Origin of the sequence: Clavibacter phaseoli (assembly GCF_021922925.1) — a bacterium.
In the GTDB taxonomy this organism is placed as follows: domain Bacteria; phylum Actinomycetota; class Actinomycetes; order Actinomycetales; family Microbacteriaceae; genus Clavibacter; species Clavibacter phaseoli.
Genome location: NZ_CP040786.1, coordinates 2431625 through 2487767, shown reverse-complemented (window position 1 = coordinate 2487767; position 56143 = coordinate 2431625). Strand labels below are relative to the sequence as shown.

The window sequence follows — 56143 nt, the reverse complement described above, 5'->3', positions numbered from 1 at the left end:
CGCTCCTCGCGCCGGCCCTCGCCTCCTGCTCGTCATCGTCGGGATCCTCGGCGGGCGGCCAGCTCGACCTGTGGATCTGGCCGGACGGCCTCAGCCAGACGGTGCTCGACAAGGTGCCGGACGAGGTCCCGGGCACGACGCTCAACGTCTCCACCATCGGCGGCGACTTCAAGCAGAAGCTCGTCACCACCTTCACCGGCCGCTCGGGCCTGCCGTCCGTCACGGGCGTCAAGGGCGAGGACATGCCCTACTTCCTCAGCGAGGACGGGCTCTTCGAGAACCTGGACGACCTGGGCGCGAAGGACGTCACCGACCAGTACCCGGCGTGGAAGCTGAAGGAGGCGACCACGAAGGACGGCCAGCTCATCGGCCTCCCCATCGACATCGGCCCCACCGCCCTCTACTACCGGGCGGACGTCTTCCAGAAGGCCGGCCTGCCGAGCGAGCCCGCCGACGTCGCCGCCGCGACCGCCACGTGGGACGACTACTTCGCGTTCGGGAAGAAGCTCAAGGCGGCCACCGGCGGGTCGATCTTCGTGGACGCGTCCGACGTCTTCACCAAGTCGCTCGGCCAGGGCACCACCCGCTTCGTCGACGAGGACGGGAACTTCACCGGCGACAGCTCCACCGTCAAGGCCGCGTGGGACCGCGCCGTGCTCGCGTACCAGGACGGCCTCACCGCGAACGTCACCGACGGCAGCCCGGACTGGGCCTCTGCCATCACCAACGGATCCCTCCCCGCGCTCCTCGGCGCCTCCTGGTACCAGGCCGACCTCAAGAGCGCGACCGCCGACACCTCCGGCGACTGGCGCGTGGCGCCCATGCCCGGCGGCCCGGCCAACATCGGCGGCTCGTTCCTCTCCATCCCGGCCGGCACCAAGGACCCGCAGGCGGCGTTCGCGGTGATCAAGGACGTGCTGAGCGAGGACAACCAGGTCACCGCCTACGCCGACAAGGGCATCTTCCCGTCGGCCACCGCCGCCTACGACTCCCCGGAGCTGCAGGAGGGCGACGACTTCTTCGGCGGCCAGTCGACCGTCGGGATCTTCGCCGACGCCGCCGCGAAGATGCCGACCGCCTACACGAGCCCCTACGACAGCCAGGTGCAGGCCGCGTTCGTCACCGAGCTGCAGAACGTGACGTCGCTCGGCAAGGACCCCGCCCAGGCCTGGACCGACGCCGTCGCCGCCGGCGAGGCCGCCCTGAAGACCGCGAAGCAGTGATCCCCGTCGCCGTCCGCCCGGGAGGGCGCCCGCCCGCGCCCTCCCGGGCGGGCGTGGGCACGCGGGGGATCCGCCGCACGTGGCCGTACTACGTCGCCATCGCGCCGTTCTTCGTGCTGTTCGCGATCTTCGGCCTGTTCCCGGCGCTGTACTCGCTCGTGCTCTCGTTCCAGGACTGGAACGGGCTCGGCACGGCGAAGTGGGTGGGGCTGGCGAACTTCCAGGCCCTCGCGGCCGACGGCACGTTCTGGCTGTCGATCAGGAACACGCTCGTCATCTTCGCGCTGTCGACGTTCCCGATGATGGCGATCGCCGTGGTCGTCGCGGCCATGCTCAACTCGGCGAAGCGGCTCAGCACCTTCTACAAGATCAGCTACTTCGTGCCGAACGTCACGAGCGTGGTCGCGATGGCGGTGCTGTTCGGATCCATCTTCGGCGACAGCTTCGGCCTCGTGAACGCGGGCCTCCGCGCGATCGGCCTCGACGGGGTGGCATGGCTCTCGACGCCGTGGGCCATCCAGGTGACGATCGCGATCCTCATCACGTACCAGTGGACCGGCTACAACGCGATCATCTTCCTCGCGGGCATGCAGGCCATCGGCACCGAGGTCTACGAGGCCGCCAAGCTCGACGGCGCCGGCGCGATCCGCACCTTCTGGTCGGTGACGCTGCCGCTGCTGCGCCCCACGATCCTCTTCGTGCTCGTGGTCTCGACCATCACGGGCCTGCAGAGCTTCACCGAGGCGCAGGTGCTCACGGCCTCCTCCAGCACGACCAACCCGAACTCGGGCGGCGCGGGCCAGGCCGGCCTCACGACCGTCCTGTACTTCTACCAGCAGGCCTTCAACTACAACCGCTTCGGCTACGGCGCCGCCATCGCGTGGGGCGTGTTCCTGCTCGTGGTGATCTTCTCCATCATCAGCTTCCGCCTGGGCGCGGAGAAGAAGGAGAGGCCCGTGCGGGCGCCCGGCCGGAGGAAGGGGCAGCGCGCATGAGCACGACCGTCCACGCCGCGGGATCCGCCGCGGCCCGGATCGCCGACCAGGCCTCCGGTCGCCCGCGGTCCGGCGAGGAGCGCACCGGACGGCCCGCGGGCCGTCGGCAGCTGCCGCCCGGCCGGGTGATCCTGCACGGGATCCTCTTCGCGGGATCCATCGTGAGCCTGTTCCCGCTGTACTGGCTCGTCGTGATGGCGAGCAACACCACGAGCGACATCTACAAGTCGCCGCCCGTGCTCGTGCCGGGGCCGCACCTGTGGGACAACATCCAGGCCGTGTTCCGCACGATCGACTTCGGCGGATCGCTCATGAACACCGTGATCGTCGCGGTCTCCGTGACGGTCCTCGTGCTGTTCTTCGACTCGATCGCGGCGTTCACGTTCGCGAAGTACGAGTTCCCGGGTCGGCGGGCGCTGTTCGCCCTGTTGCTCGTGACGTTCATGCTGCCCGCGCAGCTGTCGGTGATCCCCCAGTTCGTCACGATGATCAACCTCGGCTGGGTCGGCCAGCTGCAGGCGCTCATCGTGCCGGCGGCGGCGAACGCGTTCGGCATCTTCTGGCTCCGGCAGTTCATCGTCTCGAGCGTGCCGGACGAGCTCATCGACGCGGCCCGCATCGACGGCGCCGGGTTCTTCCGGCAGTACCTCACGGTGTGCCTGCCGCTCATCCGGCCGGGCCTCGGGTTCCTCGGGATCTTCACCTTCATCGCCGCGTGGAACGACTACCTCTGGCCGCTCATCGTGCTCAACGACCCGGGCACGCTGACGCTGCAGGTGGCGATGAGCCAGCTGAACAGCGCCCACGGCAAGGACTACGGCATGGTCATGGCGGGCGCGCTGCTCGCGGTGATCCCGCTCATCGTCGTGTTCCTCATCGGCGCGAAGCAGTTCATCGGCGACATCGCGAAGGGCGCGCTGAAGTGACGGCCGCGTCGACGCGCGCGCCCCGGATCACGGCCGTGGACGACGCGGCGGCCCTCGGGGTCGCCGCGGCCGACGTGGTGCAGGCGTTCCTCGGGGGAGACCCGGCGGGCGTGCTCGGCGTCGCGACCGGATCCAGCCCCGAGCCGCTCTACGCGGAGCTCGTCCGGCGGCACCGGGACCGGGGCCTCGTCACCGACGGGCTCTCGCTCGTGGCGCTCGACGAGTACGTGGGGCTGCCGGCCGGGCACCCGCAGTCGTACCTCGCGTTCGTGCGGGCGCGCATCGCCGAGCCGCTCGGCGTGCCCGACGCGCGCGTGGTCGTGCCCGACGGCACCGCCGCCGACCCGCGCGACGCGGCGGCCGAGCACGAGCGGCGGATCCGGCGGCTCGGCGGCGCGGGCCTGCAGATCGTGGGCATCGGCGCCAACGGGCACCTCGGCTTCAACGAGCCGGGTTCGCCGTTCGACGGGGTCAGCCGCGTGGTGCGCCTCGCGGAGGGGACCCGGCGCGACAACGCGCGGTACTTCGGCGGGGATCCCGCGCGCGTGCCGACCCACGCCATCACGCAGGGGATCGCGACGATCATGTCGGCCGGGCGGATCCTGCTCGTCGCCTCGGGCGCGCGCAAGGCCGACGCGCTCGCCGCCGCGCTCGCCGGACCGGTCACGGAACAGGTGCCCGCGTCGATCCTGCAGCGGCACCCGCGCGTGACCGTCGTCGCCGACCGGGCCGCGCTCGCGGGGCTCGCGACGCCCGCCTGACCGGCGCCGCCGGGCCTCCCGCGCACGCACCCTCCCCTCCGCGCCTCGGCGCGCCGACCAGCACGGAGACCCGCATGTCCCACCTCGACGACGTCGCCCCGGGATCCGCCTCGAGGCTCCCGCCGCGCGCGCGGTTCCGGACGGACGCGCCCGTCCACCCGCTCGACGGCGACTGGCGCTTCCGCCTGCTGCCCGAGGCGCCGGTCGAAGACGCCGGCCGCCCGCCCGAGGTCGCGGATCCGGCCCTCGACGACGCCGCGCTCGACGCGGCCGGCTGGACGACGCTGCCCGTGCCGTCGCACTGGGTGCTGCACGGCCACGGATCGCCCGCGTACACGAACCTGCAGTACCCGTTCCCCATCGACCCGCCGCACGTGCCCGACGCGAACCCGACCGGCGAGCACCGGCGGACCTTCGAGCTGCCGGCGTCGTTCGCGGACGCCGAGCGCGTGCTGCTGCGCACCGACGGGATCGAGGGGCTCGCGACGTTCTGGGTCAACGGCGTCGAGGCGGGCTGGACGACCGGCAGCCGCCTCGCGACCGAGCTCGACGTGACGGACCTGCTCGTGGCGGGCGTCAACCACCTCGGGATCCGCGTGCACCAGTGGTCGGCCGCCTCCTACCTCGAGGACCAGGACCAGTGGTGGCTGCCCGGGATCTTCCGCTCCGTCGAGCTGCTCGCGCGGCCCGTCGGCGCGCTCGACGACGTCCGGGTGCGGGCCGACCGCGACCCGGCCGACGGGTCCGGCTGCCTCCTCGTCGAGGTGGACGGCGCGTTCCCCGTCGTGGTGCGCGTGCCGGAGCTCGGGATCCACGTGACGTGGCAGACCGCGGCCGACGTCGCGCCCGTCGCGATCCCCGCCGTCGACGCGTGGAGCGCCGAGCGCCCGCGCCTCCACGACGCGACCGTGTCGTCGCCCGGCGAGACGGCGTCGCTGCGGATCGGCTTCCGCACGGTGCGCATCGAGGGCGACGCGCTCCTCGTCGACGGGCGGCGCCTCACCTTCCGCGGCGTCAACCGGCACGAGTCGCACCCGGAGCGCGGCCGCGTGTTCGACGAGGCGGAGGCGCGCGCCGACCTCGAGCTGATGAAGCGGAGCGGGATCGACGCGATCCGCACCTCGCACTACCCGCCGCACCCGCGCCTGATCGACATCGCCGACGAGCTCGGCCTCTGGGTCGTGCTCGAGTGCGACCTCGAGACGCACGGCTTCTGGGACGTCGAGTGGCGCGGCAACCCCTCCGACGACCCGCGCTGGCGCGACGCCTACCTCGACCGCATCGCGCGCACGGTCGGCCGCGACCGCAACCACCCGTCGATCGTGATGTGGTCGCTCGGCAACGAGTCCGGCACCGGGCGCAACATCGCGGCCATGTCGGCATGGGTGCGGCGCGCGGATCCCACCCGGCCCGTGCACTACGAGGGCGACCTGACGGGCGAGCACACCGACGTGTACTCGCGCATGTACCCGACGCTCGAGGAGATCGACTCGGTGTGCGGTACGCCCGTCGCGAGCGTCCACGAGACCACGGGCGCGACCGGCGCGAAGCAGCGCGCCAAGCCGTTCATCCTGTGCGAGTACGGGCACGCGATGGGCAACGGGCCCGGGTCCCTCGCCGACTACGAGGACGCGATCGACCGCTGGCCGCGCCTGCACGGCGGCTTCGTCTGGGAGTGGCGCGACCACGGGCTGCTCGCGCGCACCGCCGACGGCCGGCCCTTCCACGCGTACGGCGGCGACTTCGGCGAGCCCGTGCACGACGGCCCGTTCGTGATGGACGGGCTCCTCCTCTCCGACGGCACGCCCACGCCCGGCCTCGCGGAGCTCGCCGCGGTCATCGCGCCCGTGCGCGTGCGGGTGGCGGCCGACGGATCCGGCGTGCGGGTCGAGAACCGGCGGCACAGCGCGCCCACCGACGACGTGGACCTGGTCTGGATCCTCGCCCACGACGGCCGGCAGGTCGCCCGCGGGATCCTCGAGCACGCGCCCCTCGCGGCAGGCGACGCGACGACGATCCCGCTGCCCGTCGAGGCGCGCGCCGCCGGGCACGCCGAGGAGGCGCACGTGACGGTGCAGGTCGTCACACGACACGACGCTGCCTGGGCGGACGCGGGGCACGTCGTGTCGTCGCACCAGGCGCTCGTGCGCGATCGACCGGCGTCGCGACCTCGGCCCGCCGGGCGCTGGCGCGGGGACGCGCTCGGCGTCGGGACCTTCGACGCGCGCGGCGACCTGGTCGCGTGGGCCGGCGTGCCCGTCCGCGGTCCGCGCCTCGAGCTGTGGCGCGCGCCCACCGAGAACGACCGCGGGGCCGGCCAGGGATCCTACGAGCTGGCCGAGCCCGAGCTCACGCGCGGCCGCGGCGCCGAGGAGACGCCGCCGTCGGCCGACCGCTGGCGCGAGCGCGGGCTGCACCGGCTCACCCACCGGCTGCTCGGGACGAGCCGCACCGCCGACGGCCTCGAGACGCGGATGCGCGTGCAGGCCGCGCACTCCGGCGCGGGCGTCGACGTCGCCTTCCGCTGGACCTCGACCGACCGCGGCCTCCTGCTCGCGACCGAGGTCGTGCCGTTCGGCGTCTGGGACTGCACGTGGCCGCGGGTCGGCGTGCGCATCGACCTGCCGTCCGCGCTCGCCGAGCACCCGGTCGCCTGGCACGGGACCGGGCCGGGGGAGTCATACGCCGACAGCCGCGCGGCCGTGCGCGTGGGCCGCTTCGCGTCGAGCGTCGACGGCCTCGCGGTCGCCTACGCGCGCCCGCAGGAGACGGGCCACCGCCCGGGGCTGCGGTCGCTCGTGATCGGCGACGGATCCGCGACCCCGCTCACCGTGACGACCGTGCCCGACGCCGCCGGCCACCGCCCCGGCTTCCAGCTCTCCCGCTGGACCCCGCAGCAGATGACCGACGTCGGCCACCCGCACGAGCTGCCCGCGTCCGACGGGCTGCACCTCTTCCTCGACGACGCCCAGCACGGCCTCGGATCCCGCGCGTGCGGCCCCGACGTCCTCCCGCGGCACGCGCTCTGGCCGTCGCTGCGCACGTGGGAGGCGCTGCTGGGGTGAGGCGGCGCGGGTGCGGGCTGTCCGGGATCCGCGCGAGCCCCGGGCACCCGGCTGACGCCCACGCGCCGGCGCTAGGCTCCATGCACGCGCATGGAAGTGATCCATGCGGGAAGGAGCACCCCATGAGCACCACGTACCGTGTCGGCTACCTCGTCGGCAGCCTGTCGTCCACCTCCATCAACAGGGCCCTGTCGCTCGCGCTGGAGCGCCTCGGCGCGCAGGCCGGCCTCGAGCTCACCGAGATCCCGATCCAGCCGCTGCCCTTCTACAGCGCCGACATGGACGGGGACTACCCCCAGGTCGCGAACGAGTTCAAGGCGGCCATCGCGGACGCCGACGCCGTCATGATCGTCACGCCCGAGTACAACCGCTCGGTGCCCGGCGTGCTGAAGAACGCGCTCGACTTCGCGAGCCGCCCCTACGGCGAGAACGCGTTCCAGGGCAAGCCCAGCGCGGTCATCGGCACGTCCATCGGCGCGGTCGGCACGGCCGTCGCGCAGCAGCACCTCCGCAGCATCCTGTCGTTCCTCGCGTCGCCGGAGCTCTCGCAGCCCGAGGCGTACATCCAGACCACCGAGGGCCTCATCTCCCCCGAGGGCGAGATCTCGAACGCCGGCACCGAGGAGTTCCTCGTCGGCTGGCTGCAGGCGTTCCACGCGCACATCGAGCGCAACCTGCAGGCCGTCTCCGCGTAGTCGGCGCGACGCACGCGACGCGGGGCCCGGGCGGGATCGTCCGGGCCCCGCGGCGTGCGCCGGGGATCAGCGCCGCAGCTGGATCCCGAGCACGTCCCGCGTGCGCCCGCCCGGCGCCGCGTCCACGCGCACCGTGATCGTCCCGTCCGGGGATCCGGCGCGCATGGCCTCGGTGATCCGCACGTCGAGCGCGTCGTCGTCGGCCTCGCCGCCGACCTCGCGCGGGTCCGCGACCGCCTCCACGCCGCCGACGCGGATCGACTGGCCGACGGGGGCGGCGGCCGAAGCGGCACCGGCGGCGGCACCGTCCGCGGCCTCCCGCGCGTCCCGCCGCAGCCGCACGCGCACCGCGGTCGCCGTGGCGGTGGGATCCCGCAGCTCGTAGGAGAACCAGCCGGTCGCGCTCCGCCAGTGCACGCCGTCGGCGCCGCCGGCCCGCGTGCCCTCGCCGCGGAAGGCGTGGTCCACCTCGGGCTGCTGCTCGCCGGCGACCACCTCGTCGACCACGTCGCCGTCGGTGCCCGCGGCGTCCATGGCGCGCAGCTCGGCGGCGCGCGCGAGGGGATCCGCGCCCGTCGGCCACACCAGCGTGTACCGCTCGTCGTGGATCCCCGCGAACGGCTCGAGCGCGACCGCCACCCGCTCGCCGCCCCGCCACGCGTCGAGCCGGAACGCCAGCGCGGATCGGTCGACGAGGCTCACGGCGCTCGCGGGGTCGGTCGCGGTGATCACGGGCGTCCGCTCGAGCGGCACCTTCGGCGCGGGCGTCACGTGGCCCATGCGGGACCCCTCCGCGAGCGAGCCCGCGATCCCGTCCCGCCCGTCGCGCGAGGCGAGCGGCACGGGTCCGTACCGGAACGACGTCCAGGCGGATCCGTCGGGCAGCCCCTCCGCCCGCACCTCCATGCCGAGGTGCACGGTGACGACCGTCGTCCCGGACCAGGTGCGGCGGATCGGCACGTCGGCGGCACCGGGCACCACGGCGACCGGCTCCCCGCCGACGCGCACCTCCATCGACGTCGCCCAGCCGGGACGCCGCAGCCGCAGCTCCAGGTCGGCCTCCGCGGCGGCCTCGATCGTCACGGTCGCCGTGCCGGTGCGCACCACGTCGCCCTCGATGCGCGCCCGGATCCCGCGCGCGGCCCAGTCGAGCTCGGCCGGCACGTAGAGGTCGACGAGCAGCGCGTCGTCGCCGGCGTGCGCGAACACCTGCTCGCCGTAGCGCGCGTGGTTCTCCATCCCCGTGCCGACGCAGCACCACATCGACTCGCCGGCGACCGAGTAGACGCGGTGGTGCGCCGGCCGGAGCGAGGTGAAGTAGACGAGCCCGCCGTGCTCGGGGTGCTGCGTGGAGAGGACGTGCCCCAGCGTCGTGCGCTCGACCTGGTCGAGGATCGCCGCATCACCCGTGCGCTCGAAGCGGAGCCGCGCGAGCTCGAGCATGTTGTAGCTGTTGCAGGTCTCCGGCCCCTGCTCGTCGAGCACCATGGGCGCGAAGTCGCGCGACGGGTGGAAGTGCTCGCGCACGCTGTTGCCGCCGATCACCACGCTCCTGCGGTGCACGACCGAGTCCCAGAAGGCGTCGGACGCGGCGAGCAGGCGCTCGTCGCCCGTCATGCGGCCGAGCCGCTCGATGCCGATGACCTTGGGGATCTGCGTGTTCGCGTGCAGCCCGTCGAGCTCGTCGCGGCCGGCGGCGAGCGGATCCACGAGGGCGCGCTGCGCGAACCGCCGTGCCTCGGCGAGCAGGTCGGCGCGGCCGGTGATGCCCGCGAGCGTCGCGAACGCGTCGCACATGCCGCCGTGCTCGGTCGCGAGCATGCCCTCGAACGCGTCGTCGTCGAGGTGCGCGGAGACGCCGAGCCACCAGTCGGCCATGCCCTCCGCGAGGCGGAGCGCCCGCGCGGATCCCGTGTGCTCGTGCGCGTCGAGCAGCCCGCCGAGCGTCTTGTGCAGGTTGTAGAGCGGCACCCAGCGGCCCTCGAGGTCGAAGGTGTCCGCCTCGATCCGGCCCTCCGCGATGGTGCGGCCGAACTCGCGGCCGTCGGGCACGCCCCCGAGCCACCCGTCGCCGGCCGCCTCCTGGCAGCGCTCGAGCACGTCGAGCATGCGCTCGAGCCGGGGGAGGAGCCGCGGGTCGCCCGTCGCGGCGTGCAGCTGGGCGAGGGCGGAGATGGCGTGGCCGCCGATGTGCCCGTCGAGGCCGATCGCCTCCCAGCTGCCGTAGCCCGGCGCGGGCGAGTCGAGCCCCGCCTCGCGGAGGAACGGCGCGAGCAGCCGGTCGGGATCCAGGCGCAGCACGTGCTCGACGTCGGTGAGCTGCGCGTGCCGGAGCGGTCCGTCGCCGAGCCGCACGGCGGAGAGCGGGAAGCCCTGGACGGCGCCGATCGCGGCGGGATGCACGGGGACGGGGAGTGCGGTCATCGGGATCCTCGGCTCTCGGGGTGCGGGCGCGGCGGCGGTGCCAGGCCCGGTTCGACCCGCCCTTGACGGGCAGTACATCGATGCACATAATCTAGTACAACGATGTAGAAGGCGCCATGGCGGCGCGCGCGGCCTCCGGGCCGAGCCCCTCGGGGCCGACACGTCACGGACACGAGGAGCGCGATGAAGCGGACCACGACGAGGCTGGGCGCCGCGGCGACCCTGATGATCACGGGGCTCGCGCTCAGCGGCTGCTCGGCCGGACCGGGCGACCGGGGCGACGGCACCGTGGAGCTCTGGATCCGCGACTACGAGAAGGCGCTCGTCGAGCCGCTCGCGGAGGCGTACAACGCCACGCACGAGACGCAGGTCGAGATCACGCTGGTGCCGTCGCCCAGCTACGTGCAGAAGCTCGCGACCTCCATCGCGGGCGGCGACCCGCCGGACGTGGCCGCGCTCGACCTGGTCTTCACGCCCTACTTCGCGCAGGCCGGCGCCCTCGTCGACATCACCGACCGGGTCGACGGGCTCGGCTACGCCGACGATTTCAGCCCGGCGCACGCGTCCGTCTCCTCGTTCGAGGACCGCACCTACGCCGTGCCGTTCACGGGCGACGTGTCGGTGCTCTTCTACAACAAGGCGCTCTTCGCCGAGGCCGGGCTCGACCCGGAGGACCCGCCGACGACGCACGCCGAGATCCGGGAGGCCGCGAAGGCCATCACCGCGCTCGGCGACAGCACCTACGGCTACTCCATCCCCGGCGCGTGCGGCGGCTGCCTGATCTTCGGGTTCACGCCGCTCATCTGGGGCAGCGGCGGCGACGTGCTCTCGGCCGACGGCCGCACCGCCACGCTCGACAGCCCGGAGGTGACGGAGGCGCTCGAGCTCATGCGCGGCATGTGGACCGACGGCAGCATGCCGTCGCTCGCGCGCACCGACGCCGGCCCGAACACCGCGACCGCGTTCCAGCAGGGCACGGTCGGCATGATCGCCGACGGCACCGCCACCATGGGCGCGCTCGTGGCCGGCGGCACGGTCGACTTCGGCGTGACCCCGCTACCCGGCAAGGACGGCGGATCCGCGTCCTTCGGCGGCGGCGACACCCTCGCCATCCTCGAGGGCTCGGACGACGTCGACGCCGCGTGGGAGTTCGTGGAGTGGGCCACGGGCGACGAGGCGCAGACGATCCTCGCGGAGCAGTCCGTGGTGCCCATCCGCACCGACCTGCTCGACGAGGTCTACGTGCCGCAGGACCCGCGCTACGCCGTCTTCGCGGACGCGCTCCGGGTCGGCCACGTGCCGTTCAGCCCGGTCGAGAACGAGCTGTTCAACGACAACAACGGGGTCTGGGTCAACCTGATCTCGCAGTCCGTGTTCGGCGGCGGGATCCCGGAGGCGCAGCGCGAGGCCCAGGCCGAGGCGCAGCGCATCCTCGACTCCGTCGTCTACGTCGAGGAGGACGAGAAGTGACCGCACCCGTGATCACCCGGCTGGAGGGCGCCGTCGCGTCCCCGGCGCGCAGCGCGGTGCGCGACCGCGGCGGCATGGCCAGGAGGAGGCGCCGCACCGGGATGCTCCTGGTGCTGCCGGCGCTCGTGATGCTCCTCACGTTCTTCATCTGGCCGTTGATGCGCACCGTCGCGATGTCGACGTACACCTGGCCGCTGCTCGGCAACCGCGCCTTCACGGGCCTCGCGAACTACGCCGAGGCGTTCCAGGACGCCGCCTTCCTCAAGGCGGTGGGCTTCACGCTCGTCTACACGGCGGTCGTGACCCCGGTCCTGCTCGTGATCGGCTTCGCGCTCGTGCTCCTCATCCAGCGCCGCACGCGCACCGCCCGCGTCTTCCAGTCGATCTTCTTCCTGCCGGTCGTGGTGGGCCTCGCGTCCGCGAGCTACCTGTTCCTCTTCATGTGGCAGCCGGTCATCGGGCCGACGATGAAGGCGATCGCCGGCGTCGGCCTCCTCGACGTGTCGACGAACATGTTCGGCGGACCCGTGACCGCGTTCCTCGTGGTCGTCAGCATGGTCGCCTGGAAGTCGGCGGGGCTGCAGATGCTGCTCCTGCTCTCGGGCTTCCAGTCGATCCCGCAGGAGGTGAACGAGGCGGCCGAGGTGGACGGCTCCACGCGCTGGCAGCGGTTCGTCTACATCACGCTCCCGCTGCTGCGGCCGACGCTCGCGCTCGTGCTGGTCTTCAGCGTGGCCGGGTCCCTGCTGGCGTTCGACCAGTTCTACATCATGACCGCGGGCGGCCCGGACAACGGCACCATCACCGCCGTCTACGAGATCTACCGCTCCTCGTTCATCCGGCTCGACCTCGGCTACGGGGCCGCGCTCTCCATCATCCTCATGGTCGTCCTCGGCCTCGTCAGCGCAGCCCAGATGCTGCTCCTCCGAAACTCGGACCACGCATGAGCACCTCAGCCCCCACCCGCCCCGCCTCCTCCGTCCCCGCCGGGGACGCGTCCCCGCCCCGCGCCGGCCGCGACCGCGACGCCCGCGGCCTCGGCGCCGTCCGCGCCTCGATGCCGCGCCTCGCCTGGTACGTCGCGTGCGGCTGCGTCGCGCTCCTCTTCCTCTACCCGCTCGGGATCATGCTCGGCACGGCGCTCACCGCGCAGGACGGCTCGATCGGGCTCGGGAACCTGCAGCGCCTCCTCACGCCGACCGGCGGGCTCGACCTCGTGACGAGCCTCCGCAACAGCGTCTTCGTGTCGCTGCTGGTGACCGCCGTCACGGTCGTGGTCTCGACGCTGGCCGGGTACGCGTTCGCCCGCCTGCCGTTCCGGGGGAGCGACGTCGTGTTCTTCGTCGTGCTGATCACGTTCATGATCCCGTTCCAGGCGATCATCACGCCGCTGTTCCTGACGCTCATCGAGCTCGACCTCGACAACAGCCTCGTCGGGCTCTCGCTCGTGCTCGCGACGTTCAACCTGCCGTTCGGGATCTTCCTCATGCGGAACTCGTTCGCCGCGGTGCCGGCGAGCCTCGAGGAGGCCGCGCTCATCGACGGGAACACGCCGCTGCAGGCCATGCGGCGCGTCATGCTCCCCATCGCGATCCCCGGCGTCGTCTCGACCGCGCTGCTCACCTTCTTCTCCGCGTGGAACGACTTCTTCGCGACGCTCATCCTCATCACGGACCAGAGCCTGTACACGCTGCCGGTGAGCCTCAACATCCTCTCGGCCGGGCAGAACAACACGGTCGACTGGGGGCTGATGCAGACGGGCGTCGCCGTGACGGTGCTCCCGTGCGTCGTCCTCTACCTGCTGCTGCAGCGCTACTACGTGGCCGGCCTCATCAGCGGCGCGGTGAAGTAGGGCCGCCCTCGGCCGCCGAGGCCTCCCGCCGCCCGCCGGGCGTGCGAGGCTGGGGCGGCGTGCGGCGACCCGGGACCGCGCGGTCACACGAGGGGGAGCGCATGGCGGCCACGATGAGCGACGTCGCGAAGGCCGCGGGCGTCTCCATCAAGACCGTGAGCAACTTCTTCAACGGCTACCCGTACATGCGCGACGAGACCCGCGCGCGGATCGAGGCGGCGGTCGCCGAGCTCGGCTACCGGATGAACGTCTCCGCCCGGAACCTCCGCTCGGGCCGGTCGCGCATGATCGCGCTCGTGATCCCCGAGCTCGACAGCGCGTACCTGGCGCCGCTCGCGCAGGACGTCATCGACGCGGCCGACGAGCTCGGCCTCAGCGTCCTCGTCGAGACCACGGCGGGGCGGCGCGACCGCGAGATCGGGGCGCTCTCCGGCCTGCACCGCCAGGTGCTCGACGGCGTGATCTACGAGCCGCTCGCGCTCCACCAGGAGGACGCGGGCGTCATCGACCTGAACGTGCCGCTCGTGATGATCGGCCAGCGCTTCCTCGAGGGCCTCGCCGACCAGGTGCTCATCGCCGACCGCGACGCCGCGCGCGCCGCGGTCGCGCACCTCGTCGAGACCGGCCGGCGCCGCATCGCGCTCATCGGCGTGCGCGAGGCCGACGAGCCGTCCGGATCCGCGCTCCGGCAGCGCGGGGCCGAGGAGGCGCTCGCCGCGGCGGGCATCCCCGTCGACCCGCGCCTCCAGGTGGATCCCGGCCCCTGGCGCCGCGAGTCCGGCGCCGCTGCCATGGCCGGCCTCCTCGACGACGGCGTCGAGATCGACGCCGTCTTCGGCTTCAACGACTCGCTCGCGCTCGGCGCCCAGTGGATGCTCCAGGAGCGCGGCCTCCGCGTGCCCGAGGACGTCGCCGTCGCGGGCCTCGACGACACCGCCGACTCCCGCTTCGCGCAGCCGCCGCTCACCACCGTGTCGCCGGGCCGCCGCGCCATCGCGCGTCGCGCGGTCGAGATGCTGGCCGAGCGGATCGAGCGGGGAGCGGACGCGGGCGCGTTCCGCACCGAGACGATGGGCTTCGAGCTGCTCGTGCGGGGGTCGACGGTCGCGCGCGCGGGGGCACGGCCGTCGACCGCCGCGGCCCCGTCCTAGGGCGCGCGATCCCGGCGGGCGCTGGCCGTCCGCCCGCCCGTCGCCCAGGATGGGAGGACGGCCGCGCCGCGCGGCGCTTCGACGACGAGGGGATGCGACATGGGCACGATCACGATCACGGGAGGGTCCGGCCGGATCGCCACGAGCATCCGCCCGCTGCTCGTCGCCGCCGGGCACGAGCTGCGGCTGCTCGACGTGGTGGCGCCGCCGACGCCGCTCGCGGCGGGGGAGACGTCGGCCATCGTCGACACGACCGACGTCGACGCGTGCACGGAGGCGTTCCGCGGATCCGACCTCGTGGTGCACCTCGCGGCGCACGCGGCCGAGCGGCCGTGGGAGGCGATCCAGGCGGTCAACAACGACGGCGCGCACGCGGTGCACGAGGCGGTCGTGCGTGCGGGGGTGCCGCGGATCCTCGCGGCCAGCTCCATCCACGCCGTCGGCTTCCTGCCCGCGACCGAGGCGGCGCGCGAGGACGTGCCCGCGCCCCGGCCCGACACCTTCTACGGCCTGAGCAAGGTGCTTCTCGAGGGGCTCGGCAGCCTGTACGCCGACCGGAACGGGCACGTCGTGGTGAGCGTCCGGATCATGACGGCCGAGCCCGAGCCGTCCCAGGCCCGCAGCGTCTCGACCTGGCTCTCGCCGGGCGACGCGGCACGGCTCGTGGAGGCCGTGCTGCGGTGGGACGAGCCCGGCCACCGCATCGTCTGGGGCGTCTCCCGGAACACGCGCCGCTGGGTGTCGCTCGCCGCGGGCGAGGCGATCGGCTACCACCCGGAGGACGATGCCGAGGTCTTCGCGCACCGGTTCCCGGAGCTCGGGGAGGACACGTCGCCGCCCGCGGGCGTGCTGATCGGGTCGATCTTCACGACGGTGGAGCTGGGCTCCGACATGGGGTGACGCCGCCGCTACGGAGCGAGATGTCTGCTCTTCCAGACAAGTTCACGGATCCGCCATCTGGGCAGCACGGCGGTTCCATCCCGCGTTCCTAGCTTCGAGATCGACCCGCGCACTCCCCTCACCGCTCGCGGGTACCGACTCGAGAGGCACGCCCATGTCCCCGTCCCGCCGCACCCGCATCGGAGCCCTCGCGGCCTCCGCCCTGATCACCGCCCTCGCGCTCTCCGGCTGCGCCGCCGGCGGGTCCGACGCCTCCTCCGGATCCGCCGCCGCCGCGAGCGACGGCACCTGGGCCAAGTCCGAGGGCACGCTGGTCTTCGGCGCCGTCCCCGACCAGGCCGGATCCGACTCCAACAACAAGCCGCTCGAGGACTACATCGCCAAGGAGACGGGCCTCAAGGTCGAGTACTACCCGACCGCCGACTACACCGCCCTCATCGCGGCCGCCGTCGCCGGCAAGGTCGACCTGATGAGCTCCGGCGCCCTGCAGTACGTCATGGCGACGAACAAGGGCGCCGAGATCGAGCCGGTCGCCGCGACGCTCACCTCCGCCGAGGTCACCGACCCCGGCTACTACTCCGAGGCGATCGTGCCGAAGGGATCCTCGATCACCGACCTCGCGGGCGCGAAGGGGAAGACGGTCTGCTTCGTCGACCCGAACTCCACCTCGGGCTTCCTCTTCGGCCTGCAGCAGCTGCAGAAGGCCGGCCTCGACGTCGACAGCTCCGGCACGGACGCCAACGGCAACCCGACCTTCGCGGACTTCACGCCCTACTTCGCGGGCGCGCACGACAAGTCGGCGCAGGCCGTCGCGTCCGGCCAGTGCGACGTCGGATTCGCCGAGGACTCGGTCGCCGAGCCCCTCGCGGCCTCCGGCCAGGTCACCGTGATCGGCAAGGCGTACGTCCCCGGCGGGCCGCTCTCCATCTCCTCGACGCTGCCCGCCGACGTGAAGGCGAAGCTCACCGCCGCGCTCCAGGGCGCGACGCCCGACGCGATCCAGGCCGCCGGGATCACGCTCACCGACGGCTTCTCGAAGGGCTACTTCGGCGCTCAGCCGGAGGACGCGTCCTACTACTCCGGGATCGCGGACCTCTGCGAGTCCATCCCCGCCGCCAAGTGCGCGAAGTGACCCGGACGGACTGATCCGGCCATGGCCACCACGACGACCTCCCCGCTCGTCTCCGTCTCCGGGCTCACCAAGGCCTTCGGCAGCATGCGGGCGCTCCACGACGTCGACCTGACCGTCGAGCGCGGGGAGGTCGTCGTGCTCCTCGGCCTGTCCGGCTCGGGCAAGTCGACCCTCCTCCGCCACCTCGACGGCCTCGAGCTCCCGACCGCCGGCAGCGTGCGGGTCTTCGACCAGGACGTCGCCGCCCTCGGCCCGCAGGGGCTCCGCGCGCTCCGCGGCCGCGTCGCGATGATCTTCCAGCAGTTCGAGCTCGTGCCCTCGCTGACGGTGCTCGAGAACGTGCTGACGGGCGCGCTCGGCCGCCTGCGCGGCCCGCGGCTCGGCATCTGGACCTACCCCCGCGCTGCGCGCACCGAGGCGCTCGGCCACCTCGACCGCGTGGGCCTCCTCGAGAAGGCCTACGAGCGCGCCGACCGGCTCTCCGGCGGGCAGCAGCAGCGCGTCGCCATCGCGCGCGCCCTCATGCAGCGGCCCGAGATCCTGCTCGCCGACGAGCCCGTCGCGAGCCTGGATCCCGAGTCGAGCGAGCAGGTCATGCGGCTCATCCGGGAGATCGCCGCCGACGACGGGCTCACCGTGGTGTGCAGCCTGCACCAGGTGGACCTCGCGCTCGGCTGGGGCGACCGCATCGTCGGGCTCCGGCACGGCGAGGTCGTGCTCGACACCCCCACCCGGGACCTCGGCAAGGCCGAGGTGATGGAGATCTACGGGCGCGTGGCGTCGACGACCGCTTCGCTCGCCGCCATCGCGGTCGAGCTGGGCGGCGACGCGGCGGCCGCGCTCGCCGGATCGGCCGAGGCCGCCGCCGCGTCGCGCGCGGACGGCCGCCCGTGACCGCGGTCGCCGAGCGCCCTGGCCCCGCACCCCTCGACGCCGCGCCCGGCGTCGAGGAGCGCGCGCCCCGGCCGCGCCGGTCGCGGCAGCGGACGCTCGCGCTCGTGGTGGTGCTCGGGATGGTCGCGTTCTCCGTCCACGCGCTGACGACGCTCGACTTCTCCTGGTCGGACATCGCCCGCAGCGCCGACAACGCGGTCAAGGTGCTGTCGCGCATGGACCCGATCAGCTTCCCGCCCCTCGCCGACCTCGTGTACCTGATCGGCCTCACGCTCGGGATCGTCGTGCTCGGCACGCTCGCGGCGGCCATCGTCTCGGTCCCGGTCGCCTACGCGTCCGCGCGGAACACCACGCCCGCGCCGTGGCTGCGCGGGCTCGGCCGCACGATCGGCGTCGTGACCCGCGCGGTCCCCGACGTCGTGCTCGCCCTCGCGTTCGCGCTCGCCTTCGCGCTCGGCAGCCCGCTGCCCGGGATCCTCGCCATCGGGATCCACTCCATCGGCATGATCTCCAAGCTCTTCGCCGACGCCATCGAGCAGGTCGACGAGGGGCCCCAGCTCGCGATCCGCACCACGGGCGGCACCCGGGCGCAGGAGTTCTGGTCGGGCGTCTTCCCGCAGGTGCTGCCGTCGTGGATCGCCACGGTGCTGCATCGCTTCGACATCAACCTCCGCGGATCCGCGATCCTCGGCTACGCCGGCGTGGGCGGGCTCGGCTACGCCATGAAGGTCGCGTTCGCCCAGTTCCCGACCGGGTACGGCCGCGGGCTCGGGATCGCGATCGTCATCTTCGCGCTGTGCGTGCTGCTGGAGGTCGTCTCGTCGTCGATCCGCCGCAGCGCGCTCGGCGTGCGCCCGACCGGGCGCGGTCTCGGCGACCGCATCGTGCGCCGCGTCACGCGGGGCCGGGCTGATGCGTCGCCGTCCGCGAGCGCCGCCCCGGCGCGCGTCGTCACCGTCGCGTCCATGCAGCGGCGGCCGTGGACGCCCGACCGGGTGCGCACGGTCGCGTGGTCGGCGCTCGCGGTGATCGTCGTCGTGGGCGGCTACCTCATGGCGGACGTCGACCTCAGCCAGATCACGTGGGAGTACTTCATCCCCACCTTCCAGAGCTTCTGGCCGCCGAGCACCGGCACGCACACGCTCGGCGAGTTCGGCGAGGCGCTGCTCGTCACGATCCAGGTGGCGTTCGCCGCGGCGCTGCTGTCGGTCGTGCTCGCGCTGGTCGTCGGATCCCTGGCCGCGCGGAACGTCGCGCCGAGCCCCGCCGTGCGGAACGCCTCGCGCGTCGTGCTCGTCCTCTTCCGCGGCGTGCCCGAGCTGGTGCTGGCGATCCTCCTCATCATGATCACGGGGCTCGGCGACCAGGCCGGCGTCGTCGCGCTCGCGTTCGGCGGCGTGGGGCTCCTCGGCAAGCTCATCGCGGACTCCTTCGAGGAGGTCGACGCGGGACCGGAGCGCGCGCTCACCGCCGTCGGCGCGACCCGCGGGCAGCGCTTCCTCGCGGCGACCTGGCCGCAGGGCCTGCCGTCGCTCGTCGGGAACTCGCTCTACCTGGTCGACACGAACATCCGGGCGGCCACGATCCTCGGCATCGTCGGCGGCAGCGGCATCGGGTTCCACCTGACGAACGCGTCCTCGGTGATGACCCTGCACGGGCAGGTGACGACGCTCGTCGCCATGGTGTTCGTGAGCGTGCTCGCGGTGGAGGGCCTCGCGGCCTGGCTGCGGCGCGTCTACCGGTGACGCGGCCGGGCGCGCCGGGGCGTAGCGTCGCGGGCATGGGACGCGCGGATCGGCCGGGGATGACGGATGCGTCGGCCGCGCCCGCCCGGCCCTCCGTCGCCGTCGTCGGCCCCGGCGCGATCGGCACGTCCGTCGCCGCCGCGCTGCACGAGGCGGGGGTGCCCGTGCTCCTCTGCGGCCGCAGCGCGCGCGAGCGGCTCGAGCTGCGGACGGGGGACGGGACGACGATCGTGGTCCCCGGCCCCGTGCGCACGGATCCGACCGGCGTGACGGCGCCCGTCGACCTCGTGCTGCTCGCCGTGAAGGCCACGCAGATCGAGGCGGCGGCGCCGTGGCTCGCGGCCCTGTGCCACGCGGGGACGGTGGTCGCCGTGCTGCAGAACGGGATCGAGCAGGTCGAGGACGTCGCGCCGCACGTGCCGGGCTGCCCGGTCGTGCCCGCGGTGGTGTGGTTCCCCGCGGAGGCGCTGGCCGACGGATCGGTGCTGCTCCGCGGCACCCCGCGCCTCACGCTGCCCGACGTGCCGGCGGCGCGCGTCGTCGTCGACGCGCTGGCCGGCGGCCGGTGCGCGGTCGAGATGGCCGCCGACTTCCGCACGGTCGCCTGGCGGAAGCTCGTGCAGAACGCGGTCGCGGGGATCATGGCCGCCACGGGTCGGCGGGCGGGCGTCTACCGGCGGGACGACGTCGCGACGCTCGCCCGGGCCTACGGGCGGGAGTGCCTCCGGGTGGCGCGCGCCGAGGGCGCCGACCTCGACGACGACGTGGCGGACCGGATCGTGGACGACTTCCGCGCGGCCCCCGTCGACCAGGGCACCTCGATCCTCGCCGACCGGGACGCGGGCCGGCCGCTCGAGTGGGAGGCCCGCAACGGCATCATCCTGCGGCGGGCCCGGGCGCACGGCCTGCCGACGCCCCTCGGCGACGTGCTCGTGCCGCTCCTGGCGGCCGCGAGCGACGGCCCGGGCTGACCCCGCGGGGCGTCAGCCCTCGTAGCGCTCCAGGAACGCCTCGATCGGCAGCGCGCGGAAGTCGTCCAGGCGCGCGCGCAGGGTCGCGTGGTCCCAGTCCCACCAGGCGAGCGCGCGCAGGCGCTCGGCGATCTCCGGGGGCTGGCGGAAGCGGATCACGGTGGCGGGCACCCCGGCGACGATCGCGTAGTCCGGCACGTCGCGCGTGACGATCGCCCCCGACGCGACGACCGCGCCGTCGCCGACGCGCACGCCGGGCTTGATCATGGCGCCGTGCCCGATCCACGTGTCGTGGCCGATGCTCGTGCGGCGGGAGCGGCGGTGCGCGAAGAACTCCGCGTCGTCCTCGACGTCGTCCCAGTACATGGTGCTGCGGTACATGAAGTGGTGCAGCGTCGCCCGGTCGAGCGGGTGGTCGGTGGCCCCGACGCGCACGGCGCTCGCGATGTTCGCGAAGCGGCCGACGTCGGCGTGCGCGAGGTCGCAGAGGCGGTCGCAGTAGCTGTAGTCGCCGATCACGGTGTCGAGCAGGCGCGTGCCCGCGCCGATCTGCGTCCAGCGGCCGAGCTCGCTGCCGGACATGGCGACGTCGGGGCCGATCTCGGGCCGCTCCCGGAGCTTCGTGGTCATGGGGTCTCCGTCCGTCCGCGGGGCGCGGGGTCGAGGGGGTGGGGGATGAGGAGGTCGTCGGGCGCCGCGAGAGCGTCCGCGAGGGCCGACGCGATCGCGCGGAGCAGGGCGGCGCCGCCCTGCTCGACCGTGCCGTGGTTCCGCACCTCGTGGTCGGCGACGCGGCCGGGCGACGGGTCCGCGCGCGCCAGCCGGCGGGCGATGTCGTCCTCGGGCTCGCGGCCGCGAGCGCGCAGGCGGTCGGCGCGCACCTCGTCGGATACCGTGATCCGCACCACCACGAGCCGGGCGTAGCGCGCGTCGAGGGTGTCGAGCATGCCGCGGGAGACGTTGGCGACGACGGCGGCGCCGCGGCGCACGGCGTCGTCGGCCGCGGCGGGGATCCCGTAGCGCAGCCCGTGCGCGCGCCAGGTGACGGCGAACGCGCCGCGCGCCTCGGCCGCGGCAAACTCCTCCTCGTCGACGGCGTCGAAGTCCTCGCCCGGGCCGGGCGGACGGGTGATGGCGCGGCGCGGGAACGCCGCCTCCGGGCCGCTGGCCGCGCGGGCGGCCGCGAGCAGGGCGTCCTTGCCCACGCCGCTGGCGCCGACGACGGCGACGAAGGGGCCGGGGCCCACGGGCGCGGGCGTGCGCGGATCCGTCACGACACCCGCGCCCCGCGCCGGAGGACCGCGCGGACGACGGGGACGGTCCGGCCGCCCGGGTGCCGCTCGCTCGCGTCGATGCGGTGGCGGTGGACGCGCACCAGGTCGGCGCGCGCGCCCACCCGGATCACGCCGCGGTCGTCGAGCCCCACGGCGCGCGCCGGGTTGCCGCTGACCAGCCTCACGCCCTCGGTGAGGGGGAGGATCCCGTCCGCGTCCATCTGCACGACGGCCTGCAGCGGGCTCGCGGGCACGTAGTCGGAGGAGAGGACGTCGAGGAGGCCGAGCGCCAGCAGCTCGGTCGCCGCGACGTTGCCGGACTGGCTGCCGCCGCGCACGATGTTCGGCGCGCCCATCACGATGAGCTGGCCGTGCGCGCGCGCGGCGCGGGCGGCGACCACGGTGGTCGGGAACTCGGAGATGCGCACCCCGAGCGCCGCGGACTCCTCGACGTGCGCGACGGTGGCGTCGTCGTGGGCCGCGAGCGCGACGCCGCGGGCCGTCGCCATCGCGGCGATCGCCTGGCGGTTGGGCGCCGAGTGCTCCTCCGCGACGGCCTGGAGCTCCTCCATGAGGGCGCCGATCCCGCTCGCCTGCACGCGGCCCTTGCCGACCATGTAGCGCGTGAACGCCTCGACGTCCGCGTACTGGCGCTGGCCCGGCGTGTGGTCCATGAGCGAGGCCAGGCGGAGGGACGAGATGTCGTCGAAGGCCCGGAACTCGGCGATCGTCTCGGGCGCCGCGACCTCGCAGCGCAGGTGGATGAGGTGCTCCGCGCGCAGGAGCCCCGCGCGTCCCGCGTGCTCGATGGCCTCCGCGAGCGACCGGGACAGCGTGGTCGCGTCCTCGCGGCCCTCGAGGGTGCCGATGCGGATCGCGTCGAAGACCGTGGTGACGCCCGCGCCGCTCAGCTGCGCGTCGTGCGCGAGGACCGCGGGCACCGGATCCCAGCGCGTGCCCGGCCGGGGCTGCGCGTGCGACTCGAGGTGGTCGGTGTGCAGCTCGACGAGCCCGGGGATGAGGAGGTCGCCGTCGAGGTCGTCGCCCGGGCCGTCGATGGCGCCGGGGGCCGCGGGGGAGACATCGGCGACGAGGCCGTCGCGGATCAGGACGGATCCGTGCAGCACCTCGTCGTCGAGGACGATGCGGGCGTTGCGCAGGACGGTCTCGCGGCTCATCGGGTTCCTTCGGGGTCGGGCGCCGGGATGGCGCGGGGGTCGAGCGGGTCGGACGGGTCGCGGCGGTCGAGCGGGGCACGCAGCGGGTGGACGGAGCGCAGGCGGAAGGGCGCGCCGGGCGCGTCCTCGACGAGGAGCGCGAGCGCGTCGACGGCGACCGGGCGGTCCACGGCCTCGGCGAACCAGGCCGCGAGCGCGGCCTCGGCGCGGGGGAGGGCGGCGGTCGGGATCCGGTCGGTGAGGGTCAGGTGGAAGCGGAACCGGTCGAGCACGTGCGGGTAGCCCCACGCCGCGAGGAGCTCGCGCTGCCGGGGGCTCAAGGACGCGGGATCCCGGCGGGCCGTCTCCGCCTCCGTCGGCGGAGCGCGGAACGCGTCGAGGCCCGTGACGACGTCCGCGGCGAGCGCGTGCAGCGCGGGGGAGTGCCGGGTCGGCACGAGCGCGAGGAACCCGTCGAGCGGCTGGACCCGCAGGGCGGGCACCACGACGCGGTCCCGGTCGGCCCCGAACCGGGCCACCGCCTCGTCGAGCCCGTCGAGGTCGCGCCCCTCGGCGAGGCGGAAGGGCGGCTTGAGCGTGCCGTGGAAGCCGTAGCGGCGGGCGTCGACCGTGATCGCGTCGACCTCGTCGCGGGTCCAGCCCGCGGGCGCGGCGGGGGCCGGGGGCGTGGATCCGCCGACGACGGACCGCCCGAGCCACGCCTCGGCGCGCTCGCGCAGCAGGATCCCGGCCGGGTCGTCCGAGCCGATTCCCGGCACCGCGTATACCGCGACGCGGGTCATCGGACGGCCGCCGCGACGGCCGGCACGAACGCCTCCACGTCCACGGCCCGGTCGGCGACCGCGGCCCGCACCTCGGCGTCGTGGAAGATGCCGAGCATGCCGACGCCGGCGGCGCGCTTCTCGGCGATCAGGTCGACCACCACGTCGCGGTTCCGGGCGTCGAGCGACGCGGTCGGCTCGTCGAGCAGGAGCAGGGGCAGCTCCGGCAGGAACCCGCGGGCGACGTTCACGCGCTGCTGCTCGCCGCCCGAGAAGGTCGCGGGCGGCAGCGACCACAACCGCTCCGGGATCGACAGCCGGGTGAGGATGCGCGCCGCCCGGTCGCGCGCGTCCTCCGCGTCGACGCCGCGCTCGACGAGCGGCTCGGCCACCACGTCGAGCGTGCCGACGCGCGGGACGCAGCGGAGGAACTGGCTCACGTAGCCGACGGCGTCGCGGCGGGCGGCGAGCACGGCGCGCGGCGGGGCCGTGGCCATGTCGACGTCGCCGCCCGGCGCGTGCACCACGATGCGGCCGCGGTCGGCGAGGTAGTTGCCGTAGACGAGCTTGAGGACCGTCGACTTCCCGGCCCCGGACGCGCCGCCGAGGACGACGGCCTCGCCGCGGCCGACGGCGAACGAGAGGCCATCGAGCACGGCGAGCCGCTGGCCGCCCTGCAGGTGCATGGTGAAGGTCTTGCCGACGCGGTCGACGGTGAGGATCGGGGCGGTCGCGGGCGCGGGTCCGGTCATGGGGCGGATCATCCTTGCAGGATCGAGGAGACGAGCAGCTGGGTGTAGGCGGCCTGCGGGTCGTCGAGGACCCGGTCGGTGAGGCCCGACTCGATGACGCGGCCGTCCTTCATCACGAGCGTGCGATGCGAGATGAGGCGGGCGACGGCGAGGTCGTGGGTGACGATCACGACCGCGAGGCCGAGCTCCGCCACCAGGCCGCGGATCAGGTCGAGCAGGCGCGCCTGCACGGAGACGTCGAGGCCGCTCGTGGGCTCGTCCATGAAGACGAGCCGCGGCGAGACGACGAGGTTCCGGGCTATCTGCAGCCGCTGCCGCATGCCGCCGGAGAACGTCGTCGGGTGGTCGTCGATGCGGTCGACGGGGATCTCCACGTGCCGCAGCCACTCGGCCGCGGTCTCGCGGATCCGCCCGTAGTGCCGCCACCCGTTCGTCATGAGCGGCTCGCCGACGTTGCCGCCCGCGCTCACGTGCATGCGCAGGCCGTCGGCGGGATCCTGGTGCACGAAGCCCCACTCGCTGCGCCACAGCCGGCGCACCGCGCTCTCGGGCAGGTCGGCGAGCTCGACGGTCTCGCCGTCGGCCAGCCGGTAGCGGATGCTCCCCTCGCTGAGCGCGAGCCGCTGGGACAGGGTGCCGAGCAGGGTCGACTTCCCGGATCCGGATTCGCCCACGACCGCGAGGACCTCGCCCGGGTGCAGGTCGAAGTCGACGTCGCGGCAGCCGTAGCGGTCGCCGTAGCGGTGGGCGGCCCCGCGGACCTCGAGCAGCGGTCGGTCGTCGCTCATGCGCGCGCCTCCTCGTCGTGGGCGCGGGCGGCCTCGACCGTGCGCTCGCAGTGGTCGGTGTCGGAGCAGACGAACATCGACGCGCCCCGGTCGTCGGTGATGACCTCGTCGAGGTACACGCCGGTGGACCCGCAGATCGCGCACGGGTCGGCGAAGGACTGCGGCTCGAACGGGTGGTCCTCGAAGCCGAGGCTCTCCACGCTCGTGTACGGCGGCACCGCGTAGATCCTCTTCTCCCGGCCGGCGCCGAACAGCTGGAGCGCCGGGCTCATGTGCATCTTCGGGTTGTCGAAGCTCGGGATGGGGGACGGCGCCATGAGGTACCGGCCGGCGACCATCACGGGGTAGTCGTACGTCTTGGCGACGTGCCCGAAGCGCGCGATGTCCTCGTAGAGCTTCACGTACATCAGCCCGTACTCCTCGAGCGCGTGCAGGCGCCGGGTCTCCGTCTCGCGCGGCTCGAGGAAGCGCAGCGGCTCCGGCATGGGCACCTGGTAGACGATGACCTGGCCCTCGGCGAGCGGCGTCTCCGGGATGCGGTGGCGGGTCTGGATCACGGTGGCCTCGTCGGTGCGCGTGGTCGTGGCGACCCCGGCGACGGAGGCGAAGAACTGCCGGATGGAGACGGCGTTCGTGGTGTCGTCCGCGCCCTGGTCGATGACCTTCAGGACGTCGCCATCGCCGATCACGGCCGCCGTGACCTGCACACCGCCCGTGCCCCAGCCGCGCGGCATGGGGACCTCGCGGCTCGCGAACGGCACCTGGAAGCCCGGGATCGCGACGGCCTTGAGGAGCGCGCGGCGGATCATGCGCTTGGTCTGCTCGTCGAGGTAGCCGAGGTTGTAGCCGATGAGGGAGGAGCTCATGCGCGGGCCCCCGCTCCGGCCGGGACGGCGGCGGGCGCGGCGTCGGCGGGCGCGTCCTCGGGCGCCGCTTGGGACGGCCCCGCCTGCGCCTCCCGCCGCTCGCGCCACTCGCGGGCCAGCCGGCGGACGAGCGCGAGCTCGGCCTGGAAGTCCACGTAGTGCGGGAGCTTGAGGTGCTCGACGAAGCCCGTCGCCTGCACGTTGTCGCAGTGGCTGATCACGAACTCCTCGTCCTGAGCGGGGGCGGTCACGCGCTCGCCGAGCTCGTCGGCGCGGAGGGCCCGGTCGACGAGCGCCATCGACATCGCCTTGCGCTCGCTCCGCCCGAAGGCGAGGCCGTAGCCGCGGGTGAACTGGGCCGGCCGGTCGGCGCTGCCCGTGAACTGGTTGACCATCTGGCACTCGGTGACCTCGATCCGCCCGAGCGGCACCGCGAAGCCGAGCTCCGGGGCGTCGAGCTCCACCTCGACCTCGCCGACGCGGATCTCGCCCGCGAACGGGTGCGTCGTGCCGAAGCCGCGCTGCGTGGAGTAGCCGAGCCCGAGGAGGAAGCCCTCGTCGCCGCGGGCGAGGGCCTGCAGGCGCTCGGCGCGGGTCATCGGGTAGACCGTCGGCTCGCGCGTGATGTCGGCGGGCTCCTCGTCGTCCTGGCCGGGGTGGGAGTCGGGCTCGATCAGCGCGCTCGCGCCGAGGAGGTCGGCCACGCGCGGCATCGCGGCGCCCGCGTCCGCATCGGCGTCGCGCGACGTCACCGGCGCCGCCTCGGCGTCGGTGAAGAGGCGGTGCGTGTAGTCGAAGGTCGCGCCGAGCTGCTGGCCGCCCGGCAGGTCCTTGAACGTCGCGGAGACGCGGCGCTGCGGCGGGAGCCCGGCGGTGTCCACCGGCAGCGTGCACCCGAAGCGCGGCAGCGTCGTGCGGTAGGAGCGCAGCAGGGTCACGGCCTCGAGCACGTCGCCCTGCGCTTGGATGAGGGCGCGCGCGGCGAGCTCCGGGTCGTGCAGCGAGCCCTCCGTCATCACGCGGGAGACGAGGACGCCGAGCTGGCCGGCCACCTGCCCGGCCTCGATCCGAGCGGATCCGGGGGCACCCCGGCCCTCGGCGGCGAGCAGGGCGTGCGCGGCGGCGATCGCCCGCTCCCCGCCCTTGACGGCGACGTACATCAGGCCTCCGATCGGGGGTCGACCGCCCGGAGGCGGGTGGTGCGGGGGAGCGCGGCGACGGATCCCGCGTCGACGAGTAGCAGGTCGACGCCGCGCGGGAAGCGCTCGCCGTTCGCGCGCCAGGCGTCGAGGAGGGCGTCGTCGGCCCAGGGGGCGTCGGCGATCGCGTGCCCGTCGATGCCGGGGCCCTCGGCGCGGATCCGCCGGGCGCCGACCGCGTCGCGCACGTCGAGGAGCGCGGTCGCGGAGCGGTGCGGCTCCTCGTCGGTGCCGGCGGCGAGCTCCGCGAGCGGGGGCAGCGACGACGGGTCGGCGAGCACGAAGTCGGCCTCGGCCGCCGCGGTGACGAGGCGCACGCCCGTGTGGAACGTGAGCCAGGAGGTCACCTCGGCGTCGGCCGCGCGACGCGGGTCGAGCCACAGCGCCGACTCCTCGTCGAGCACGGTGAGGGCGACGGCGCCGAGCCCCGGGCCGAGGCCGGCGGGCGCCTCGGCGGGGCCCGTGAGCGGGTGGATCCGCGTCGGGTGCGCGAGCGCGTCGAGCAGCGCGCGGAAGGCGGCCTGCGCGCCGCGCGTCGCGTCGCCGAACCCCGGAGCGGGGATGCCGGGGGCGGGGACTCCGGGCGCGCGGTCGCCGGGCGCGCGGCCCGTCGCGGCGGTCACCCGTTCTCCCGGGCGACGGTGAAGAAGTCCACGAGCGTGCTGCGGGCCTCGGCGGCGCGGACGTCGTCCGCCTCGGCGCGCGCCCGCTCGAGCGGCGCGACGACCTCGGCGAGCACGCGGTCGTGCAGGCCGGCGTCGAGCAGCATCCCGTCGAACAGGGCGGCGAGGCGCGCGTGCTCGAGGTCGGATCCGAGGACGTACGAGCTGCCGAGGGCATCCGCCGCCATGGCCGGGCCGTGCAGCCGGAGGGTGGCGCGCGTGACGGTGGCCTCGCCGAGGTTGAAGCGCGCGCCGCCGGCGTCGACGCGGCCGCGCACCATGACGAGCCCGGCCTCGGGACCCCGGATGTGCTGCACGCAGGGCTTGGGCTCCCACGCCGTCCACGCGGCGTCGAGGGCTCCGACGTCGGCGGCGGAGAGGACGCGCATCCAGCGCTGCCGGGCGGCGACGTCCTCCCGTCCGGTGCTGCTGGTCGTGGTCGTCGTCATCGCCGCGATCCCTCCAAGTTGTCTGCTGATCTAGATAAGTCGAACCTAGCGGCCGACGGCGCGCGGGAGCCCGCCCGCGCGCGTCGAGCCGGTCGCGAGCAGGTGAACAGGTGGGGAACGCGGGCGGCGTCCGGGCGGGCCGCGGCGTCCGGCGGGCGCCTCCCGGCGCGGGTCGGGCGGATCCCGGCCGATAGCATCGACGGGACATGGCGACCCAGAGCAGATCCACGAGCGGGTACTCCGCCTGGCGGCTCATCGCGGAGGAGCTGCGCGCCGAGATCCTGCAGGGCACCGTGCCGGCCGGCGCGAAGCTCTCCTCGGAGAGCGAGCTGGCCGAGCGCTTCGAGGTCCACCGCCACACCGTGCGGCAGGCCGTCGCGGCCCTCGCGACGGACGGGCTCGTCGTCTCGAAGCGCGGCAGCGGCACGTTCGTGACCGCGCACGATGTCATCGTCCACCGCATCGGACTGCGCACCCGGCTCAGCGACAGCCTCGCGGGCCGCGGCAGCGCGGCGGCGGGGGAGCTGCTCGAGTGGGCCGTCGAGGATCCGCCCGCCGACGTCGCCGAGCGCCTCCGCCTCGACGGCCGCCCGGCCCTCCGCCTCGAGACCCTGCGGCTCGTCGACGGTCGGCCCGTCGTGCGCGCGACGTCGTGGCTCGTCGACGAGCTCGTGCCGGGCATCGTGGAGCACTACGGACCGGACGGGTCGATGACGACGGCCCTGCGCGCCGTCGGCGTCGACGACTACCTGCGCTCCGCCACCACCGTGACCGGCCGCCTCGCGACGGCCGCCGAGTCTGCGGAGCTGCGGCTCCCATCCGGCGCGGTCGTGCTCGTGGTCCGCGCCCTCAACACGCTGCCCGACGGCACGCCGCTCCTCATCAACGTCACGCGCTTCGCGGCCGACCGCGTCGAGCTCGACGTGGAGCACGGCAGGGCGCGGCCGGAGGGCTGACCGCCGCCGTCGCGGACGTACGCTGGCACCATGCGGTCATTCCGACGTGCGGGATCCGCGCGCACCCCCGAGCCCGGCGACGGCTCCATGCCCGACACCCGCGGCCCCGCCCGCGCCCCGCGCGCGAAGCTCCCGCGCGACGTGCTCGTCCTCGGCGTCATCGCGTTCTTCGTGATGGTCGGCTTCGGCGTGGTCGTGCCCGTGCTGCCCGTCTACGCCGAGAGCTTCGGCGTCGGCAGCTTCGAGGTCGGCGCCGTCATCTCGGCGTTCGCGCTCATGCGCTTCGTGATGAGCCCGTTCGTCGCGCGCCTCATCGACTGGAGCGGGGAGCGCACCGTGCTCGCGGTGGGCATCGGGATCGTCGCCGTCTCCTCCGGCCTCGCCGGCCTCGCGCAGGACTACGTGCAGCTGCTCCTCCTCCGCGGCGCGGGCGGCATCGGGTCGGCGATGTTCTCGGTGGCCGCGATGACGCTGCTGCTCGGCTCCACGGATCCCACGCGCCGCGCCCGCGCGATCGGCTTCTACCAGGGCGGCTTCCTCATCGGCGGCATGGCCGGCCCCGCGCTCGGCGCCGTGCTCGCGACCATCTCGCTCACCGCTCCCTTCTTCTTCTACGCGGCCACGCTCGCCGTCGCGAGCGTCATCGGGCTGCTCCTGCTGCGGCCGCGCACACGTGACGTCGCCGCGACCGGGACGCCCGAGGTCGTGATCCCGTTCGGCCGCGTGCTGCGCGACCCGCGCTACCGGGCGGCGCTGCTCGCGAACCTCGGCAACGGGTGGGCGTCGATGGGCGTCCGCAGCGCGCTGATCCCGCTGCTCGTCGTGGCCGTGATCGGCGCGGACCCCTCCGCCACCGGCATCGCGTTCGCGTGCGCCGCCGTGGTGCAGGCGCTCGCGCTCGCGCCGGCCGCGCGCTTCGTGGACACGCGCGGTCGCCGGCCCGCGATCGTCGGCGCGTACGGGGTCGCCGGGCTGCTGATGATCGCCATCCCGTTCGCCCCGGACATGGTCGTGCTCACCGTGCTGCTCTGCGTCTACGGCGCGGCCGCGTCGTTCATGGGCACGGCGCCGGCGGCCGCGGTCGGCGACGCCGCGGGCGCCCGCAGCGGACGTCCCGTCGCGGTGTTCTCGATGGTGTCGGACCTCGGCGCGATCGTCGGCCCGCTCGTCGCGGGCTTCCTCGCGGACGCGTTCTCGTACCCGGTCGCCTTCGCGACGGGCGCGGTGCTCCTGCTCGCCGCCTCCGCGTACGCGCTGCTGCGCATGCCGCGGGACGAGCGCGTGGCGGCGCCCGCCGCGGGCTGATCCGGTCGCCCCGCACCTCCTCCGCAGCCGGATCCGCAGCCGGAGCGGTCGCCGCCGGGCGTCATGCGCAGCATCCGGTCCCGCGCTATCCGTATCCTCGACACCGTGACGACTCCCCCGAAGAAGCCGCTTCCCCTCGAGCACGACTCCACCCGCGACGGCACGCGCGACGCCGTCGAGCCGGCGCTCCGCTCCGACGTCAGCCACCTCGGCGGCCTCCTCGGCCAGGTGCTCCGCGAGTCCGGCGGCGACGACCTGCTGCGCGACGTCGAGCGGCTGCGCGAGCTGGTCATCGACGCGTACGAGAGCGCGCGCGACGCCTCCATCGACGACGCCGAGCGGCTGGTCGCGACCTTCACGCCCGAGCGCGCCGAGCAGGTCGCCCGCGCGTTCACCTGCTACTTCCACCTGGCGAACCTCGCCGAGGAGCACCACCGCGTGCGCGTCCTCCGCGAGCGCGAGGCCGCGTCGGGATTCGTGCCCGACTCCATCCCGGACGCCGTCGGCAAGCTCACCGAGGAGCTCGGCCGCGAGGAGGCCATGCGCCGCCTCGGCGAGATGCGCTTCCACCCGGTGCTCACCGCGCACCCGACCGAAGCGCGGCGCCGCGCGGTGGCCACGGGGATCCGCCGCATCGGCGACCTGCTCACCGAGCGCGACGGCGCCATGGCGGGCACGCTCACCGGGCAGGACGTCGACCGCCGGCTGCTCGAGGAGATCGACGGCCTCTGGCGCACGTCGCCGCTCCGCACCACGCGGCCCACGCCGCTCGACGAGGTCCGCACCGCCATGGGCGTCTTCGACCAGACGCTGTTCGAGGTCGTCCCGCGCGTCTACCGCCTGCTCGACGACTGGCTGCTCGGCGATGGGGCCGGCGTGCGCGACGCGGTCGCGCCCGCGTTCTTCCGGCTCGGCAACTGGATCGCGGCGGATCGCGACGGCAACCCGTACGTCACCGCGGCGGTCACCGAGGAGGCCGCGGGCATCGCCAGCGAGCACATCCTGCTGGGGCTCGAGCGCGTCGCCCTCCGCGTCGGCCGCTCGCTCACGCTCGGCGACGCCGACACCCCGCCGAGCGCCGAGCTGCGGGAGCTCGCCGCCGCGCAGGATGCGCTCGCGCCGCACCTCACCGCCCGGATCGGCACGCGCGCCCCGGCCGAGCTGCACCGCCGCGTGCTCCTCGTGATCGCCGGCCGCCTCGCCGCCACGCGCGAGCGACACGACGATCCCATCGCCTACCCGTCCGCCGCCGAGCTGCTCGCCGACCTCCGCGTGCTGCAGGCGTCGCTGCGCGGCGCGGGCGCGCACCGCATCGCGGGCGGCGAGCTGCAGGGCCTCGTCTGGCAGGCCGAGACCTTCGGCTTCCACCTCGCCGAGATGGAGGTGCGCCAGCACTCCCAGGTGCATCGCGAGGCGCTCCGCGAGGTGCTGGCCGTGGCCGACGCCGACGCGTCCGGCGAGCAGGCGCCCGAGCTCGCGCCCATGACGGTCGAGGTGCTCGACGTGTTCCGCACGCTCGCCCGCCTCCAGGAGCGGCACGGCGTCGCGCCGTTCTCCCGCTTCATCGTCTCGTTCACGCAGTCGGCCGACGACATCCGCACGGTGCACGAGCTGGCCGCCCTCGCGCTCGGCTCCGCGGAGGACGCGCCCGTCCTCGACGTCATCCCGCTGTTCGAGACGTTCGCGGACCTCAACGCGAGCACGGAGATCCTCGACGGCATGATCCGGCTGCCCCAGGTCGCGGCCCGCCTCGCGCAGACGGGCCGCAAGCTCGAGGTCATGCTCGGCTACTCCGACTCGTCGAAGGACGTCGGGCCCGTCTCCGCGACGTTCGCGCTGTTCGACGCGCAGGCCCGCATCGCCGCGTGGGCGCGCGAGAACGACATCGAGCTGACGCTCTTCCACGGCCGCGGCGGCGCCCTCGGCCGGGGCGGCGGACCGGCCGACCGCGCGGTCCGGGCGCAGCCGCCGGGATCCGTCGACGGCCGCTTCAAGCTCACCGAGCAGGGCGAGGTGATCTTCGCCCACTACGGCGACAAGCGCATCGCCGCCCGGCACATCGAGCAGATGGCCGCCGCGACGCTGCTCGCCTCCGCGCCGTCGAACGAGGAGCGCAACGCGGCCGCCGCGCACGGATCCGCCGAGATGGTCCGCACGATGGACGAGGCCTCGCGCGCCCGCTTCTTCGAGCTCGTGAAGGCGCCCGGCTTCGCGCCGTGGTTCGCGCAGGTCACGCCGATGGAGGAGATCGGGCTGCTCGCGCTCGGCTCACGGCCCGCCCGCCGCGGGCTGTCGGTCGAGTCGCTCGAGGACCTGCGGGCGATCCCGTGGGTGTTCGCGTGGACGCAGGCGCGCATCAACCTCACGGGCTGGTTCGGCCTCGGATCCGCGCTGGCCGCCGTCGGCGACGAGGACGTGCTCCGGAAGGCCTACGAGGAGTGGCCGCTGTTCACCTCGATGATCGACAACGTCGAGATGTCGCTCGCCAAGACCGACGGCCGCCTCGCGGAGCGCTACCTGGCGCTCGGCGACCGGCCGGATCTCGCGGCGCTCGTCACCGAGGAGATGGAGCTCACGCGCGAGTGGGTGCGGAAGGCCACCGGTCGCGGCGAGATCCTCGAGGGCCGTCCGGTGCTGCGGCGCGCGGTGCGCCTGCGCAGCCCGTACGTCGACGCGCTCTCGCTGCTCCAGCTGCGCGCCCTCCGCGCGCTGCGCACCGCGGACGAGGGATCGCCCGCGCAGGGCGCGCCCGGCCAGGCCGACCCGACGGATCCGGACCACCGGCTCCTGCTGCTCACCGTCAACGGCATCGCGGCGGGGCTGCAGAACACGGGGTGATCCGGGCCGCACTCGCACGACGGCGGCCGGTCCCCGAGGGAGCCGGCCGCCGTCGTCCGTCGTGCGGGGCGCGCGCTACGCCGCCCCGACCTCCCGGCGGATCGCCGCCGCGAACCGGTCGATGTCGTCCTCGGTGGTGTCGAACGAGCACATCCAGCGCACCTCGCGGCGGGCCGGGTCCCAGTCGTAGAAGCGGAACTCGGAGCGGAGGCGGTCGGCGACGCCCTCGGGCAGGATCGCGAACAGGCCGTTCGCCTGCGTCTCCTGCGTGAACTCGACGCCGTCGACGCCGTCCAGCGCGGACCGGAGTCGGGCGGCCATGCCGTTCGCGTGGCGCGCGGAGCGGAGGTAGAGCGGCACGCCGTCGACCTCGGATCCGAGCAGCGCCAGCAGCTGCGCGCTCACGAACCGCATCTTCGAGGCGAGCTGCATGTTGAGCTTGCGCAGGTAGGTCAGCCCCTCCGACGCCTCGGGGTCGAGCACCACGATCGCCTCGCCGTAGAGCAGGCCGTTCTTGGTGCCGCCGAAGCTGACGACGTCGACGCCCGCGTCGGACGTGAACGCGCGGAACGGCGCGTCCAGCGTGGCCGCGGCGTTCGACAGGCGCGCGCCGTCCATGTGCAGGCGCATGCCGCGCTCGTGCGCGTGGTCGGCGATCGCCCGCACCTCGGCCGGCGTGTAGACGGTGCCGAGCTCGGTGGTCTGCGTGATGCTCACGGCGAGCGGCTGCGCGCGGTGCTCGTCGCCCCAGCCCCACGCCTCGCGGTCGATGAGATCGGGCGTGAGCTTGCCGTCCTCGGTGGGCACCTGCAGCAGCTTGATCCCGGCGACGCGCTCGGGGGCGCCGCCCTCGTCGGTGTTGATGTGCGCCGTCGTCGCGCAGACCACGGCGCCCCAGCGCGGCAGCATCGAGAGGAGGCCGGTGACGTTCGCGCCCGTGCCGTTGAAGACGGGGAACGCCTCGGCGCCGCGGCCGAAGTGCTCGCCGACGACCTCCTGGAGGCGGGCCGTGTACGCGTCGCCGCCGTACGCGACCTGGTGCCCGCCGTTCGCGGCGGCGATGGCCTCGAGCACCTCGGGGTGGATCCCGGAGTAGTTGTCGGAGGCGAAGCCGCGGGCGGCGGTGTCGTGGAGGCGGTAGGGGGAGGCGGGGGTGGTGGCGTCGGTCACCTGTCCATCCTCGCCTACGGGCCGTCCCGGCCGTGCGCGTCCGCCTAGCCTTCGAGCATGCGATCCCGGCTCCTCCACGCCCGCGAGTCCTTCTGGCTCCTGCCCGCGCTGCTCGGCCTCGGGGCGGTGGTGCTCGCGCTCGGCCTCGTGGAGGTCGACCGGTTGCTCCTCGCCGCCGGGATCGACGAGATCCCGCTCGTGGAGGACCTGTCGGCGACCGGCGGCCGGGCGATCCTCTCGGCCATCGGCGGCACGATGCTCGGCGTCGCGGCGACCTCGTTCTCCATCACGATCTCGGTGCTCGCGACGACCTCGTCCTCCTACGGGCCGCGGCTGGTGCGGAACTTCATGGCCGACCGCGGCAACCAGGTCGTGCTCGCGGTGCTGACCTCGACGTTCCTGTACTCGCTCATCGTGCTGCGCTCCATCCACACGGAGGAGGACGGCGTGATCGGGTTCGTGCCGGTGCTCGCCGTGAGCGCGGCCGTCCTGCTCGCTGTGGCGGACGTCGCGGTGCTCGTGTACTTCATCCACCACATCGCGATGTCGGTGCAGGTGACGACGCTGCAGACGCGCGTGCTCGCGGACCTCGAGCGCGTGATCGACGTGACGCGGCCGGCGCGGGACGAGGGGACGGACGCCGCGGCGACGGACGGACTCGGCGACCCGGATCCCCAGGGACCCGTGCACGTGGTCCGCGCGGCCGCCACCGGCTACGTCACTGGCGTCGACCTCGCGGCGCTCGTCGCCGACGCGACCCGGCGGGGCGCGCGGCACCGGGTGGTCGCGCTGCCGGGCGCGCACGTGGTGGACGGGGATCCGCTCGTCGAGGTCGTCGGCGGCGACGCGGACGCGGACGACGCGGCCGCCCGCCTCGCGTTCGACCTGCAGCCCGCGCGCACCCCGCACCAGGACATCGACTACGCCGTGCAGCAGATGGTGGAGATCGGCGTGCGCGGCCTCGCCTCCGGCACCAACGACCCGTACACGGCGGTCGGCGCGCTCGACGCCCTGTCCGGCGCGCTCCGCACGCTCTGCCTCCGGCCGACGCCCGAGGTGGACGTGCGGCGCGACGCCGACGGGGTACCGCGTGCGGTGATCCGCTGGCCGCGGCCGACCGCGCTCGTGTCCGAGGCGTTCCTCGCGATCCGCGCGTACGGGGTGGGGCAGGCGATCGTGATGCGCGCGACCCTGCGGCTCGCCGACCGGCTGGCCGCGGTCGCCGACGACGAGGTGCGCGCGACCCTGCACCGCGAGGTCCGGGCGCTCGCCGCCTCCTACGAGCGGACCGACCCCGAGGCCGTGGACGCGGATCCGCTGCGGGCCCGGCTCGCCGACCTCGAGGCGCGGCTGGCGGGCGCGCGCGGCTGAGGGCGGCTCGGGAGCCACGCCGCGGCCGCGCGGCCGCTACTCCGGGAACCCGTGCAGCGCCACGTGCTGGAGCAGGATCACGGTCTTGCCGTCGGCGATGCGGCCGTCGGCGACCATCGCGAGCGCCTCCTCGAGCGTGACCTCGATCCGCTCGATGTCCTCGCCCTCCTCGGCGACGCCGCCGCCCGCGCCCACGACGTCGGCCGGCGTGTAGGACGCGAGGTAGTGGTGCACGCGCTCGGTCACGGATCCGGGGCTCATGAACAGGTCGAACAGGTGCGTGAGCGCGACGACCTCCACGCCGAGCTCCTCGCGGGCCTCGCGGCGGATCGCGTCCTCGGGGCTGTCCTCGTCGAGCAAGCCGGCCGCCGCCTCGACGAGCATGCCGTCGGGGTGGCCGTTGACGTAGGCCGGGTAGCGGAACTGGCGCGTGAGGAGGATCCGGTGCGTGTCGGCCGCGTAGAGCAGCACGGTCGCGCCGTCGCCCCGGTCGTAGGTCTCGCGCTGCTGCTCCTGCCAGGATCCGTCGCGGAGCCGCAGGTCGAGCGTCGTCCGGCGGAGCACGTGCCAGCCGTCGGAGGTGACCTCCACACGCGTCACGACGACGTCCGGGTTCCGATCGAGGTCCGTCCCGCGCAGGTGGAGGCCGGTGCGGCCCCGCGAGTCGGGCACGGTCTCACCGGGGCGCGTCATGCTGCCATCCTCGCGGGGTGCCCGGCGCCGGCGCGTCCGCCGGAGGGCGGACCGCCGCGCGACCCGCCGATCCGCTGACCCGCTCAGATCGTCGTCGTGAGCACCCCGCCGTCCGCGCGGAGGGCGGCGCCGTTGGTCGCGGAGGCGACGGGGCTCGCGAGGTAGGTCACGAGGCTCGCGATCTCGGCGGGTTCCAGGAAGCGCTCCAGCAGCGTCGTGCGGTTCCGGCCGATGATCGCCGCGCGCATCTCGTCCGTCGGCACGCCCTGCGCCGCGGCGATCCCCGCGACGGTCCGGGCGACCCCGTCGGACCAGGTGGGCCCGCCGATCACCGAGTTCACCGTCACTCCCGTGCCGCGCGTGCGCTTGGCGAGTCCGTTGCCGAGCGCGAGCATCGCCGCCTTGCTGACGCCGTAGGGGATCATGTCGGCCGGCACGTCGACGCCCGACTCGCTGCCGACGAAGACGATCCGGCCCCAGCCGCGCGCGAGCATGCCGGGGAGGAGGCGGCGGGAGAGCCGGACGCCGCTCATGAGGTCGACCTCGAGGTAGCGCATCCACTCGGCGTCGTCGGTCGTGTCGACGTCGGCGAGGCCGAAGAGCCCGACGTTGTTGACGAGGACGTCCACCTCGCCCAGCGCGTCGAGAAGGCGCGCGACCTGGCCGGCGTCGGCGAAGTCGGCGACGAGGCCCGCGGGATCCGACCCCGGGTGCTCCTCGCGGAGGCGCGCGACGGCGGCCTCGACGCGCGCGGCGTCCCGCCCGTTGACGGTGACGCGCACGCCCTCGGCGGTGAGCGCGGACGCGATCGAGTAGCCGATGCCCTCCGTCGATCCGCTCACGAACGCCGTCCTGCCCTGCAGCCGCATGTCCATGTCCGCTCCTCCGGTCGCTTGCCTGGTCAACTCATACTGGCGGCGATCGCTTGCGCAGGCAAGTCATCAGCGCGGCTGCCCTAGGCTGGCGGCATGTCGCGCGCCGCCGATCCCGAGGGCCTCCGTCCCGAGCAGCTCGAGGTCTGGGCATCCCTCGCGACGCTCATGCAGCGGCTCCCCGCGGCGCTCGACGCGCAGCTGCAACGCGACAGCGGCGTCACCCACTTCGAGCACGGCGTGCTCCACGCGCTCGACTCCGCGCCCGACCGCACGCTCCGCATGAGCGCGCTCGCGGGTTACGCGGGCTCCACCCTGTCCCGGCTCTCGCGCGCGGCCACGCGGCTCGAGGGCAAGGGGTGGATGCGGCGCTCGACGGACCCGACGGACGGCCGCTTCACGCTCGCGCACCTCACCGACGAGGGCCACGAGCAGGTGACGCGCGCGACGCCCGGGCACCAGGCGCTCGTCCAGCGGCTCGTGTTCGACGCGCTCACCGAGCGGCAGGCGCGGCAGCTCGGGGAGATCAGCCGGCGGCTCGCGGAGGCGGCGGGCGACGCGCCCGCGTGGCGGCCGCCGGGATCCGCGGCGACGGCGACGGACGCCGGTGGCGCGTCCGGTGCGGCCGAGAGCGGCCTCACCGACGCGCCCTGATCAGGCGCGGCCCTGCAGGATCAGGTTCCAGTACACCCACGGGAGCACGTACCGGTCGGCGAGGAACGTGATGCGGCGCTCCTTCGCGAGGCCCTTCCAGCCCGGGATCGTGGGCTTCGGGCGGTAGCGGTCGTCGAACTCGGCGAAGACGACGGTCGAGCGCGAGACCACGAACGGGCACACGGAGTACCCGTCGTACGTCTGCGGCAGCGGCTTCCCCTTCCGCGCCGCGACGAGGTTCTTCGCGACCGCGGTGGTCTGCTGGCGCAGCGCCCCGCCGGACTTCGAGTTGGTCGTCGCGGCGGCGTCGCCGAGCGCCCAGACGTCGGGGAAGCGCGGGTGGCGGAGGGTCAGCGGATCCACCTCCACGAAGCCGCCCGCGTCGCCCGGGGCCGCGAGGCCCGTGCCGGCCAGCCAGTCGGGCGCGGACTGCGGCGGCACCGCGTGCAGCACGTCGTAGGGGAGGGTCTCGCGCCCGGCGTCGGCGAGGCCCTGCTGCGCGGCGTGGTCGGGGCCGAGGAGCGCGCGGGCCCGGTCGACGCCGGCGATCTCGACGGTGCGGGCGACCGGATCCACGCCCACGAGCTCGCGCCCGTACCGCACCTCGATGCCGTACTCGGCGACCTTGCGCTCGAGCTCGGCGTCGACGAGCGGCATGCCGAACATGGTGGGCGTCGGCACGACCAGCACCACGCGGATGTCGTCGAGCACGCCGATCGCGCGCCAGTGGTCGCACGCGAGGTACATGGGCTTCTGCGCCGCCCCCGAGCAGGTGCCGGGGCCGTCGGGCTGCGTGAAGACGACCGTGCCGGAGCGCACGTCGCGCAGCACCTGCGAGGCCTTGCGCGCGTAGTGGTGCTCGTAGTTCGAGATGCCGACGGGCGAGTCCATCGCCTCGGCGAGGCCGGGCACGCGGTCCCAGTCCTTCTGGATGCCGGGGCACACGATGAGGTCGCCGTAGGAGATGCGCGCGCCGGACTCGAGGGCGACCGTCTTCGCGACCGGGTCGATGCCCGCGACGCGGTCCTGGATCCACGTGACGCCCTTCGGCGTGACGGACCCCTGCGGCCGGGTGGCCTGCGACGCCCGCGCGGTGCCGCCCGCCACGTGCGAGAACATCGGCTGGTAGTAGTGCGTGTCGCGCGGCTCGACCACCGCGACGTCGTCGACGCCGTACCGCCGGAGCCGGCCCGCGACCGAGAGCCCCGCGTTCCCCCCGCCGATGACGAGGACGTCGTGGTGCGGGGTCGTGCCGGGGGCAGCGGTCATGGGCTCACCCTAGGCCGGGGGTGCGACATGCGTCCGGGCGGGAGGAGGCGCCGGCCGGGTCAGGCGGGAGGCGCGCCCTCCTCGACCAGGCGGCAGGTGACGCGCACGAGGGCCGTGGCGCCGAGGCCGGGCTCGGCGTCGAGGAGCTCGCGGACGCGCTCGCCGACCGCGCGGATCACGTCCGCGGCGGGGCGGTCGGCGGCCGTCGCGACGTGGGTCGCGACGGTGACGGATCCCTCCCGGCGGTCGACGTCGACGAGCACGTCGGGAGCCTCGAGGCGCAGCCGGCCGGCGATCGCGATGGCGGCGGCCTCGAGCGGGGGCTGCGCGGGGTACACGCCCGTCACGCCGTCGACCGCGCGGACGGCGGCGGTGAGGCGGCGCGAGAGGTCGGCGTCGTCGGTCACGGGCGGTCCTCCTCGGGCGGGGCGGCGGGAGCCGCGTCGGGGTCGCCCGGCGGCCGGATGTCGTCCACGGTCACGTCGATCCCGCCCACGGTCAGCTCGGTGTGCCGGGCGAGCGCCGCGCGGATCCGGGCGCGCAGCCGGTCGGCGACCCCGGCGACGGACAGCGGGAACTCGAGCGCGCACGTCACGTCGACGCGGATCACCGCGCCCGGCGTCGCCACGTCGCCGTCGAGGACGCAGCGGCCCATGATCACGCCGCCCATGCTGTCGCCCGCGCGGCGCACGATGCCGCGGACGGCCGCCTCCGTGATGGTGAGGCGCAGCGTCGGATCCGGGTGGCTGATCGGCACGTCGCGGCCCGAGCGCACCTCGGCGCCGATGGTGTCGAGGAGGCCGGAGATCCACGCGGCGTCGCGGTCGGGATCGCCGTCGGCCTCGCGGCGGAGGCCGGAGGCGGAGAGTTCGGAGAGGCGGGTCAGGTTGGCGAGGGCGAGGCGGCAGGCGGCGGATCCCTCGATGGCGGGGTCGGCCGGCGTGCGTCCGCGGTCGAGGTAGTCGGCGAGCTCCTCCATGGTGCGGCCGTCGACCAGGTCCGCGACGTCGTCGTCGTGGGCAGCGCCGTCGTCGGGCGGATCCGGGCGCGTGCCCGAGGTGTCGGTCATCGCCATGCCTCCAGTTCGCGGAGCAGGGACCGCCGCGCCCGGGCCAGCAGGCCGCGCACGGTGGAGAGGGGGAGGTCGAGCTCGTCCGCGATCTCCTGGTAGCTGAGGTCCGCCGTCTCCCGGAGGAGCCAGCACCTCCGCTGGTCGTCCGGCAGCCTGCCGACAGCGTCCCACACGGCGTCGAGCTGGAGCCGGGTCTCGACGATGCGCTCGGGGCCGCGCGCGGCGGGCGCCGCCGGATCCCAGTCGTCGATATCGTCGTGGTGGCGGCGGACGCGGATCCGGTCGATGGCCTTGTGGGTGACGATGCGGATCAGCCACGAGCGGACGCCCGCGGGGCTCTCGAGCTCGCCGAGCCGGCGCCAGCCCGTGAGGAAGGACTCCTGCACGACGTCGTCGGACTCGATGTCGGAGCCGAGGATGCGCGCCGCGTACACGCGCATGAGCGGTCCGTGGCGTCGGGCCAGCTGCGCGAACGCCTGCACGTCGCCGTCGGCCGCGCGCGACGCGAGGGTGGCGTCGGCGGCGTGGAGGAGCGGATCCTCGTCGGTGCCGATGATCGCCTCCAGCCGGTCTCGTCGTCCGCGGCAGGTGTGCCGGCCGCGCCCCGGACCGAGCATGCCCGACGGCCGCGGGGGCCTCCGGCCGCATGGCCGGAAAGCGCACGCGGGATGCCGCCCGGTGGCCGCGGAGCGAAGCCCGGTCGCTCCCGCCTGGAGGAACGCTGGACGTCCGGGACGAGCCGGGTGCCCGGCCCGTCTCCTTGACGTGCCGGTGATCCAGCCGGCATCGCGGTCCCTCACGGGAGCGCGACCCATCCACCACAGGAGCACCACATGACCGACGTCACCCCCGCCACCGCCTCCAGCCGCGCCGCCGCGAAGCACACCCCCGCCGACTCGGCTGCCGGCAAGAACACGATCGCCGACGGCGTCGTCGAGAAGGTCGCCGGCATCGCGGCCCGCCAGGTGGCCGGCGTCCACGACCTCGGCAACGGCGCGGCCCGTGCCGTCGGCGCGATCCGCAACGTCATCGGCCAGCAGGACCGCGGCCAGGGCATCTCCGTCGAGGTCGGCGAGAAGCAGGTCGCCGCGGACATCGTCGTCGTCGCCGAGTACCCCGTCGCGCTGCAGGACCTCGCCGACCGGATCCGCGAGTCCGTCACCGACGCGATCTCGCAGGTCGTCGGCATGGACGTCACCGAGGTCAACGTCACCGTCTCCGACGTGCACATCCCGTCGGACGACAAGGACGACGACGACGACTCGAAGAGCCGCGTCCAGTAGCACCGCCCGCGCGGACGGGACCGGGTACGCCCCGGTCCCGTCGCCGTGCGCGGGGCGTCCCGTCCCGCGCGACCCGCACCACCCTCCGCATCCCCACCGCCACCAGCATCCGCACCGCCACCAGCATCCGCACCACCGCCAGCACCACAGAGGACACGCACCGATGAGCAAGTCGAGCACCGCCGCGAGGGCGCCCCGCGACACCCCCGCGCAGGGCCGCGGCCAGAAGGCGGCATCCGCCGCGCACCGCCCGTCGGCCGCCGCGCGCTGGGGCGCCGAGGCGTTCGGCACCTTCCTCCTCGTGTTCGGCGGCGTCGGCACCGCGCTGTACGCGTCCGCGTTCCCCGACGACGGCAACGCCACGGGCGTCGGCTTCCTCGGCGTCGCGCTCGCGTTCGGCCTCACCGTCATGGCGGGCGTCGCCGCGGTCGGCGGGATATCCGGCGGCCACTTCAACCCCGCCGTCTCCGTCGGCCTCGCGTTCGCCGGCCGCATCGGCTGGCGCGAGGTGCCCGGCTACGTGATCGCGCAGCTCGTCGGCGGGATCCTCGCCTCCAGCGCCCTCGCCCTCATCGCCGCCGACGGCCCCGCCGGGTACCTCGCCGCGGCCCGGGACGCGGGCTTCGCGTCGAACGGCTACGGCGACGCATCGCCCGGCGGCTTCGGCCTCGCCGCCGTCCTGCTCACCGAGGTGATCCTCACCGCGGTCTTCGTCACCGTGATCCTCGCCGTCACCGGCCAGAAGGCGTACGCGGCCGTCGCGCCGATCGTCATCGGGCTGACGCTCACCCTGATCCACCTCATCAGCATCCCGGTCAGCAACACCTCCGTGAACCCGGCCCGCTCCATCGCGGCCGCGATCTACGGCGGACCCGTCGCGCTCGGGCAGGTGTGGGCGTTCATCGTCGCGCCGCTGGTCGGCGCCGCGATCGCCGGGCTCGCGCACCGCGCGCTGACCCGCGCCGCCGACGTCCCCGCCTGATCGACCGCGCCCGCCCGCGTCTCGCGCACCCCGCGCACCCACCCCGCATCCGCACCACCGAAGGAGCACCGCCGTGAACGACGCCGCACCCGCCATCCGTCCCATCGACCTGACCGGCATCGACGCCGCGCACCCGGAGGGGGAGACGGCCGCGCACCGCATCGGCGTCGCCGCGGCCGAGACCGCCGCGGGCGTCACGGGCGTGCACCACCTCGGCGGCTCGGCCGCGCGGGCGCTCGACGCGGCGTCGCGGGCGATCCGCGGCACGAGCACCGGACCCGGCGTCACGGTCTCCGAGGAGGCCGGCGGCACCGTGATCGACATCGACCTCGTGGTCGAGTACCCGACGCCCGTGCAGGACGTCGTCGACGAGACGCGCGAGCAGGTGGCCCGCGCCGCCCGGCAGATCGCGCCCGGCGCGGTGCGCGTCAACATCCGCGTGACCGACGTGCATGGACCGTTCGACGACGAGCAGTCGCCCGCGGGCGCCGCGCTCGAGAAGGCGAAGGGCGCGGGATCGGACGCGCTCGCGAAGGCCAAGGCGGCCGGATCCGAGGGGCTCGACAGGGCGAAGGCCGCGGGAGCCGAGGCCGCCGACCGTGCCCGCGACGCCGGGGACCGGATCCAGGACGCCTCCGCCGACGCCGCCGCCCGCGCGCAGGACGCCGGATCGCGCGCCGCCGACACGGCCAGGGAGATCGGCTCCGAGGTGGCCGACCGGGCGAAGGCCGCGGGGGCCGTGCTCGCCGACTCCGCGAAGGCGGACGTCGAGGAGACCCGCGAGGCGGCCGAGGAGCGCGACGACCGCGCCGATCGCGCCGACGACGCGGCCGACTTCGACACCTATGCGGAGCAGCCCGCCGGACTCGCGTCGCCTGACGTCACCGTCGTCGTCGATGGCCACGGCGACGGCACCACCCGCGTGGAGGTCGACGGCCCCGCGACGGTCGAGGTGCAGGGCGACCGCGTGGAGGTCGACGGCGCCGCGAGCACCCGCGGCGACGACGAGGCCGACCGCGCCTAGCCGATCCCCCACCCGTCCGCCCGGCCGCCACGACGGCCGGGCGGACTCCGCCTCTAACGCCCGATGCCGGCGAGCGAGCCGACGGTCTTGCCCGCGGGATCCCCGATGAGGCAGTTCGCGATGCGGTCGCCCGTCACCCACCCGTCGGCCGTGGGCGTGTACTCCACGTAGTCGTAGATCGAGTCGTCGTAGGCGGCCTCGACGTAGTCCTCGAAGGCGTCGCCGCACAGCGCGTCGGCCTCCTCGTAGACCGGGTCGGCGCCCGGTAGTCGTCGCCGCCGGACAGCGTCACGTTCCGGAACACCTCGAAGTCGTGCGGCTCGGTGCAGGGGAGCGTGCGCACCTCGGTCACCGGACCGGACTCCGACTCGTCGCCCTGGGCGTGCGCGAGCATCGACGGGTCGTCGAGGCAGTCGCCCTCGCGCAGCGTGAAGACGTCGGTCGTGCCGCCCTCGGTGATCTCGCCGGTCGCGTCGCGCGTCTCCCCGCGGTGGAGGAGGTCGGCGACCTGCTGCGGAGAGCACCCGCTGAGCGCGGCGGCGGCGAGGACGGCGGCGATCGCGACGGGCAGGACGCGGCGGCTGGTGCGGATCACGGGCGTCAGTCGAAGCGCGCGCCGGCGGGGCGGGGTCGGCCGGCCGTCATGATCACGTAGACGATCGTCCCGAGGATCGGAATGAAGTTGATGAACGTCCACGTGCCGCTGCGGTCGACGTCGTGCAGCCGACGCCAGGAGACGGCGAACGACGGGATGAACACCGCCAGCTGGAGCACGCCGAGGACGGCGCCCCACGGGTCCGAGATCATCACCGCGTCGAACGGACCGAGTGGATCGCGGTCGGTGTTCAGGTCGCTCAGGGTCCGGAGCGCGGACGTGGCGACGAACGCCGTGAGCGCCCACCACCAGAACTCGCTCCGGCTCGCGCGCCCGCGGAACGTCGAGTACTTGAGGAAGAACCTCCGCATCGCTTCGCTCCACGATGCGCCGTACAGCGGCAGCTCGAGCGGCGTGCGGGATCCGGGCGGCGTCGCATCGGTCATGCGTCGACCGTAGCGGCGCCCGGCCGCATCCGCAGGGGGAGCGGACGCGGCCGGGCCGTCGGGAGCGCGAGGGTGTCGCGCGGGCGGGTCATCCCTTCAGCGCGTCCTTCAGCTTCACGCGGGATCCGGTGCGGAGCAGCGAGTTGCTGTAGATGCGGGATCCGAGGGCGACCACCACGGCGGTCGTCGCGATGAGCACGGCGAGCGAGACGAGCGGCTCCCACCACTGCGCGGAGCCGAGGAACAGCCGCATCGGCATCCCGACCGGGGCCGAGAACGGCACGTACGACATGATCGTCATCACCACGGGGTTGTCGTTGAAGAAGATGACCGCGAAGTACGGGATCATCACGAGGTACGTGACCGGCGCCGTGACGGCGCCCACGTCCTCCTGGCGGGAGACGAGCGAGGCCGCGGCCGCGAAGAGCGACGCGAGCAGCACGAACCCGAACAGGAAGAACACGACGAACCACAGCACCGCCGGGCCGACGACCGCGAGCAGCGCGGTCTGCTCGGTCACGAGGAGGCCGACGCCCGTCATCAGGGCGATGAGGGCGATCTGCGTGAACGCCAGGATGCTGTTGCCGAGCACCTTGCCCGCGAGCAGCGCCCGCACGGGGATGGTCGACATGAGCAGCTCCACCACGCGGGTCTGCTTCTCCTCCACGACGCTCTGGGCGATGATCTGCCCGAACGTCAGCGCGGAGATGAAGAACACGAGGCCGAACGCGATCGCCACGAGGTAGGCGACGCCCGGGTTGGTGGTCGGCTCGTCGAGGAGCTCGACGCGCGGGGTGTCGGTGAGGGCGCTGACGACGCCGTCGGGCGCGGAGGTGTCGCCGATCACGAGCACGGCGCCGTCGGAGTCCGCCTGCGTGTCGGGGACGACGGCCGCCTCCACGTCGCCGTCGCGCACCATCGCCTGCGCGTCCTCGACGCTGTCGGCGGGCACGGCCTCGAGCGACGAGGCCTGCGCGACCTGCTGCTGGGCGGTGCCGACGACGGCCACGCGCGTGGTGTCGCCGTCGCCGGGGCCGCCGTTCGCGGCGAGGAAGCCGCTGACGACGATGGAGACGAGGATCCCGACGAGCAGGATCCCGGTGCTGATGAGGAACGACTTGCTGCGCAGGCGCATGCGCACCTCGCGGCCCGTCACGAGCATCGTGGACTGGGCGAAGGACGGGGCGGTGCTCCGTCGGGTGACGCTGGTGGTGCTCACTGGACGACCTCCTGGAAGATCTCGCTGAGGGTGGGGCGGCGGCGGGTGAAGCCCGTGACGGATCCGCGGGAGACGGCCTCGGCGAGCACGCGCTGGCGCGCCTCCTCCTCGGCCTCGAAGAGCACGTAGCCGCCGTCGAACTCGACGACCTCGACGCCGGGCACGTCGCGCACCCAGCCGCCGTCGCCCGCGATCTGCAGCTCCGTGAGGGGGCGGCTGTGCTGGTCGCGGAGCTCCTCGCGGTCGCCGGACGCGCGGATCCGGCCCTCGGCGATGACGACCACGTCGTCGCAGAGGCGCTCCACGATGTCGAGCTGGTGCGAGGAGAAGAGCACGGGCACGCCCTGCGCGGCCCGCTCGGTGAGCACGCCGAGGACGGTCTCGACCGCGATCGGGTCGAGGCCCGAGAACGGCTCGTCGAGCACGAGCACCTCGGGGTCGTGCACGAGGCTCGCGGCGATCTGCGCCCGCTGCTGGTTGCCGAGCGACAGCGACTCGATGGGGTCGTTGCGGCGCTCGCCGAGGCTGAGCCGCTCGAGCAGGCGCTCGGTGCTCGCGGTCGCGTCGGCGGCGCTCATGCCGTGCAGGCGGCCGAGGTAGACGATCTGCTCCTGCAGCTTCATCTTCGGGTAGAGGCCGCGCTCCTCGGGCATGTAGCCGAAGGTGCGGCGGCTCGAGGTGCCGAGGTCGCGGCCGTTGAGCGAGACGGTGCCGGAGTCGGCGGTGAGCACGCCGAGCATGATCCGCATGGTGGTGGTCTTGCCGGCGCCGTTGCCGCCGACGAAGCCGGTCAGCCTCCCCGGCCGCACGGTGAAGGACACGTCGTCGAGGACGCGACGGTCCCCGAACGATCGCGTGACGTTCTGGACTTCGAGCACGAATGGCCTCCTCGGTGGGCGTGGGTGATCCGTGCTGCCCACGCTAGGTCCGGGGATGCGCGGGGGCGTCCGCCGTGTGGGGGAACCCGGTGGGGGATGGGCGGCGAGCGCCCTCAGTCCCGGTAGGGCGCGGCCCCCGGCCCCGTGACCCCCGGCCGCACCGCGAACAGCATCCCCGCGCGCGCGTGCCGCGCGGAGTCCTCCGCCGAGTAGCCCTCCTGCGAGGTCGTGATCACGAGGACGTCGCGGTCAGGGCCGACGAAGGCGCAGCTGGAGACCTGGGGCGCGTCGACCCGCACGGATCCGACGTGCTCGCCGGTCGGGGAGAAGCGGCGCACCTCGCTGCCACCCCAGAGCGCGACCCAGAGGCACCCCTCGTCGTCGACGCACATGCCGTCGGGGTGGCCGTCGGCCGGGTCGATCTCGACCACCACCTCGGGATCCGCCAGCCCGCCCTCGTCGGTGACGCGGAAGCGGCGCACCTGCTGCGTGGTCGTGTCGATGTAGAGCATCTCGGAGCCGTCGGCCGAGAAGGCGGTGCCGTTCGAGATGGTGACGCCCTCGAGCACGGTCGTCGCGACGCCCCGGTCGAGGAGGTAGAGCGCGCCCGCGCCGGGCATCTTGTCGAAGGCCATGGATCCGGCCCAGAGCCGGCCGCGCGGATCGACCTCGCCGTCGTTCATGCGGCGCCGGATGCCGTCGGCCGGCAGCACGTGGGCCAGGGGGATCAGCCCGCCGTCCGCAGTGAGGCGGACGAAGCCGTCGCGCGCCGCGAGCACGTGGCCGCCGTCCGCGTGCCGGAGGACCGCGCCGACCGGGCCGCCCACGTGCGTCTCGGTGACGGGCCCGACCGCGAGCGTGACCGGATCCAGCGTGGCCTCGCGCACGATGCCGACGTACTGGTCGGCCCAGAGGAGGGTGCCGCGCTCCTCGTCCCACAGCGGCGCCTCGGCGTGCTCGGAGCGGACGGTGTCGAGCGGCTGCGCCTCCCAGATCGTGACGCTCATCTCGCGCCGTCCCGCGGCCCGCGCTCCGGCGCGCCCTCGCCCTCGTACGCGCGCTGCGGCATCTGCGTCGCGAGCTTGCCGCCGCTCACGTCGACGAGCGTGCCCGTGATGTAGGCGGCTTTGTCGCTCGCGAGGAACACGAGGAGGTCGGCCACGTCGTCGGGCCGCTCCCACCGGCGGATGCTGAGGGTGTCGAGCAGGCGGTCCTGCGCGGGCTCCGGCATCTCGGCGAAGCCGTTCATGGCCGTCGGGATCATGCCGGGCGCGTACGCGTTGACGGTGATGCCCCACGGCCCGAGCTCGCTCGCGAGCACGCGCGTGAACTGCACGACGGCCGCCTTCGACGCGCCGTACGCGGCCGCGCCGACGCTCGGGATGACGGCCGCGAACGACGCCGCGTTGATGATGCGCCCGCCACCCGCCGCCTTCATGGCCGGGATGACCGCCTGCGAGAGCAGGAAGACCCCGCCGACGTTCACGTCGAACGCGGCCTGGAAGCGCGCGGGCTCGAGCGTCTCGACCGGCCCCTCCACGTTGATCCCCGCGTTGTTCACGAGGACGTCGACCCGTCCGGCCGCCTCGACCACCTGCGCGACCGCGGCCTGCACGGAGGCCTGGTCGGTGACGTCGGCGACGATCGCGGTGATCCCCTCCGGCAGCGCATCGCGGAAGCGGAGGTCGAGCCCGAAGACCCGGCAGCCCTCCTCGAGGAAGCGCTCGGCGATGGCGCGGCCGATGCCCTGGGCGGCACCGGAGACGACGACGACCCTGTCGTTGAGGTCGATGAGCATGCGTGTTCCCCACAGTCCTAATAGCGTTTCCCTCAACGTAGGGGTGACCGAGGGAGACCGCCATGTCCGGAGCACGGACGCACGACGACCACGACGGCGACGCGCCTGGGGAGGGATCGGCGGGCCCGCGGACCCTCTGGGTGAGCGGCGCGGGATCCGGCGTCGGCCGCGCGACCGCCGTCGCCGCGGCCCGCGACGGCTGGCGCCTCGTGCTCTCGGGCCGGCGCCGGGAGGCGCTCGAGGAGACGCGCGCGCTCATCGACGACCTCGAATTCACCGCGGTCGTCGCCCCGCTCGACGTCACGGACGACGCCGCGCTCGCCGCCGCCGTAGCGGGCATCGACCGGCTCGACGGCGTCGTGGTCGCCGCGGGTCTCAACGCCCCGCGCCGATCCTGGGCCGACCAGGACCTCGCCGACTTCGACCGCATCGTCGCGACCAACCTCACCGGCCCCGCGCACCAGGTCGCCGCCGCGCTCCCGCTGCTGCGGGCGTCCGGGGGCACGGTCGTGCTCGTCTCCTCGTACGCGGCGTGGACCCACTCGCCGGGCGCCGGGGTCGCCTACAGCGCCTCGAAGACGGCGCTCTCGACGCTCGTGCGCGACCTCAACGCGCAGGAGGCGGGCGCCGGGATCCGCGCCACGCACCTCTGCCCCGGCACGATCGACAGCGACTTCCTCGCGCTCCGGCCGAGCGTGCCCGACGCCGCCGAGCGCGCCGCGATGCTCACGCCCGACGACGTGGCGCGCGCCGCCATGTTCGTGCTCGCCTCGCCGCCGCACGTGCGGATCGACGAGCTGGTTCTGTCCCCGATGTCGCAGCGCGGGGGGTTCTGATCCGGCCCCTTCCCTAGACGATCGTCTTGCGAAGGCGTTGAGTGGTCTGCGGCGCGACGATGCGTCACCAGGAGGCAGCACCATGACCACCGACCAGCGCATCCGACCCGACGGGTCCGCCGTCCGCCGCGGGCTCCTCACCTTCATGGCGGCTCCGCCGCCCGCTCCACGGCTCGACGACGCCACCGTCGCGAAGCGCTACCCCCGCCTGCGCCTGCAGGTGTTCCTGGGCATCTTCATCGGCTACGCGGCCTACTACCTCATCCGCAACAACGTGCCGCTGGTGGCGACGATCCTCCGCGACGAGAACGGCTTCAGCGCCCTCGGCCTCGGGATCCTCACCAACGGCGTGCTCCTCGCCTACGGGTTCAGCAAGTTCCTGAGCGCCATCGTGAGCGACCGCAGCAGCGCGCGCTGGTTCCTCCCCATCGGCCTGCTGCTGTCCGCGTTCGCCAACCTGGTGGTCGCGTTCGTCCCGGCCGTGGGCGCGTCCGTGGCGCTGTTCGCGGTGGTCATGATCGTCAACGGCTTCTTCCAGGGGATGGGCTGGCCGCCGTCCGGCCGCACGCTCGTGCACTGGTTCTCCACCTCCGAGCGCGGCGGGAAGACCGCCATCTGGAACGTCGCCCACAACGTCGGCGGCGCCGGCGCGGGCGGCCTCGCGGGCCTCGCCATCGCGACCTTCGGCACCTGGCAGAGCGCGTTCTGGTTCCCGGCGATCGTCTGCATCGTGATCGCGCTGGTCGCCTTCGTGCTCCTCCGCGACACCCCCGAGTCCGAGGGCCTGCCGCCCATCGAGGAGCACCGCCACGACCCCGCGCCCGTCGAGACCGACGCCGCCGACGAGGGCGCGTCGACCTGGTCGACCATCCGCCGCTACGTCATCGGCAACCGCACCATGGTGAACCTCGCGCTCGCCAACGTCTTCGTCTACACGCTCCGCTACGGCGTGCTCGTGTGGGCGCCCATCTACCTCGCGGACGTGCGCGGCGCGAGCCTCGGCGAGGGCATCGCCGGGTTCTCGCTGTTCGAGCTCGCGGGGATCCCCGGCACCCTCCTCTGCGGGTACATCAGCGACAGGGTCTTCCGCGGGCGGCGCTCGCCGACGGGGATCCTGTTCATGGCGGCGGTCGGCGTGGCCGTGGCGATCTACTGGCTCTCGCCCGCCGACGGTCCGCTCTGGGTGTCGCTCGCGGCGCTCGTGCTCATCGGCGGCCTGATCTACGGGCCCGTCATGCTCATCGGCCTGCAGGCGCTCGACCTCAGCCCCCGCAAGGTCGCGGGCACCGCGGCCGGCTTCACGGGCCTGTTCGGCTACGTGCTCGGCGCGACCCTCGCCTCCACGGGCATCGGCGCCTCCGTGCACGCGTTCGGCTGGGACGTGACCTTCGTGCTGATCCTCGTGTGCGTCGCGCTCGCGATCCTGCTGCTCGCGATCGTGGGCAAGGACGAGTCGGCGCTGCGCCGTCGCCGCGAGGAGCGCGGGGACGTCGCGGCCCGCTGACCCGGGCTTCGTGGTGCCGGGCGCGGATCAGCTCGCGCCCGGCACCACGATCCCGCGCTCGTACGCGAACACGACCGCCTGCACGCGGTCGCGGACGCCGAGCTTCAGCAGCAGGCGCGAGACGTGCGTCTTCACGGTGGCCTCGCCGAGGTAGAGGCGCTCGGCGATCTCCGCGTTGGCGAGGCCCTCCGCGAGGAGGCGCAGCACCTCGAGCTCGCGGTCGGTGAGCGTGGCGACGCGCGGGTCGGTCGGGATGGTCGGCGCGGGAGCGGGCGCGGCGGCGTCGTCGGGGGCGCCGGATCCGCGGCCGAAGCGCTCGATGACCCGGCGCGTGACGTCGGGCGAGAGCAGCGCGTCGCCGCGCGCGATCACGTGCACCGCCTCCACGAGCGACTCCGGCGACGCGCTCTTCAGCACGAAACCGCTCGCGCCCGCGTCCAGCGCGGTGAAGAGATAGTCCTCGCGGTCGAACGTGGTGAGCATGAGGACGCCCGCGGTGATCGCGGGATCCGCGACGATGCGGCGCGTGGCCTCGAGCCCGTCGAGGCGCGGCATCTGCACGTCCATGCAGATCACGTCGGGCGCGAGCGCGGCGGCCAGGCGCACGCCCTCCTCGCCGTCGGCGGCCTCGCCGACCACCTCGATGCCGTCCTCGCTCTCGAGGATCACGCGGATCCCGGCGCGCACGAGCGCCTGGTCGTCGACGAGCAGGACGCGGACGGAGGCGGGCGCGGCGGGTGCCGGGCCGGTCGGGTCGGCGCTCATGCGCGGGTCTCCTCGGGGATCGTCGCGTCGAGCGGGACGGGCATCGGCACGGGCGGCACGACCGCCGCCGTCTCCGTCGGCACCGACGCCCGCACGAGGTAGCCGCCGCGGGCCTTCGGGCCGATCTCGATGGATCCGCCGACCGCCGCCACGCGCTCCCGCATGCCGCGCTGGCCGAGGCCGCCCGGCCCGTTCCGCACGGGACCCGCCGCCGCGGACGCCGCAGCGCCCGCCGGTCCGTGGTCGCTCACCTCCACCTCGACGCGGCCGGCGAGGTAGCGCAGGCGGAGGTCGACGCGCGCACCCGTCCCGGCGTGCTTCCGCACGTTCGTGAGCGACTCCTGCGCGACCCGGTAGACGATGAGGTCGACCGTGGGCGTCAGCGGCCTCGGGGTCCCGATGACGTCGTAGGCGACGGCGAGGCCCGCGCCGCACGCGTCCGCCACGAGCTCGTGCAGCTGCTCGACGCCGCGCGTGGACGCCGTGCGGGTCGGGTCGGCGTCGGCGGCGCGACCCTCGGATCCCCGGCCGTCGTCCTCCTGGCGGAGCGCGACGAGCATGCGGTGCAGCTCCTCGATGGCGCTGCGCGCGTTGTCCTCCACGATGCCGAGCGATGCCGCGGCCTTGTCGGCGTCGCGCGCGAGGACCCGCCTGGCCGCGCCCGCGTGCACGCCCATCACCGAGACGTGGTGGGCCACGACGTCGTGCAGCTCGCGCGCGATGCGCACCCGCTCGAGCGTGACCGCCTGCTCCGCGACGCGCTCCCGCTCGGTCGCGAGCTCGGCCGTGCGCTCTTCGAGCGCGCAGCGGTCGCGCGCCGACGCCCACGCGCGGTCGCCGAAGTACCAGGCGCCGCCGAAGTAGAGGAGGTTGGTGATGATGGAGATGAGGCCGGCGGCGACGGGGGCCGGGATCCAGGCCCCGTCGGGCGCGTTCGCGAAGGTGGCGCCGGAGAGCGAGTAGTAGCCCGACGCCTGCAGCAGCGAGCTGAACAGCCAGGCGAACATGCCGGCGACGATGATCCCGCGCACGACGTTCGCCCGCAGGCGGTTCCTGCCCCAGGCGCCCAGCGAGTACATGGCGATGAACATGGCGATGTTGGAGAAGAGCAGCTCCGGGACGAACTGGTACGCGCCGACGATGAAGGTGGTGCCGAGCACGAGCGTCACGGCCTCCGGCTGCACGCGGCGGAGCGCCAGCGGGAGCGTCATGAGCAGGATCCAGACGGCGATGATCCACGGCGCGGGCTGCGTCGGGTACATGCCGAGCGCGTAGTACTGCATCACGCTGAACGTGGTGAGCACGAGCATCACGAGCGCGAGGATCACGTCGAAGCGCAGCCCGGCGCGGTCCGGCCGCGGGCGCACCCAGAACCGGTCGACGCTGTCGGGGGCGGGTGCGGCGCTCATCCGCCCACGGTATCGACGCGGCCCGGCGCACCGCATCCGCCGGATGACGGAACGGCAGCCGGTGACGGGACCCTGTGGCCGGACATCGGGATAGGCCGCACGGGTCAACCGGTGCCAGACTGACGGGACGGGCGCATCCGCCCGGCCGTCTCTCCCGCACCGCCGCGGATCCCCCTCCGTGCGCGCCGTCCGCCAGCACGAGAGGCGCCCGACCTCCCGTCCCGCGCCCTCGTCGCCCGATCGTGCGCTCGCCCGCCGGATCCGCTCGCACCACCGCCGACGCCCGCGCCGGCACGAAAGGACCCCCATGTCCGACACCACCGCATCCGCCCGCCCGGCGGCCGGCGGCTCCGGCGCGCCCGGCGCATCCGGATCCCCGTCCGCCCCCGTCGTCTCGCGCCGCGCCTGGCAGGCGCTCATCGTGCTGCTCGCCGGCATGTTCATCGCGCTGCTCGACACCACGATCGTGAACGTGGCGCTGCCCACCATCCGCACGAGCCTCGACGCCTCCGAGTCGACGCTGAGCTGGATCATCTCCGGCTACGCGCTCGCGTTCGGCCTCGCGCTGATCCCCGCGGGCCGCCTCGGCGACCGCTACGGGCACAAGTGGGTGTTCGTGACGGGAATCGCGCTCTTCACGCTCGCCAGCCTCGCGTGCGGCGTGGCCCAGGACGACCTCCAGCTCGTGATCGCGCGCGTGGTGCAGGGGCTCGCCGGCGGCCTGTTCGTGCCCGCGGTGACCGCCTTCATCCAGCTGCTGTTCCCGCCGCAGGCGCGCGGCAAGGCGTTCGCCATCATGGGCGCCGTCATCGGCGTCTCGTCCGCGCTCGGCCCGATCGTGGGAGGCCTCATCATCCAGGCCGCGGGGGAGGAGTCGGGCTGGCGCCTGGTCTTCTTCGTGAACCTGCCCGTGGGCCTCGCGACCGTCATCGCCGCGATCTTCCTGCTCCCGAGTCGCCAGGTGGCCGAGGAGGTCGCGGGTGACGTGCGCGCCCAGTCCGGCCAGCAGGGCGGGGGCGCCCCGGCGAAGGCGAAGGCCCCCGCGGCCTCGGGCGTCGACCTCGTCGGCATCCTGCTCGTGAGCGCCGGCCTCGTGGCCCTGCTCGTGCCGCTGATCGACGGCCAGGACCAGGGCTGGCCGCTCTGGACCTACCTCTCCCTCGCCGGCGGCGTCGTGCTCCTCGCGCTCTTCGGCGCGTGGGAGGTCATGCAGACCCGCCGCTCCAAGGGCGTCCTCGTGCCGCCGCACCTGTTCACGCACCCCGCCTTCACGGGCGGCGTGATCCTCGCGATGGTCTACTTCGCGGCCTTCACGAGCATCTTCTTCACCATCTCGATCCTCTGGCAGTCGGGCCTCGGCAACTCGGCGCTCGAGTCCGGCCTCGTCTCGATCCCGTTCGCGATCGGCAGCATCGTCGGCTCCTCGCAGAGCAACCGCCTCACGAACCGCCTCGGCCGCACCGTGCTCGTCATCGGGACGGCGCTCGTGAGCGTCGGCCTCGTCTGGCTGTGGCTCGTGCTGCTGAACACGGCGGCCGCCGACCTCACCAGCTGGATGCTCCTCGTCCCGCTGCTGCTCGCGGGCGTCGGCAACGGCCTCTTCATCGCCCCGAACGCGCAGTTCATCGTCGCGACGGTCGACCCCGCCGAGGCGGGCGCGGCGTCCGGCGTGATCGGCACCGTGCAGCGCGTCGGCTCGGCGGTCGGCATCGCGGTCATCGGCAGCGTGCTCTTCGCGGGCGTCGCGGGCGCGGGGATCCAGGGACCGCAGATGGTGCCGCAGGCGTTCACCGACGCGTCGGCCTCGGCCATGGGCGTCAGTGCGATCTTCGCGGTCGTCGCCTTCGCGCTCGTGTTCGCCCTGCCGCGGCGGGTCTCGCGCGGGCACTGACCCGCGCCGCTCCACCCCTCTCGCCGATCCGGATCCGTCCGGGTCGGCGAGAGCCGTCTCCGGGCCGTATCCGCCGTCGTCCGATCCGCGACCGGCTCTCGACAGCGGCCGTGCGATCCGCGACCCTCATGCGCATGACCCTCTACATCTCCTGCCCGGTCGCCAGCGTCGAGCGCGCGGCCGCCTTCTACGCGGCGCTCGGCTGGACGCGCGACGCGGCCATGTCCGGCCCCGACTCCGCGTGCTTCGCGATCGCACCCGACCAGCGGATCATGCTCCTCAGCCGCGCCGTCTACGCGAGCGTCGGCGGCGTCGAGGAGCTGATCGGCGGACCCGAAACGCCCTCGAAGGTCAACGTCTCCTTCGACCTCGGCAGCCGCGAGGCCGTCGACGAGCTGGTCGAGCGCGCCCGGGCGGCGGGCGGCCGGATCGGCGACACCGACGAGCACCCGGCCATGTACCAGCGCCAGTTCGACGACCCCGACGGGTACCACTACTCGCCGTTCTGGATGGACCCGGCGGCGGATCCCGCGGGCTAGGCGGCCGCGCGGATCCGCTCCCGCAGCCGGCCGAGCGCTTCCGCCGCGCCGTGCAGCACCGCGATGTGGCCGTCGCCCGAGCGGATCACGAGCTCCGCGCCCGGCACCCGGTCGGCGATCCAGCGCGCATGGGCGACCGGGGCGATCCGGTCGGCGTCGCCGTGCAGCAGGATCACCGGCGCGCGGACGGCCTGGAGGTCGACGCCCCAGTCGGCGACGAGCGCGAGGTCGTCGTCGACCATGCCGCCGGGGCCGGCGTCCATCCCGTGCGACGCGACCCCGTTCAGCCAAGCCCAGTCGGTCTCGAGCGCGCGGAGGTCGCCGTCGGTGAACATCGCCGGATCGAACTCGGACGCGGCCAGCTCCTCCTCGAGCGCCTCCCGCCCGGTCACCGCGGCGCGCAGCTCCCGCTCGCCGCCCGCGTGCATGCCGGCGAACCAGTCGAGACCCTCCGCCCGGATCGGCGCCAGGGCAGCCCCGCACAGCGCTCCGAGCACGCGGTCCGGCAGCGCGGCCGCGGCGGCCAGCGCGAGGACCGCGCCGCTCGAGTGCCCGAGCACGGCGAAGCGGTCGATGCCGAGCGCGTCGGCGAGGGACGCGTCGTCGGCCGCCGTGTCGGCGACGCGGCGGCCCGGGTGCCG

At 74.3% G+C, this 56143-nt stretch carries 54 protein-coding genes (2 of these 54 cut by a window edge); 27 read left to right on the top strand and 27 right to left on the bottom strand.

What is annotated here, in order from left to right:
- The 6 genes from FGI33_RS11660 to FGI33_RS11635 all read left to right on the top strand — a co-directional run.
- A protein-coding gene (locus tag FGI33_RS11660) for an extracellular solute-binding protein (RefSeq protein ID WP_119435173.1) crosses the window boundary here: on the top strand, positions 1-1223 show its 3' portion. Its footprint begins 64 nt before the window's first position; 1223 of the gene's 1287 nt are visible here — the last part of the coding sequence; its start codon lies beyond the left edge, outside the window; its stop codon occupies positions 1221-1223.
- Positions 1220-2218, top strand: coding sequence for a carbohydrate ABC transporter permease (locus FGI33_RS11655; RefSeq protein WP_119435174.1), 999 nt, complete (start codon positions 1220-1222; stop codon positions 2216-2218). The genes FGI33_RS11660 and FGI33_RS11655 overlap by 4 nt, the downstream gene beginning before the upstream one ends.
- A complete protein-coding gene (locus FGI33_RS11650) occupies positions 2215-3144 on the top strand; it encodes a carbohydrate ABC transporter permease (RefSeq protein WP_119435175.1) in 930 nt (309 codons plus the stop codon). The genes FGI33_RS11655 and FGI33_RS11650 overlap by 4 nt, the downstream gene beginning before the upstream one ends.
- Positions 3141-3905, top strand: coding sequence for a glucosamine-6-phosphate deaminase (locus tag FGI33_RS11645; protein ID WP_237581926.1), 765 nt, complete (start codon positions 3141-3143; stop codon positions 3903-3905). Before FGI33_RS11650 ends, FGI33_RS11645 begins: the two co-directional genes overlap by 4 nt.
- A 74-nt stretch (positions 3906-3979) precedes the next feature.
- Positions 3980-6970: a glycoside hydrolase family 2 TIM barrel-domain containing protein gene (locus FGI33_RS11640; RefSeq protein WP_237581925.1), complete on the top strand. Its 2991-nt coding sequence runs from the start codon at positions 3980-3982 to the stop codon at positions 6968-6970.
- 122 nt (positions 6971-7092) lie between these two features.
- The gene (locus FGI33_RS11635) at positions 7093-7665 is read left to right on the top strand and encodes an NADPH-dependent FMN reductase (RefSeq protein WP_119435607.1); all 573 of its coding nucleotides are present in this window, start codon (positions 7093-7095) and stop codon (positions 7663-7665) included.
- 66 nt (positions 7666-7731) lie between these two features.
- Here the strand turns inward: FGI33_RS11635 and FGI33_RS11630 are convergent, their stop codons facing one another.
- Positions 7732-10089 (bottom strand): beta-L-arabinofuranosidase domain-containing protein, encoded by a 2358-nt coding sequence (locus FGI33_RS11630; protein ID WP_237581924.1) that lies wholly within the window; start codon positions 10087-10089, stop codon positions 7732-7734.
- 183 nt (positions 10090-10272) lie between these two features.
- Between FGI33_RS11630 and FGI33_RS11625 the strand changes: the two genes are divergently transcribed.
- From FGI33_RS11625 to FGI33_RS11585, 9 genes are all read left to right on the top strand, one after another.
- Positions 10273-11559, top strand: a complete 1287-nt coding sequence (locus FGI33_RS11625; protein ID WP_220453067.1) for an ABC transporter substrate-binding protein — start codon at positions 10273-10275, stop codon at positions 11557-11559.
- Positions 11556-12506 (top strand): carbohydrate ABC transporter permease, encoded by a 951-nt coding sequence (locus FGI33_RS11620; protein ID WP_237581923.1) that lies wholly within the window; start codon positions 11556-11558, stop codon positions 12504-12506. The genes FGI33_RS11625 and FGI33_RS11620 overlap by 4 nt, the downstream gene beginning before the upstream one ends.
- The gene (locus FGI33_RS11615; RefSeq protein ID WP_237581922.1) at positions 12503-13411 is read left to right on the top strand and encodes a carbohydrate ABC transporter permease; all 909 of its coding nucleotides are present in this window, start codon (positions 12503-12505) and stop codon (positions 13409-13411) included. Before FGI33_RS11620 ends, FGI33_RS11615 begins: the two co-directional genes overlap by 4 nt.
- Positions 13412-13512: 101 nt before the next feature.
- On the top strand, positions 13513-14562 hold the full coding sequence (locus tag FGI33_RS11610; RefSeq protein WP_237581921.1) for a LacI family DNA-binding transcriptional regulator: 1050 nt from the start codon (positions 13513-13515) through the stop codon (positions 14560-14562).
- Between the two features lie 99 nt (positions 14563-14661).
- Positions 14662-15462 (top strand): NAD-dependent epimerase/dehydratase family protein, encoded by an 801-nt coding sequence (locus tag FGI33_RS11605; protein ID WP_119435394.1) that lies wholly within the window; start codon positions 14662-14664, stop codon positions 15460-15462.
- Positions 15463-15616: 154 nt separating this feature from the next.
- The gene (locus FGI33_RS11600; protein WP_119435395.1) at positions 15617-16594 is read left to right on the top strand and encodes a phosphate/phosphite/phosphonate ABC transporter substrate-binding protein; all 978 of its coding nucleotides are present in this window, start codon (positions 15617-15619) and stop codon (positions 16592-16594) included.
- 21 nt (positions 16595-16615) lie between these two features.
- A complete protein-coding gene (gene phnC / locus FGI33_RS11595) occupies positions 16616-17488 on the top strand; it encodes a phosphonate ABC transporter ATP-binding protein (RefSeq protein ID WP_119435396.1) in 873 nt (290 codons plus the stop codon).
- On the top strand, positions 17485-19233 hold the full coding sequence (locus tag FGI33_RS11590; RefSeq protein WP_237581920.1) for a PhnE/PtxC family ABC transporter permease: 1749 nt from the start codon (positions 17485-17487) through the stop codon (positions 19231-19233). The genes phnC and FGI33_RS11590 overlap by 4 nt, the downstream gene beginning before the upstream one ends.
- Positions 19234-19292: 59 nt before the next feature.
- The gene (locus tag FGI33_RS11585; protein WP_119435484.1) at positions 19293-20204 is read left to right on the top strand and encodes an oxidoreductase; all 912 of its coding nucleotides are present in this window, start codon (positions 19293-19295) and stop codon (positions 20202-20204) included.
- 12 nt (positions 20205-20216) lie between these two features.
- On the opposite strand, the gene FGI33_RS11580 is transcribed toward FGI33_RS11585, so the two are convergent.
- The 10 genes from FGI33_RS11580 to phnG are packed head-to-tail and all read right to left on the bottom strand — an operon-like array spanning position 20217 to position 28133.
- Entirely contained in the window at positions 20217-20834 is a 618-nt protein-coding gene (locus FGI33_RS11580; protein ID WP_119435483.1) for a DapH/DapD/GlmU-related protein, read from the bottom strand.
- Entirely contained in the window at positions 20831-21478 is a 648-nt protein-coding gene (gene phnN, locus FGI33_RS11575) for a phosphonate metabolism protein/1,5-bisphosphokinase (PRPP-forming) PhnN (RefSeq protein ID WP_237581919.1), read from the bottom strand. Before phnN ends, FGI33_RS11580 begins: the two co-directional genes overlap by 4 nt.
- The gene (locus tag FGI33_RS11570) at positions 21475-22656 is read right to left on the bottom strand and encodes an alpha-D-ribose 1-methylphosphonate 5-triphosphate diphosphatase (protein ID WP_237581918.1); all 1182 of its coding nucleotides are present in this window, start codon (positions 22654-22656) and stop codon (positions 21475-21477) included. The genes phnN and FGI33_RS11570 overlap by 4 nt, the downstream gene beginning before the upstream one ends.
- Entirely contained in the window at positions 22653-23438 is a 786-nt protein-coding gene (locus FGI33_RS11565; protein ID WP_119434732.1) for a DUF1045 domain-containing protein, read from the bottom strand. The genes FGI33_RS11570 and FGI33_RS11565 overlap by 4 nt, the downstream gene beginning before the upstream one ends.
- Entirely contained in the window at positions 23435-24169 is a 735-nt protein-coding gene (gene phnL, locus FGI33_RS11560; RefSeq protein ID WP_237581917.1) for a phosphonate C-P lyase system protein PhnL, read from the bottom strand. The genes FGI33_RS11565 and phnL overlap by 4 nt, the downstream gene beginning before the upstream one ends.
- Positions 24170-24177: 8 nt before the next feature.
- Positions 24178-24957, bottom strand: a complete 780-nt coding sequence (phnK, locus tag FGI33_RS11555) for a phosphonate C-P lyase system protein PhnK (RefSeq protein WP_119434734.1) — start codon at positions 24955-24957, stop codon at positions 24178-24180.
- Positions 24954-25823 (bottom strand): alpha-D-ribose 1-methylphosphonate 5-phosphate C-P-lyase PhnJ, encoded by an 870-nt coding sequence (locus tag FGI33_RS11550; RefSeq protein ID WP_119434735.1) that lies wholly within the window; start codon positions 25821-25823, stop codon positions 24954-24956. The genes phnK and FGI33_RS11550 overlap by 4 nt, the downstream gene beginning before the upstream one ends.
- Positions 25820-26983: a carbon-phosphorus lyase complex subunit gene (locus tag FGI33_RS11545; protein WP_119434736.1), complete on the bottom strand. Its 1164-nt coding sequence runs from the start codon at positions 26981-26983 to the stop codon at positions 25820-25822. The genes FGI33_RS11550 and FGI33_RS11545 overlap by 4 nt, the downstream gene beginning before the upstream one ends.
- Entirely contained in the window at positions 26983-27645 is a 663-nt protein-coding gene (phnH, locus tag FGI33_RS11540; RefSeq protein WP_237581916.1) for a phosphonate C-P lyase system protein PhnH, read from the bottom strand. The genes FGI33_RS11545 and phnH overlap by 1 nt, the downstream gene beginning before the upstream one ends.
- Positions 27642-28133: a phosphonate C-P lyase system protein PhnG gene (gene phnG, locus FGI33_RS11535; protein WP_086506846.1), complete on the bottom strand. Its 492-nt coding sequence runs from the start codon at positions 28131-28133 to the stop codon at positions 27642-27644. Before phnG ends, phnH begins: the two co-directional genes overlap by 4 nt.
- Before the next feature lie 206 nt (positions 28134-28339).
- Between phnG and phnF the strand changes: the two genes are divergently transcribed.
- The 3 genes from phnF (at position 28340) to FGI33_RS11520 (ending at position 33232) form a co-directional block, all read left to right on the top strand.
- A complete protein-coding gene (gene phnF, locus FGI33_RS11530) occupies positions 28340-29089 on the top strand; it encodes a phosphonate metabolism transcriptional regulator PhnF (RefSeq protein WP_119434526.1) in 750 nt (249 codons plus the stop codon).
- 30 nt (positions 29090-29119) lie between these two features.
- On the top strand, positions 29120-30394 hold the full coding sequence (locus FGI33_RS11525; RefSeq protein WP_237581915.1) for an MFS transporter: 1275 nt from the start codon (positions 29120-29122) through the stop codon (positions 30392-30394).
- A gap of 105 nt (positions 30395-30499) precedes the next feature.
- The gene (locus FGI33_RS11520) at positions 30500-33232 is read left to right on the top strand and encodes a phosphoenolpyruvate carboxylase (RefSeq protein WP_119434529.1); all 2733 of its coding nucleotides are present in this window, start codon (positions 30500-30502) and stop codon (positions 33230-33232) included.
- Between the two features lie 75 nt (positions 33233-33307).
- Here FGI33_RS11520 and FGI33_RS11515 read toward each other — a convergent pair whose 3' ends face one another.
- Entirely contained in the window at positions 33308-34402 is a 1095-nt protein-coding gene (locus FGI33_RS11515; RefSeq protein ID WP_119434528.1) for a threonine aldolase family protein, read from the bottom strand.
- Between the two features lie 57 nt (positions 34403-34459).
- On the opposite strand from FGI33_RS11515, the gene FGI33_RS11510 reads away from it, so the two are divergent.
- The gene (locus FGI33_RS11510; protein ID WP_237581914.1) at positions 34460-35773 is read left to right on the top strand and encodes a DUF2254 domain-containing protein; all 1314 of its coding nucleotides are present in this window, start codon (positions 34460-34462) and stop codon (positions 35771-35773) included.
- A gap of 36 nt (positions 35774-35809) precedes the next feature.
- On the opposite strand, the gene FGI33_RS11505 is transcribed toward FGI33_RS11510, so the two are convergent.
- Positions 35810-36466, bottom strand: a complete 657-nt coding sequence (locus FGI33_RS11505) for an NUDIX domain-containing protein (RefSeq protein WP_119435532.1) — start codon at positions 36464-36466, stop codon at positions 35810-35812.
- 83 nt (positions 36467-36549) lie between these two features.
- Complete coding sequence (locus FGI33_RS11500) at positions 36550-37341, bottom strand: SDR family NAD(P)-dependent oxidoreductase (RefSeq protein WP_119435531.1); 792 nt, start codon at positions 37339-37341, stop codon at positions 36550-36552.
- A gap of 93 nt (positions 37342-37434) precedes the next feature.
- On the opposite strand from FGI33_RS11500, the gene FGI33_RS11495 reads away from it, so the two are divergent.
- The gene (locus FGI33_RS11495; protein WP_237581913.1) at positions 37435-37992 is read left to right on the top strand and encodes a MarR family winged helix-turn-helix transcriptional regulator; all 558 of its coding nucleotides are present in this window, start codon (positions 37435-37437) and stop codon (positions 37990-37992) included.
- Here the strand turns inward: FGI33_RS11495 and FGI33_RS11490 are convergent, their stop codons facing one another.
- The 4 genes from FGI33_RS11490 to FGI33_RS11475 are packed head-to-tail and all read right to left on the bottom strand — an operon-like array spanning position 37993 to position 40950.
- The gene (locus FGI33_RS11490) at positions 37993-39261 is read right to left on the bottom strand and encodes an NAD(P)/FAD-dependent oxidoreductase (RefSeq protein WP_119434885.1); all 1269 of its coding nucleotides are present in this window, start codon (positions 39259-39261) and stop codon (positions 37993-37995) included.
- 59 nt (positions 39262-39320) lie between these two features.
- Positions 39321-39668, bottom strand: coding sequence for a hypothetical protein (locus tag FGI33_RS11485; RefSeq protein ID WP_119434886.1), 348 nt, complete (start codon positions 39666-39668; stop codon positions 39321-39323).
- Entirely contained in the window at positions 39665-40330 is a 666-nt protein-coding gene (locus FGI33_RS11480; RefSeq protein WP_147359404.1) for a hypothetical protein, read from the bottom strand. Before FGI33_RS11480 ends, FGI33_RS11485 begins: the two co-directional genes overlap by 4 nt.
- A complete protein-coding gene (locus FGI33_RS11475; RefSeq protein ID WP_119434888.1) occupies positions 40327-40950 on the bottom strand; it encodes an RNA polymerase sigma factor in 624 nt (207 codons plus the stop codon). The genes FGI33_RS11480 and FGI33_RS11475 overlap by 4 nt, the downstream gene beginning before the upstream one ends.
- Before the next feature lie 216 nt (positions 40951-41166).
- Between FGI33_RS11475 and FGI33_RS11470 the strand changes: the two genes are divergently transcribed.
- The 3 genes from FGI33_RS11470 (at position 41167) to FGI33_RS11460 (ending at position 43622) form a co-directional block, all read left to right on the top strand.
- Complete coding sequence (locus FGI33_RS11470) at positions 41167-41616, top strand: Asp23/Gls24 family envelope stress response protein (RefSeq protein ID WP_119434889.1); 450 nt, start codon at positions 41167-41169, stop codon at positions 41614-41616.
- A 163-nt stretch (positions 41617-41779) separates the two neighbouring features.
- Positions 41780-42598, top strand: a complete 819-nt coding sequence (gene aqpZ, locus FGI33_RS11465) for an aquaporin Z (protein WP_119434890.1) — start codon at positions 41780-41782, stop codon at positions 42596-42598.
- A 73-nt stretch (positions 42599-42671) separates the two neighbouring features.
- On the top strand, positions 42672-43622 hold the full coding sequence (locus tag FGI33_RS11460; protein ID WP_237581912.1) for an Asp23/Gls24 family envelope stress response protein: 951 nt from the start codon (positions 42672-42674) through the stop codon (positions 43620-43622).
- 133 nt (positions 43623-43755) lie between these two features.
- Here FGI33_RS11460 and FGI33_RS11455 read toward each other — a convergent pair whose 3' ends face one another.
- From FGI33_RS11455 to FGI33_RS11430, 6 genes are all read right to left on the bottom strand, one after another.
- The gene (locus FGI33_RS11455) at positions 43756-44217 is read right to left on the bottom strand and encodes a hypothetical protein (RefSeq protein ID WP_237581911.1); all 462 of its coding nucleotides are present in this window, start codon (positions 44215-44217) and stop codon (positions 43756-43758) included.
- A gap of 5 nt (positions 44218-44222) precedes the next feature.
- Entirely contained in the window at positions 44223-44663 is a 441-nt protein-coding gene (locus FGI33_RS11450; protein WP_119434397.1) for a DUF805 domain-containing protein, read from the bottom strand.
- 88 nt (positions 44664-44751) lie between these two features.
- Positions 44752-45882, bottom strand: coding sequence for an ABC transporter permease (locus FGI33_RS11445; RefSeq protein WP_119434396.1), 1131 nt, complete (start codon positions 45880-45882; stop codon positions 44752-44754).
- On the bottom strand, positions 45879-46760 hold the full coding sequence (locus FGI33_RS11440) for an ABC transporter ATP-binding protein (RefSeq protein WP_119434395.1): 882 nt from the start codon (positions 46758-46760) through the stop codon (positions 45879-45881). The genes FGI33_RS11445 and FGI33_RS11440 overlap by 4 nt, the downstream gene beginning before the upstream one ends.
- 113 nt (positions 46761-46873) lie before the next feature.
- Complete coding sequence (locus FGI33_RS11435) at positions 46874-47767, bottom strand: SMP-30/gluconolactonase/LRE family protein (protein WP_119434394.1); 894 nt, start codon at positions 47765-47767, stop codon at positions 46874-46876.
- Positions 47764-48558 (bottom strand): SDR family NAD(P)-dependent oxidoreductase, encoded by a 795-nt coding sequence (locus FGI33_RS11430; RefSeq protein ID WP_119434393.1) that lies wholly within the window; start codon positions 48556-48558, stop codon positions 47764-47766. Before FGI33_RS11430 ends, FGI33_RS11435 begins: the two co-directional genes overlap by 4 nt.
- Positions 48559-48620: 62 nt before the next feature.
- On the opposite strand from FGI33_RS11430, the gene FGI33_RS11425 reads away from it, so the two are divergent.
- Positions 48621-49394: an SDR family oxidoreductase gene (locus tag FGI33_RS11425; protein ID WP_119434392.1), complete on the top strand. Its 774-nt coding sequence runs from the start codon at positions 48621-48623 to the stop codon at positions 49392-49394.
- 82 nt (positions 49395-49476) lie between these two features.
- Positions 49477-50898, top strand: coding sequence for an MFS transporter (gene pgtP / locus FGI33_RS11420; protein WP_119434391.1), 1422 nt, complete (start codon positions 49477-49479; stop codon positions 50896-50898).
- 27 nt (positions 50899-50925) lie between these two features.
- On the opposite strand, the gene FGI33_RS11415 is transcribed toward pgtP, so the two are convergent.
- Complete coding sequence (locus tag FGI33_RS11415; RefSeq protein ID WP_119434390.1) at positions 50926-51663, bottom strand: response regulator; 738 nt, start codon at positions 51661-51663, stop codon at positions 50926-50928.
- Positions 51660-53072: a sensor histidine kinase gene (locus FGI33_RS11410; protein ID WP_237581910.1), complete on the bottom strand. Its 1413-nt coding sequence runs from the start codon at positions 53070-53072 to the stop codon at positions 51660-51662. Before FGI33_RS11410 ends, FGI33_RS11415 begins: the two co-directional genes overlap by 4 nt.
- A gap of 307 nt (positions 53073-53379) precedes the next feature.
- On the opposite strand from FGI33_RS11410, the gene FGI33_RS11405 reads away from it, so the two are divergent.
- Together FGI33_RS11405 and FGI33_RS11400 are read left to right on the top strand one after the other, a co-directional pair.
- Positions 53380-54963 carry an MFS transporter gene (locus FGI33_RS11405; RefSeq protein WP_119435060.1) on the top strand — a complete coding sequence of 528 codons (1584 nt, stop codon included), beginning with the start codon at positions 53380-53382 and terminating at the stop codon, positions 54961-54963.
- 134 nt (positions 54964-55097) lie between these two features.
- A complete protein-coding gene (locus tag FGI33_RS11400) occupies positions 55098-55502 on the top strand; it encodes a VOC family protein (RefSeq protein WP_119435061.1) in 405 nt (134 codons plus the stop codon).
- Here FGI33_RS11400 and FGI33_RS11395 read toward each other — a convergent pair.
- Positions 55499-56143, bottom strand: the 3' portion of a protein-coding gene (locus FGI33_RS11395) for an alpha/beta fold hydrolase (protein WP_237581909.1). It continues 207 nt past the right edge of the window; the window shows 645 of its 852 coding nt (coding positions 208-852); the start codon falls outside the window, past its right edge; its stop codon occupies positions 55499-55501. The two genes, FGI33_RS11400 and FGI33_RS11395, sit on opposite strands and share 4 nt — an antisense overlap.

Bases quoted from the DNA above. Each gene is read 5' to 3' on its own strand.
- FGI33_RS11650 (WP_119435175.1), top strand. From the start codon at position 2,215: ATGAGCACGACCGTCCACGCCGCGGGATCCGCCGCGGCCCGGATCGCC.
- FGI33_RS11640 (WP_237581925.1), top strand. From the start codon at position 3,980: ATGTCCCACCTCGACGACGTCGCCCCGGGATCCGCCTCGAGGCTCCCG.
- FGI33_RS11635 (WP_119435607.1), top strand. From the start codon at position 7,093: ATGAGCACCACGTACCGTGTCGGCTACCTCGTCGGCAGCCTGTCGTCC.
- FGI33_RS11630 (WP_237581924.1), bottom strand. From the start codon at position 10,089: ATGACCGCACTCCCCGTCCCCGTGCATCCCGCCGCGATCGGCGCCGTC.
- FGI33_RS11625 (WP_220453067.1), top strand. From the start codon at position 10,273: ATGAAGCGGACCACGACGAGGCTGGGCGCCGCGGCGACCCTGATGATC.
- FGI33_RS11615 (WP_237581922.1), top strand. From the start codon at position 12,503: ATGAGCACCTCAGCCCCCACCCGCCCCGCCTCCTCCGTCCCCGCCGGG.
- FGI33_RS11610 (WP_237581921.1), top strand. From the start codon at position 13,513: ATGGCGGCCACGATGAGCGACGTCGCGAAGGCCGCGGGCGTCTCCATC.
- FGI33_RS11605 (WP_119435394.1), top strand. From the start codon at position 14,662: ATGGGCACGATCACGATCACGGGAGGGTCCGGCCGGATCGCCACGAGC.
- FGI33_RS11600 (WP_119435395.1), top strand. From the start codon at position 15,617: ATGTCCCCGTCCCGCCGCACCCGCATCGGAGCCCTCGCGGCCTCCGCC.
- phnC (WP_119435396.1), top strand. From the start codon at position 16,616: ATGGCCACCACGACGACCTCCCCGCTCGTCTCCGTCTCCGGGCTCACC.
- FGI33_RS11585 (WP_119435484.1), top strand. From the start codon at position 19,293: ATGACGGATGCGTCGGCCGCGCCCGCCCGGCCCTCCGTCGCCGTCGTC.
- FGI33_RS11580 (WP_119435483.1), bottom strand. From the start codon at position 20,834: ATGACCACGAAGCTCCGGGAGCGGCCCGAGATCGGCCCCGACGTCGCC.
- FGI33_RS11570 (WP_237581918.1), bottom strand. From the start codon at position 22,656: ATGAGCCGCGAGACCGTCCTGCGCAACGCCCGCATCGTCCTCGACGAC.
- FGI33_RS11565 (WP_119434732.1), bottom strand. From the start codon at position 23,438: ATGACCCGCGTCGCGGTATACGCGGTGCCGGGAATCGGCTCGGACGAC.
- phnL (WP_237581917.1), bottom strand. From the start codon at position 24,169: ATGACCGGACCCGCGCCCGCGACCGCCCCGATCCTCACCGTCGACCGC.
- phnK (WP_119434734.1), bottom strand. From the start codon at position 24,957: ATGAGCGACGACCGACCGCTGCTCGAGGTCCGCGGGGCCGCCCACCGC.
- FGI33_RS11550 (WP_119434735.1), bottom strand. From the start codon at position 25,823: ATGAGCTCCTCCCTCATCGGCTACAACCTCGGCTACCTCGACGAGCAG.
- FGI33_RS11545 (WP_119434736.1), bottom strand. From the start codon at position 26,983: ATGTACGTCGCCGTCAAGGGCGGGGAGCGGGCGATCGCCGCCGCGCAC.
- phnG (WP_086506846.1), bottom strand. From the start codon at position 28,133: ATGACGACGACCACGACCAGCAGCACCGGACGGGAGGACGTCGCCGCC.
- phnF (WP_119434526.1), top strand. From the start codon at position 28,340: ATGGCGACCCAGAGCAGATCCACGAGCGGGTACTCCGCCTGGCGGCTC.
- FGI33_RS11525 (WP_237581915.1), top strand. From the start codon at position 29,120: ATGCGGTCATTCCGACGTGCGGGATCCGCGCGCACCCCCGAGCCCGGC.
- FGI33_RS11510 (WP_237581914.1), top strand. From the start codon at position 34,460: ATGCGATCCCGGCTCCTCCACGCCCGCGAGTCCTTCTGGCTCCTGCCC.
- FGI33_RS11505 (WP_119435532.1), bottom strand. From the start codon at position 36,466: ATGACGCGCCCCGGTGAGACCGTGCCCGACTCGCGGGGCCGCACCGGC.
- FGI33_RS11500 (WP_119435531.1), bottom strand. From the start codon at position 37,341: ATGGACATGCGGCTGCAGGGCAGGACGGCGTTCGTGAGCGGATCGACG.
- FGI33_RS11495 (WP_237581913.1), top strand. From the start codon at position 37,435: ATGTCGCGCGCCGCCGATCCCGAGGGCCTCCGTCCCGAGCAGCTCGAG.
- FGI33_RS11490 (WP_119434885.1), bottom strand. From the start codon at position 39,261: ATGACCGCTGCCCCCGGCACGACCCCGCACCACGACGTCCTCGTCATC.
- FGI33_RS11480 (WP_147359404.1), bottom strand. From the start codon at position 40,330: ATGACCGACACCTCGGGCACGCGCCCGGATCCGCCCGACGACGGCGCT.
- FGI33_RS11475 (WP_119434888.1), bottom strand. From the start codon at position 40,950: ATGCTCGGTCCGGGGCGCGGCCGGCACACCTGCCGCGGACGACGAGAC.
- FGI33_RS11470 (WP_119434889.1), top strand. From the start codon at position 41,167: ATGACCGACGTCACCCCCGCCACCGCCTCCAGCCGCGCCGCCGCGAAG.
- aqpZ (WP_119434890.1), top strand. From the start codon at position 41,780: ATGAGCAAGTCGAGCACCGCCGCGAGGGCGCCCCGCGACACCCCCGCG.
- FGI33_RS11450 (WP_119434397.1), bottom strand. From the start codon at position 44,663: ATGACCGATGCGACGCCGCCCGGATCCCGCACGCCGCTCGAGCTGCCG.
- FGI33_RS11435 (WP_119434394.1), bottom strand. From the start codon at position 47,767: ATGAGCGTCACGATCTGGGAGGCGCAGCCGCTCGACACCGTCCGCTCC.
- FGI33_RS11430 (WP_119434393.1), bottom strand. From the start codon at position 48,558: ATGCTCATCGACCTCAACGACAGGGTCGTCGTCGTCTCCGGTGCCGCC.
- FGI33_RS11425 (WP_119434392.1), top strand. From the start codon at position 48,621: ATGTCCGGAGCACGGACGCACGACGACCACGACGGCGACGCGCCTGGG.
- pgtP (WP_119434391.1), top strand. From the start codon at position 49,477: ATGACCACCGACCAGCGCATCCGACCCGACGGGTCCGCCGTCCGCCGC.
- FGI33_RS11415 (WP_119434390.1), bottom strand. From the start codon at position 51,663: ATGAGCGCCGACCCGACCGGCCCGGCACCCGCCGCGCCCGCCTCCGTC.
- FGI33_RS11410 (WP_237581910.1), bottom strand. From the start codon at position 53,072: ATGAGCGCCGCACCCGCCCCCGACAGCGTCGACCGGTTCTGGGTGCGC.
- FGI33_RS11405 (WP_119435060.1), top strand. From the start codon at position 53,380: ATGTCCGACACCACCGCATCCGCCCGCCCGGCGGCCGGCGGCTCCGGC.
- FGI33_RS11400 (WP_119435061.1), top strand. From the start codon at position 55,098: ATGACCCTCTACATCTCCTGCCCGGTCGCCAGCGTCGAGCGCGCGGCC.